45 protein-coding genes, 4 tRNA genes and 1 other annotated feature (2 of these 50 cut by a window edge) are annotated in these 57,671 nt (G+C 27.5%); of the genes, 40 read left to right on the plus strand and 9 right to left on the minus strand.

The genetic code is table 11. The features are described from left to right. Positions 1 to 1,256, plus strand: partial view of an LCP family protein gene (locus tag LPC13_RS04925; protein WP_005216127.1) — the 3' portion only. The gene continues 103 nt to the left of window position 1, outside the view; 1,256 of the gene's 1,359 nt are visible here — the last part of the coding sequence; the start codon falls outside the window, past its left edge; it ends in the stop codon at positions 1,254 to 1,256. A gap of 126 nt (positions 1,257 to 1,382) precedes the next feature. Further along, positions 1,383 to 2,282: an RluA family pseudouridine synthase gene (locus LPC13_RS04930; protein WP_005216126.1), complete on the plus strand. Its 900-nt coding sequence runs from the start codon at positions 1,383 to 1,385 to the stop codon at positions 2,280 to 2,282. A 22-nt stretch (positions 2,283 to 2,304) separates the two neighbouring features. Here the strand turns inward: LPC13_RS04930 and LPC13_RS04935 are convergent, their stop codons facing one another. After that, the gene (locus tag LPC13_RS04935) at positions 2,305 to 3,606 is read right to left on the minus strand and encodes a serine-type D-Ala-D-Ala carboxypeptidase (protein ID WP_005216124.1); all 1,302 of its coding nucleotides are present in this window, start codon (positions 3,604 to 3,606) and stop codon (positions 2,305 to 2,307) included. Positions 3,607 to 3,747: 141 nt separating this feature from the next. On the opposite strand from LPC13_RS04935, the gene LPC13_RS04940 reads away from it, so the two are divergent. From LPC13_RS04940 to speC, 7 genes are all read left to right on the plus strand, one after another. Further along, positions 3,748 to 4,425 (plus strand): ComEA family DNA-binding protein, encoded by a 678-nt coding sequence (locus tag LPC13_RS04940; protein WP_005216108.1) that lies wholly within the window; start codon positions 3,748 to 3,750, stop codon positions 4,423 to 4,425. A gap of 135 nt (positions 4,426 to 4,560) precedes the next feature. Continuing rightward, positions 4,561 to 5,229, plus strand: a complete 669-nt coding sequence (locus LPC13_RS04945; RefSeq protein ID WP_005216107.1) for a hypothetical protein — start codon at positions 4,561 to 4,563, stop codon at positions 5,227 to 5,229. A gap of 66 nt (positions 5,230 to 5,295) precedes the next feature. Continuing rightward, positions 5,296 to 5,706: a hypothetical protein gene (locus LPC13_RS04950; protein WP_005216105.1), complete on the plus strand. Its 411-nt coding sequence runs from the start codon at positions 5,296 to 5,298 to the stop codon at positions 5,704 to 5,706. A 221-nt stretch (positions 5,707 to 5,927) separates the two neighbouring features. Beyond that, positions 5,928 to 7,295: a 23S rRNA (uracil(1939)-C(5))-methyltransferase RlmD gene (gene rlmD / locus LPC13_RS04955; RefSeq protein WP_005216103.1), complete on the plus strand. Its 1,368-nt coding sequence runs from the start codon at positions 5,928 to 5,930 to the stop codon at positions 7,293 to 7,295. A 361-nt stretch (positions 7,296 to 7,656) separates the two neighbouring features. Continuing rightward, on the plus strand, positions 7,657 to 13,266 hold the full coding sequence (locus LPC13_RS04960) for a discoidin domain-containing protein (RefSeq protein ID WP_234088643.1): 5,610 nt from the start codon (positions 7,657 to 7,659) through the stop codon (positions 13,264 to 13,266). Between the two features lie 175 nt (positions 13,267 to 13,441). Beyond that, entirely contained in the window at positions 13,442 to 13,822 is a 381-nt protein-coding gene (locus LPC13_RS04965) for a thioesterase family protein (RefSeq protein WP_195244672.1), read from the plus strand. A gap of 259 nt (positions 13,823 to 14,081) precedes the next feature. After that, complete coding sequence (gene speC, locus LPC13_RS04970; protein ID WP_234088644.1) at positions 14,082 to 16,232, plus strand: ornithine decarboxylase; 2,151 nt, start codon at positions 14,082 to 14,084, stop codon at positions 16,230 to 16,232. Between the two features lie 121 nt (positions 16,233 to 16,353). Here the strand turns inward: speC and LPC13_RS17160 are convergent, their stop codons facing one another. After that, positions 16,354 to 17,037, minus strand: coding sequence for a lysoplasmalogenase (locus LPC13_RS17160; protein ID WP_005216093.1), 684 nt, complete (start codon positions 17,035 to 17,037; stop codon positions 16,354 to 16,356). Between the two features lie 153 nt (positions 17,038 to 17,190). Beyond that, positions 17,191 to 17,449: a binding site (T-box leader), on the plus strand. 119 nt (positions 17,450 to 17,568) lie between these two features. Here LPC13_RS17160 and LPC13_RS04975 point away from each other — a divergent pair. From LPC13_RS04975 to LPC13_RS05095, 25 genes are all read left to right on the plus strand, one after another. Beyond that, positions 17,569 to 18,111, plus strand: a complete 543-nt coding sequence (locus LPC13_RS04975) for a tryptophan transporter (protein ID WP_005216083.1) — start codon at positions 17,569 to 17,571, stop codon at positions 18,109 to 18,111. A gap of 125 nt (positions 18,112 to 18,236) precedes the next feature. Then, the gene (locus LPC13_RS04980; RefSeq protein ID WP_040420211.1) at positions 18,237 to 18,434 is read left to right on the plus strand and encodes a hypothetical protein; all 198 of its coding nucleotides are present in this window, start codon (positions 18,237 to 18,239) and stop codon (positions 18,432 to 18,434) included. A gap of 151 nt (positions 18,435 to 18,585) precedes the next feature. After that, a complete protein-coding gene (locus tag LPC13_RS04985) occupies positions 18,586 to 19,398 on the plus strand; it encodes an amino acid ABC transporter substrate-binding protein (RefSeq protein WP_005216079.1) in 813 nt (270 codons plus the stop codon). A 36-nt stretch (positions 19,399 to 19,434) separates the two neighbouring features. Then, on the plus strand, positions 19,435 to 20,109 hold the full coding sequence (locus LPC13_RS04990; protein WP_005216077.1) for an amino acid ABC transporter permease: 675 nt from the start codon (positions 19,435 to 19,437) through the stop codon (positions 20,107 to 20,109). Between the two features lie 10 nt (positions 20,110 to 20,119). Further along, the gene (locus LPC13_RS04995) at positions 20,120 to 20,800 is read left to right on the plus strand and encodes an amino acid ABC transporter ATP-binding protein (RefSeq protein WP_005216075.1); all 681 of its coding nucleotides are present in this window, start codon (positions 20,120 to 20,122) and stop codon (positions 20,798 to 20,800) included. A 336-nt stretch (positions 20,801 to 21,136) separates the two neighbouring features. Beyond that, positions 21,137 to 21,532, plus strand: coding sequence for a MerR family transcriptional regulator (locus LPC13_RS05000; protein ID WP_005216073.1), 396 nt, complete (start codon positions 21,137 to 21,139; stop codon positions 21,530 to 21,532). Positions 21,533 to 21,559: 27 nt separating this feature from the next. Beyond that, the gene (locus LPC13_RS05005) at positions 21,560 to 22,549 is read left to right on the plus strand and encodes an alpha/beta hydrolase (RefSeq protein WP_234088645.1); all 990 of its coding nucleotides are present in this window, start codon (positions 21,560 to 21,562) and stop codon (positions 22,547 to 22,549) included. Next, a complete protein-coding gene (locus tag LPC13_RS05010; RefSeq protein ID WP_005216070.1) occupies positions 22,527 to 23,942 on the plus strand; it encodes a condensation domain-containing protein in 1,416 nt (471 codons plus the stop codon). The genes LPC13_RS05005 and LPC13_RS05010 overlap by 23 nt, the downstream gene beginning before the upstream one ends. A 16-nt stretch (positions 23,943 to 23,958) precedes the next feature. After that, positions 23,959 to 24,186, plus strand: a complete 228-nt coding sequence (locus tag LPC13_RS05015) for an acyl carrier protein (RefSeq protein WP_005216067.1) — start codon at positions 23,959 to 23,961, stop codon at positions 24,184 to 24,186. A gap of 61 nt (positions 24,187 to 24,247) precedes the next feature. Further along, positions 24,248 to 24,733: a 4'-phosphopantetheinyl transferase family protein gene (locus LPC13_RS05020; RefSeq protein WP_005216065.1), complete on the plus strand. Its 486-nt coding sequence runs from the start codon at positions 24,248 to 24,250 to the stop codon at positions 24,731 to 24,733. A 3-nt stretch (positions 24,734 to 24,736) separates the two neighbouring features. Next, positions 24,737 to 26,074 (plus strand): AMP-binding protein, encoded by a 1,338-nt coding sequence (locus LPC13_RS05025; protein ID WP_407080852.1) that lies wholly within the window; start codon positions 24,737 to 24,739, stop codon positions 26,072 to 26,074. A gap of 236 nt (positions 26,075 to 26,310) precedes the next feature. Beyond that, entirely contained in the window at positions 26,311 to 27,282 is a 972-nt protein-coding gene (locus LPC13_RS05030) for a dipeptidase (protein WP_005216061.1), read from the plus strand. A gap of 25 nt (positions 27,283 to 27,307) precedes the next feature. Continuing rightward, positions 27,308 to 28,120: a histidinol-phosphatase HisJ family protein gene (locus tag LPC13_RS05035; protein WP_005216059.1), complete on the plus strand. Its 813-nt coding sequence runs from the start codon at positions 27,308 to 27,310 to the stop codon at positions 28,118 to 28,120. A gap of 192 nt (positions 28,121 to 28,312) precedes the next feature. After that, positions 28,313 to 28,387, plus strand: a tRNA-Glu gene (locus LPC13_RS05040). Positions 28,388 to 28,390: 3 nt separating this feature from the next. Continuing rightward, positions 28,391 to 28,464: transfer RNA gene (locus LPC13_RS05045), tRNA-Gly, on the plus strand. Between the two features lie 3 nt (positions 28,465 to 28,467). Further along, positions 28,468 to 28,544, plus strand: a tRNA-Arg gene (locus LPC13_RS05050). Positions 28,545 to 28,549: 5 nt separating this feature from the next. Further along, positions 28,550 to 28,625 (plus strand) — tRNA-Lys (locus tag LPC13_RS05055). 291 nt (positions 28,626 to 28,916) lie between these two features. Beyond that, on the plus strand, positions 28,917 to 31,436 hold the full coding sequence (locus LPC13_RS05060; protein ID WP_040419142.1) for a glycyl radical protein: 2,520 nt from the start codon (positions 28,917 to 28,919) through the stop codon (positions 31,434 to 31,436). A gap of 18 nt (positions 31,437 to 31,454) precedes the next feature. Next, positions 31,455 to 32,240 carry a glycyl-radical enzyme activating protein gene (locus tag LPC13_RS05065; RefSeq protein WP_005212585.1) on the plus strand — a complete coding sequence of 262 codons (786 nt, stop codon included), beginning with the start codon at positions 31,455 to 31,457 and terminating at the stop codon, positions 32,238 to 32,240. 210 nt (positions 32,241 to 32,450) lie between these two features. Then, positions 32,451 to 34,826, plus strand: a complete 2,376-nt coding sequence (locus tag LPC13_RS05070; protein WP_005212586.1) for a VWA domain-containing protein — start codon at positions 32,451 to 32,453, stop codon at positions 34,824 to 34,826. 148 nt (positions 34,827 to 34,974) lie between these two features. Then, positions 34,975 to 37,749 (plus strand): tubulin-like doman-containing protein, encoded by a 2,775-nt coding sequence (locus LPC13_RS05075; RefSeq protein WP_005212588.1) that lies wholly within the window; start codon positions 34,975 to 34,977, stop codon positions 37,747 to 37,749. Positions 37,750 to 37,870: 121 nt separating this feature from the next. Beyond that, the gene (locus LPC13_RS05080; RefSeq protein WP_040419144.1) at positions 37,871 to 40,033 is read left to right on the plus strand and encodes a hypothetical protein; all 2,163 of its coding nucleotides are present in this window, start codon (positions 37,871 to 37,873) and stop codon (positions 40,031 to 40,033) included. Next, positions 40,030 to 41,154, plus strand: coding sequence for a hypothetical protein (locus LPC13_RS05085; protein ID WP_195245487.1), 1,125 nt, complete (start codon positions 40,030 to 40,032; stop codon positions 41,152 to 41,154). The genes LPC13_RS05080 and LPC13_RS05085 overlap by 4 nt, the downstream gene beginning before the upstream one ends. Before the next feature lie 59 nt (positions 41,155 to 41,213). After that, positions 41,214 to 41,669, plus strand: a complete 456-nt coding sequence (locus LPC13_RS05090; protein ID WP_234088646.1) for a hypothetical protein — start codon at positions 41,214 to 41,216, stop codon at positions 41,667 to 41,669. 246 nt (positions 41,670 to 41,915) lie between these two features. Then, entirely contained in the window at positions 41,916 to 44,306 is a 2,391-nt protein-coding gene (locus LPC13_RS05095; RefSeq protein ID WP_234088647.1) for a PAS domain S-box protein, read from the plus strand. A gap of 127 nt (positions 44,307 to 44,433) precedes the next feature. On the opposite strand, the gene LPC13_RS05100 is transcribed toward LPC13_RS05095, so the two are convergent. After that, positions 44,434 to 46,104, minus strand: coding sequence for an ammonium transporter (locus LPC13_RS05100; RefSeq protein WP_234088648.1), 1,671 nt, complete (start codon positions 46,102 to 46,104; stop codon positions 44,434 to 44,436). Positions 46,105 to 46,415: 311 nt separating this feature from the next. Next, the gene (locus tag LPC13_RS05105; protein WP_234088649.1) at positions 46,416 to 48,509 is read right to left on the minus strand and encodes a glutamine synthetase III family protein; all 2,094 of its coding nucleotides are present in this window, start codon (positions 48,507 to 48,509) and stop codon (positions 46,416 to 46,418) included. Positions 48,510 to 48,995: 486 nt separating this feature from the next. On the opposite strand from LPC13_RS05105, the gene LPC13_RS05110 reads away from it, so the two are divergent. From LPC13_RS05110 to LPC13_RS05125, 4 genes are all read left to right on the plus strand, one after another. Continuing rightward, a complete protein-coding gene (locus tag LPC13_RS05110; protein WP_234088650.1) occupies positions 48,996 to 50,312 on the plus strand; it encodes a glutamine synthetase family protein in 1,317 nt (438 codons plus the stop codon). Further along, on the plus strand, positions 50,303 to 50,905 hold the full coding sequence (locus tag LPC13_RS05115; protein WP_234088651.1) for an ANTAR domain-containing response regulator: 603 nt from the start codon (positions 50,303 to 50,305) through the stop codon (positions 50,903 to 50,905). Before LPC13_RS05110 ends, LPC13_RS05115 begins: the two co-directional genes overlap by 10 nt. Before the next feature lie 120 nt (positions 50,906 to 51,025). Next, the gene (locus LPC13_RS05120; protein WP_005212607.1) at positions 51,026 to 51,538 is read left to right on the plus strand and encodes a hypothetical protein; all 513 of its coding nucleotides are present in this window, start codon (positions 51,026 to 51,028) and stop codon (positions 51,536 to 51,538) included. A 171-nt stretch (positions 51,539 to 51,709) separates the two neighbouring features. Then, positions 51,710 to 52,915 carry a PAS domain-containing sensor histidine kinase gene (locus tag LPC13_RS05125; protein WP_234088652.1) on the plus strand — a complete coding sequence of 402 codons (1,206 nt, stop codon included), beginning with the start codon at positions 51,710 to 51,712 and terminating at the stop codon, positions 52,913 to 52,915. Positions 52,916 to 53,016: 101 nt separating this feature from the next. Here LPC13_RS05125 and LPC13_RS05130 read toward each other — a convergent pair whose 3' ends face one another. Next, positions 53,017 to 53,547: a permease gene (locus LPC13_RS05130; protein WP_195244767.1), complete on the minus strand. Its 531-nt coding sequence runs from the start codon at positions 53,545 to 53,547 to the stop codon at positions 53,017 to 53,019. Continuing rightward, entirely contained in the window at positions 53,544 to 54,029 is a 486-nt protein-coding gene (locus LPC13_RS05135; protein ID WP_005212614.1) for a hypothetical protein, read from the minus strand. The genes LPC13_RS05130 and LPC13_RS05135 overlap by 4 nt, the downstream gene beginning before the upstream one ends. Positions 54,030 to 54,143: 114 nt before the next feature. Here LPC13_RS05135 and LPC13_RS05140 point away from each other — a divergent pair, with 114 nt between their 5' ends. Then, positions 54,144 to 54,761, plus strand: coding sequence for a DUF488 domain-containing protein (locus tag LPC13_RS05140; protein WP_005212616.1), 618 nt, complete (start codon positions 54,144 to 54,146; stop codon positions 54,759 to 54,761). A gap of 80 nt (positions 54,762 to 54,841) precedes the next feature. On the opposite strand, the gene LPC13_RS05145 is transcribed toward LPC13_RS05140, so the two are convergent. The 3 genes from LPC13_RS05145 to LPC13_RS05155 form a co-directional block, all read right to left on the minus strand. Continuing rightward, a complete protein-coding gene (locus tag LPC13_RS05145) occupies positions 54,842 to 55,765 on the minus strand; it encodes a patatin-like phospholipase family protein (protein WP_005212623.1) in 924 nt (307 codons plus the stop codon). 108 nt (positions 55,766 to 55,873) lie between these two features. Further along, positions 55,874 to 56,437, minus strand: a complete 564-nt coding sequence (locus LPC13_RS05150; protein ID WP_195244770.1) for a chromate transporter — start codon at positions 56,435 to 56,437, stop codon at positions 55,874 to 55,876. After that, complete coding sequence (locus tag LPC13_RS05155) at positions 56,434 to 56,976, minus strand: chromate transporter (RefSeq protein ID WP_005212627.1); 543 nt, start codon at positions 56,974 to 56,976, stop codon at positions 56,434 to 56,436. The genes LPC13_RS05150 and LPC13_RS05155 overlap by 4 nt, the downstream gene beginning before the upstream one ends. 514 nt (positions 56,977 to 57,490) lie before the next feature. Here LPC13_RS05155 and LPC13_RS05160 point away from each other — a divergent pair. Then, positions 57,491 to 57,671 carry the 5' end (the start) of a cation diffusion facilitator family transporter gene (locus tag LPC13_RS05160; RefSeq protein WP_040419148.1) on the plus strand. It continues 626 nt past the right edge of the window, so the window shows 181 of its 807 coding nt (coding positions 1-181); its start codon is at positions 57,491 to 57,493; its stop codon lies beyond the right edge, outside the window.

The raw sequence follows: 57,671 nt of genomic DNA on the forward strand, positions 1-57,671 counted from the left end.
TATTAAGAAAAAAGGCAAAAAGAAAAGCTACTATAAAGAGAGCAATAGCTGCAGCTATTATAACTGCAATATTATTAATAGCGTTTGTTGCTATTTATTTATTTTCATTTGTATTTTCATTAAATAATAATGATATGGTTAAAGGTGTATCACCATCTGGAAATGAACCTGTTAATATATTATTATTAGGAATGGATATTGGAGATACAGAAAATATAGAGAATTCTGCAGCAAAAAGAACTGATACAATGATGCTTTTAAATTATAATCCTAAAACAGATAGCATAAATATTGTATCTATTCCAAGAGATACTTTAATTGAAGTAGAAGATGCATATGATGCATATGGTGATTATGTTCCTTATTGGAAGATGAATGCTGCTTATGCTTTAGGTGGGGAGAAAGAAGTTATATATCAAGTTCAAAAGCTTTTAGATATTACAGTTAATTATATAGTAGAGATAGACTACAATGCATTTAGAAGTTTAATTGATGCTATAGGTGGAGTTCCTATGTATATTGATCAAGACATGTATTATGATGATGATGCTCAAGATCTACATATAAACTTTACTGCTGGAGAAACTGTAATGTTAGATGGGCAAAAAGCTGAAGAGTTCTTTAGATGGAGACAAAATAATGATGGTACAGGGCTTGCTGATGGAGACTTAGGAAGAATAAAAAACCAACAAAAGTTTATAGCAGCAGTAATAAAAAAATGTACCAACCCATTAATAGTAACAGATGTACCTAATATATTAAAAGCTATTAAAGAAAATGTAAGAACTAATATGCCAGGAGATAAAATTATTTCATATGGATTAAAAGTTTTATCTAATACAGGAATGACTATGAACACTTTATATGGATATGATGAAAGAATTTATGGTCAGGATTTCTTAGTTGTAGAACAAGAGTATAATCAAGATATAATAGATATACTTAAGAATGGTAATGGGGCTAATAGTAGTACCGTTAATAAGGCTGTTTATTCAATAAAGATATTGAATGGTACAAGAGTTAATGGATTAGCTGGCAATTTACAAGTAGAACTCGAAGAGTTAGGTTATTCTAACATGAGCATAGGTAATGGAGAGGAAGCCGAGAAATCAGTTATACTATGTAATAATGATGAATTAAAGCAGCTATTACAAGATGATATAGGAATTAATAATATAAAGAAAAATAAGGATAGTGAATATTCAGATTTTGATGCAGTTATAATAATTGGAGAAGACTATTTAGTATTTGAATAACGTTATTAATTATAAGTTTTAATAATAAAAAGTAAATGGCAAATGGCAAATGGCAAATTGGTGTAGTTTAAACCTTCATTGTCAATTAGCCATTTGCCATTTTAAATTTTATTTAGGGAGGGTCGTATGAGTACTTTAGAAAAATGTGTTGAGAAAAGTTTTGAAGGTAGAAAGATAAGAGAATACTTAAAAGAGGAAATGGGGTTATCATCAAGACTTATAAGAGGTGCAGCAATTGATAAAAGAATATTAGTTAATAATAATCCAGTTAAAATGAATTATGTTTTAAAGGAAAATGATAATATTTTAATTAATTTAATTAAGAAGGAAAGTCAAAATATTGAACCAGAAAAAATGGAATTAGATATAGTTTATGAAGATAAGGATATTATTGTAGTAAATAAGAGACCTAACATGGTTGTTCATCCAACTAAGAGATATCAAAGTGGGACTTTAGCTAATGGGTTATTATATTATTTTAGAGAAACTAATCAAAATTGCATTGTAAGACTTGTAAGCAGATTAGATATGGATACCTCAGGACTTATTATAATAGCTAAGAATCAATATGCCCATATGGAATTATCAAAAGAAATGCAACAGAATAATATTGAAAAAAGATATTTAACAATAGTACATGGACATATGGAAGAAATGCAAGGAACTATAGATAAACCAATTTATAGACCAGAAGAAGAAGGAAATATGAAAAGAGTTGTTGATGACAGAGGGCAAAGAAGTATAACCCATTATAAAGTAGTTGAAAGATTAAAGGATGCAGATTTAGTTGAATGTCTACTTGAAACAGGTAGAACACATCAAATTAGAGTTCATTTAAGCTCTCTTGGACACCCTATATTTGGTGATACTTTATATGGATATGAAGAAGATTCTGAGATAATGAAGAGGCAGGCACTGCATGCATATGGATTAAACTTCAAGTCGCCAAGAACTAAGGAAGAATTAGAGTTAAGAGCTAAATTACCGGATGATATTCAACAACTTTTAGAAATGCTAAGGGTTTAAAAAAGAGGCTTAAAGCCTCTTTTTAAAAATTATGTTTTTTTCTAATTTTATGTCTTCTTTTTAGGAAAGAACGTCTTCTTTTTACATATCTAATTCTAAGTATTAATAATACCAGTAATAAGATTATAATAATAAAAACAGTTAGTATTCTAGGAATAAAAGATTTCTTTTTAGTAACTTTTTCTATAGCTTGTTGTAACTGAACTTCTGTAGTATATTCTCTTGTGATACCACTAGATAAATCAATATTTTTATAGCTTTCACCATTTACTAAAAGTGAAGCGTTAAAAAGAATATCTCCTTTTCTGATAGAAGTAGTACTAAAATCTTTATTTGTATATTCTACTGACGTATTAATAGTAGTTATATTACTTGAAGAAGTATAATAGATATCTTCTGTAGCTAATAAGGGAATAGTAGTATTATCATCTAATATATATTCGTCTAAAGTATCACCTTTAGAAATTATCTTCTTAGTTTGAAAGTTTTCAAATCCCCAATTAAATAATTCTCCTACACTAGTATAAAAACCAGCTTTATCTACTCCATTTAAAAAAGCACCAACTAATAATTGATCATCTTTTTTTGCAGCAGCTGTATACGTATGATTTGCCTCAGGAGTATATCCTGTTTTACCGGAATAAAGATACTCGTAATAATAAGTAGAGTCTTCACCTAAACAATTATTCCTATTAGTGGCCCATTTTTCAGTACCATCTTCAAAAGGATGATCCTCAAAAAAGTAATAAGGCGTTCTAGATATTTCTATAAAAGCAGGTAGTGATAGGGCATATTGCATTATTAAAGCTAAGTCATGTGCTGTAGTAACATGTCCTTCTTCACTTAAACCACTAGGGTTTTTAAAAGTTGTAGAAGTAGCTCCTATTTCATGAGCCTTTTCTGTCATAAGCTTACCAAAAGCTGAATTTGAACCAGAAATATGTTCTGCGATAGCTTCAGCACAGTCATTTCCAGATTCTAATAAAAGTCCAAGTAGCAATTCCTTCATTGTATAAACTTCACCTTCAGCAATACCAATGCGAGATCCATCAACTAATGGTGGATTTTTACCAATAGTAATAGGTTCATCAAGGTTACAATTTTCAATTGCAAGTATAGCAGTCATTACCTTAGTTGTTGATGCTGGTTCATAAAGTATATCGGCATTTTGCTCATATAAAACATCTCCTGTAATCCCATCCATTAAAAATATAGCTTCAGAATAGAGTTGTGGGAAAGCAGAGTACTCTACAATTGACAATGTAGTAAATATGTTAGCAAAGATAAAAACCAAGACTAACATTTTTATTAAGAACTTTCTCATAATAGTCTCCCTATAAAATATGTATTCATTTACCTATTTTATCAAAAAAGTAGCAGTATTTCTATATTTAAAGTGTGAATAAAAGTTTAGATAATAAAAATATGTTAATAATTATAGGTATAAAGTAATGGAGGAAAAAATATGAATAATAAGAAGAATAAAAAAGCTATTGCCATCATAGTTATATTAATTATTATATTTTCAGTTTCTTTATTAACATATGGAAGAAATAAGAAGAATGTTTTTAAAGATGAATATATGAATAATATTTTTATTGAAGAAGATGAAAATATCATAGAGGGGACTAGTTATTATGATGATAGTGATATAGAGGTAGTTAAAATAAATAATAATGAAAATAAAGAAAATGAAACTCCGGGAGTTAAAAATAAGATAGTTGTAGAGATAAAAGGAGAAGTAGTTAAGCCAGATGTTTATTTATTAGATGAAGGAAGTATAATAAAAGATTTAATAGACATAGCAGATGGATTAACTGATGAAGCTGATATAAGTAATATAAATAGGGCAAAGGAGCTAAGCAATCATGAATTAATTATTATTTATAATATAAATGATGAAGATAGAGACAATACTAATTATGCTTTAGAAAATGATACTGAAAGCAACAATATAATTAATATTAATACAGCAACTGAAAGTGAACTACAAAGTATACCTGGAGTTGGTGAAGTAAAAGCAAAGTCAATAATTATTTATAGAGAAAAAAATGGTGGATTTAAAAAAATAGAAGAAATAAAAAGTGTTGATGGTATAGGAGAAAAAACATTTGAAAAAATTAAGGAGTTTATTAAATTATAAATAAACACTATAAGTAGTGTGAATTTTGACTAAATATTTCGACAAAAGCTTTTAAAATACTGCATTATAATGTTATAATTAATAGGATTTAGGAAAAAATATTACTACAGATTTAATAATGTAGGGGGAAAAAATATGAAGAAAAAAATACTAGCTTTAATGTTAAGCTCTATGATTACTATTACTATTGTAGGTTGTTCAAATGATAATAATCAAACAAATGTAGTTAGTGAAGATTCAGCTGTACAACTAAGACAGGTGGAAACTTTACCTGGAGAATGGTCAAATGACTATACTAGAGATGAGGTAAAAGCTTTATATGAAGAAGGTTTAGCAAGAGTTATATCTACAACAGAAGGATATTCACTTGATTATAGTGTTGTAGAAAATGAAATAAAAGAAGAAAATGGTATATCAGTTAACGATAATTATATATATTTTGATAATGAAAATCCAGAAAAAAACAGATTAGAAAGTATGTATTATGGATTTAAGCAATTTGGATCTGATTTAGCAAGTGGTCAAATTTGTATGAAACTTGGATTTAATTTAGATAAAGAAAGTATAATTGAGATTGGAGAGTTTAATATAGAAGAATTATCTCTATCAGCATATTCAGCAGCATTTACTGGTGATTATGATAGGGATTATACTGAATTAAACAAAGAAATATATGATATCATTGAAGGAAAAGATGGTATAAGTAGTGTTGAAAATAATCTAGATGGTATAAAGGAAACAGTTACTATTACAGATAATTTCTTATTATATAAGCTAGAAACTAAAGAATATAAGTTTAAATAATATGCTTTAATTATATATACAGCAATTTATATATTATAAGTTGTAATAATAGTAAATGGAGGTTAGATGGTGGAAAAAAATAATGAAAACCTAGAAAAAGAAGAAATAACATTAGATGAGCTAGATAATGAAGTAACATTAGACGAGTTAGAAGAAGAAGTAGAAATAATTCGTGCAGAAGAAAAGATAGCAGAAGAAAAGGAATTTCTAGTTAGTGAAGATATAAAAAACGAAGGGAAATTTACTTATTATGCAAAGGTATTTTTAACTGGAGTGTTTGATCAAATATTAGCTATAGGTTTAGCATTGGTTTTATTTGGTATACTGACTTTAATATTAAATGTAGCAGGATATCAAATTGTAATGAAAGAAGCTATGTTTACTATACTATATATAATAAGTAATGTTTTATATTATCCAATAATACAAGAAATGTTACATGGAAAAACTTTAGCAAGAAAATTACTTTTTAGATAATTATCAAAAACTAATAAGTGAACTTACACCTCTATATAATTTATAGAGGTGTTTTTATAATTGATTTAAGGTATAATACTATTAGTAGTTAAGGATTAGCAATTGACAATTGTTAATATAGAATTTACTATTGATAAAGGTAAATTGAGTAACATAGTATAATTAAGAGTAATATATAATAAAAATTATAAATAAAAATTATTAGAGATTAGGAGCGTAAGATGAAAAGAGGAAGTCAGTTAGAACTAAAGATAAATAGTATAGAGTTTCCATCAACAGGAATAAGTGAAGCTGAGGGTAAAAAAATAATGATCAAAGGGGCTTTTCCAGGGCAAACTGTAAAGGCTACAGTAAAGAAAAATAGAGAAAATTATGCAGAGGCTAAACTTGTTGAAGTAGTGGAAAAAGCAGAATATGAAATACCAGCACCATGTCCACATTTTGGAGTATGTGGTGGATGTAGTTCTCAAAATTTAACTTATGAAAAACAACTAGAATTCTTAAGTGATGAAATTTGTGAACTTTTTGAAGCACGAGATTTACCTATGGGTATGTATCTTGGAGTTAAAGGAAGCGAAAACTGTTGGGAATATAGAAATAAGATGGAGTTTACTTTTGGAGATTTAGAAAAAGGTGGAGAGCTTACTTTAGGTATGCACATGAAAGGAAAATCTTTTGGCGTATTAACAGTTGATAACTGTATGATAGTTGATGAAGATTTTAGAACAGTGCTTAAAACAACAGTAGAATATTTCAGAAAAACTGGATTACCATATTACAGAGTAATGAGAAGAGAAGGATATCTAAGACATTTAGTTATTAGAAAAGCAACTAATACTGGTGAACTTATGGTTAATCTTGTTACTACAACTCAAATTGATTTTGATTTAACTGAATATACTGAATTACTTAAGGCTCAAAACTATAAAGGTGAATTAGTATCTATATTACATACAGAAAATAATTCATTATCTGATGCCGTTGTACCAGAAAAGGTTAATGTATTATTTGGCAGAGATTACATAGTTGAAACATTACTTGGACTTAAATTTAAAATATCTCCATTTTCATTCTTCCAAACTAATTCTAAGGGAGCAGAATCTCTTTATAGCTTAGTTAGAGATTTTATGGGAGATGGAGAAAATAAAGTTGTATTTGATCTTTATTGTGGAACTGGAACTATAGGTCAAATAGCAGCTCCAAATGCTAAGAAGGTTGTTGGACTTGAACTTATAGAAGAAGCAGTTGAAGCAGCAAAGGAAAATGCTAAGCTTAATGGATTAAATAACTGTGAGTTTATAGCTGGAGATGTTGCAGAAACTATTAAAAGAGTTAAAGATAAACCAGATATAATAATATTAGACCCACCAAGAAGTGGAGTTTCACCAAAAGCTTTAGATTATGTAATTAAATTTAACGCACCTGAGATAATTTATGTTTCTTGTAATCCAAAGACAATGGTAGAAAATTTAGATGTATTATTAGCGCATGGATATACTGTAGATAAAAGCACAGTTAAGGATATGTTCCCAAATACACCGCACGCTGAGACGGTTGTTAGACTTACAAAGAGTGGAGCGATGAAGTAAGGTTTTTACTGTCGTCCATACAAAGAATGTCCAGGAGAGTATAGTCCATTGGAAACACCCAACTGCTTGACATAGTAGTTAGGTTAATAAAGAAATAGAAATATTATATAAAAGGAAAGAGCACTATTATATAAAAGAATAGGGCTCTTTTCTTTTTTAAATATAATTACCAACATTAACAATATAAGACATTATAATAGTTTTATTATAATATTAGTGAATATATAATGAAGTTATATGTAAAAATAATAATGTTTTTATAAAAAGTACAATTATTTAATTAATAAATGCAAAGAAAAAAAGGGGAAATATGATATGATATTTTTGTAATATTTTTCATATAAAGGGAGGAGAGGTATAAATGAAAAGGAAAACATTACAGAGAGCATTAGCGGCTTTTATTTCAGTGTCTTTATTTGGACAGTCAATTACGCCAGTTTATGCTGTAGAAGTTGATTCAATTAGAGTCGAAAAAACAAACAATAATTTAGTTCTAGGAAATCAATACTTAGAGCGTGAATTTACTTATGCAGATGGTAAATTGATAACAAGTGAGATTAACAACTTAAGAGCAGATGAAACTTTCATACCAGGAGATGGTAGTGAAGAATTCATTATTAAATTGTTTGAAGAAAAAGCAGAAAAGCCAGCAATTGAAGGAATTGATCGTTCAAAATGGACTGCTACAGCAAGTAGCCAACAAAATAATAATTTAGGGGATTCAGATGGGCCTGCTGCTAACTTAATTGATGGTGATGTAAATACTATCTGGCATTCAAACTATTCTGGAACACCACAACAATATCCACATTGGGTAGAATTTGATTTACAAGAAGAAACAAGCTTTAAGGCATTCTCGTATACACCACGTCAACAAGGTGAAGATACAAATGGGAATATTTTGGGATATGAATTATATGTTTCAAATGATTTAGAGACAATAACAGATTCTGAAAACTTAGTTGCACAAGGTAATTTTAAGTATGATGGAGTTAATCAAATTGTTGTAAACCTTAACAAGGAAGCGCAGGGTCGTTATGTAAGACTTGTTGCTACATCATCAAAAAACGGACAAGCATTTGCAGGTGGAGCAGAATTCAATCTACATAAGGATATTATTGAAGATGATGAAGCTTCAACTGGATATGAAATAAAAACGAGTGATTTAACTTTAGATGTAGATAACATTAAAGTGGAATCAACAAATGTAGTATTGAACAATGAAGAAAAAGAAGGGAAAATAATAGAATTTCCATTTGAAACATATGAAACTTTAGGAGTTGAATTCGATATTACTCAAAAAATAGTCATGTATGAAGGCGATCATTACATGCGTAAATTTATAGAAATTGAAAGTTCAGATACAGATATTCGTATTGATTATATTGATTGTGAATCTTTAAATGTTAATGAAGAAGACGCTACTTGGACAATTCCAACAGATGCAGGTGGAATTGTAGAAATGGAAACATTTAAAGCAAATTTAGGACAACCAGTTTATATTCAAGGTATGTTCTTTGGATCAGAATTCCCATTAAGCGATACACAAATTGTAGATGATAACGCTAGAATGAGATATTATAGTGGTAAAAACTTTGGAGATTTTGAGCGTGATAACCAATTAACAACAGAAGGTGAATATGTAACTTGGCAAACAGTAGTAGGAGCTGCTCGTTCTACTGAACAGCAAGTAATTCAATCAGACTTCTATGATTATATTGATGATATTGCTACACCAACAGATTTTCGTATTCAATATAATTCATGGTTTGATAACATGATGCTTATTGATGATCAAAATATTTTAGAATCATTTATTGAGATTGATAAGCAATTCTCATCAACAGGAATACGACCATTAGATTCATATGTAGTTGATGATGGATGGATTAACTATAATGATACAAATATAGTAGATGCTAATAGAGCAGGAACAACTTTAAATGAATCGGGATTTTGGGAGTTTAACTCAAAGTTCCCGAATAAACTATATCCTTCAAGTGAGTTAGTTCAAAACTTTGGTTCAAACTTTGGTGTATGGGTTGGACCACGTGGTGGATATAACTTCTATGGACATTTAGCTAATATTTTAACAAAATCAGGTAAGGGTAGTAAGGCAGGCGGATCAATTGACGTTGCTGATAGAACTTACATTGAAAACTTAATTGATATGTTTATAGAATTCCAAACAGAATATCAAGTAAACTACTGGAAATGGGATGGATTCTCAGATAATGCACAATATAATTCTTTCCCTAAGGGTGAAGGTGTAGTTGGAAGAGAAAATAATCATATGTATGGTGGATACAAGGGAATGTATCATGTAACTGATTTATGGGAAGCATGGATTGATTTATTTGAAATAGTAAGAGATCATGCAACAGATGAACAAATTAATAAATTATGGTTATCATTAACTTGTTATGTTAACCCAAGTCCTTGGTTCTTACAATGGGCAAATTCAGTTTGGTTACAATGTATTCATGACCGTGGAGATGCAGGTCCAATTTCTGGATATATGGATAGAATGTTAACATACCGTGATGCGGCATACTATGACTTTATTCATAACCATGAATTCCAATTCCCACTAGCTAATATTTATAACCATGACCCTGTATATGGTAAAGAAGGAACAGGAATGAATGCAAATTCAATGACTGATGAACAATTCCAAAATTACTTATATATGATGGCTACTCGTGGTACAGCATTCTGGGAATTATATTACTCAGCAGACCTTTTAAGTGAAGGTAAATATTTAGTAAATGCAGAATTCTTAGAGTGGGCAGAAGAAAACTTCCACATATTAAGAAATGCTAAGATGTTTGGTGGAAATCCAGATGATGCAATACGTTTAGGATCAATTGGAACAACTACAAAAAATGAAACTTATGGATTCTCTGCATGGGATGGAACAGAAGGAATTATCTCAATGCGTAATCCTAATAATGTAGCTCAAGAATTAACATTTGTATTAGATCGTAACTTAGGGGTAGGAGAAACAAATGAAACATTCTATCGTACAGTTGTAAATAACTACAATGTTCCAGAAGGTGCAGATGATGCATATCAAACATTACAATATGGAGATACAGTAACTGTTACATTACAACCAGGTGAAACAAGAATATGGAAGTTATCTACAGTAGAAGATACAGTAGCTCCAACAGTAGAAAAAGCACAAGCTACTAGTGAAAATGAAATTATTGTTAAGTTCACTGAAAGAGTTGTTGAACCTACAGTTACAGTTGCTGGTCATAATGTTGCAAGTGTAGAAAGATTAGCAGATAAGGTTACTTACAAGGTAACATTAGCAGATTCAATGACATCTTCAGAAAAAGTAACTATTAGTGTTGCTGGTGCTAAAGATGCAAGCAATAATGTAATTGGAGATAATTCAACTGAATTAACATATTATGCAGATTATAAAGTATATGAAGCAGAAGATGTTGTAAATGGAACAATAGAAGAAAATGTATATGGTAAATATGGATACTCAGTAGCAGCTACAGTAGATACAGCTAACTTAGAAGGTAATACTGCATTAGCTAAACAAGAGGGTGCTTATGAAATTGGTATTGATGCTGAAGGAAAACCTTATTTCCAAGTTGATGAAGCAAGAGCAACTGCATCTGTATCAATATTAGATGGAGAAGAACACCAAATTGTTGGAGTTAAAGAAAATAATGGATTAATTAAAGTATATGTTGATGGAACATTAAATAAATCAGATTATGAATTAAGTAATGTTGATAAATATGTAGAAGAAAATAATACTGAAATTTTAAATTCAATGAATTACTTTGCAGTATTCAATAAATCTTTAGGTTATGATGAAGTAGCAGATTTATTAGAAGGTGAAGTAGAAGATAGTAAAACAGCTTTAGATCCAAGTGAATTTACAGTAGAAGTACCATCTAGTGGAGATTCAACTACTCCTGAAAATATATTTGTTGAAGATCCATCAGTATATTGGATTACTGAAGAATATAGTGATGGAATTGAAAATAATGCATACGTAACAATTGATTTAAATGGATTATATAATATCAATGGTTTCGATTATACAAAGCGTTATCACTCATCAGTAAATTATGATTGTACAGGAAGCTTACTAGACTATATCTTAGAAGTAAGTAATGATGGTGGCGAAACTTGGAAACAAGTTGCGGCTGGAGAAACTACAGGAGCAACAACAGAAATCAGATTTGATGAAGTTGCTGCAACTCACATTAGATTAAAAGCAACACAATCTTATCATTGGCAATCTCAAAATGCTAATAAGTTTATGGCTGTTGGATATGTACAAGTTTATGGTGAAAAATTAGAAGTTACAAATGTAGCATTAGATGCAACAGTTACAGGTAAATGGACAAATGGAGATGACTTAACTCTTAACAATGATCGTCCTTTATCAATGATTACTGATGGAATTAAGGATAATGTAAATGGTAACTATGGTGAATTTGGACAAGATGGAAAGAAAGAATCATCATATGTTGAAATTGACTTAGGAAAGTTATACACATTAGAAAATATGAATTTATATCGTTACTGGGCAGATGGAAGAATTTATGATGCTACAGTAATTGAAGTATCAAGCAATCCAAACTTTACAAATTCTGTGATTGTATATAATTCAGATGCTGATAATGTACATGGTAAGGGTGCTGGAACTGATGAACTTTATGCAGAAACAGCGACAGGAAAAGCTATTGAATTTGATAAAGTAAATGCTCAATATGTAAGAATTTATATGTATGGTTCAAACAAAGGAACAACAAATCATGTTAATGAATTAGAGATATTCGGAATGCCAGCTGTAGATAACTCTATTGTTTCAATAGAATTTGATGCAGAATCAAAGACTGGATATATTGGTGATGAAATTACATTAGCACCAGTAGTAACACCAGTAGATTATGTAGATACACTAACATGGACTTCTTCAAATGAAGCAGTAGCAACAGTAGATCAAGATGGTAAAGTAACAATTAAAGGTGAAGGTGAAGCTATAATTACAGTTACAGCAAGAAATGTATCTGCTTCAATTAAAATACAAGGTTATGCAAAAGAAGAAGGTAGTGAAAATACAAATAAGCTTGCCTTAGAAATAGCTGTTGAATTAGCTTTAGAAGTAACTGAAGCTGAATTAGAAAATGTAGTACCAGCTGTTGTTAATGAGTTTAAAGCAGCACTTGCAGAAGCTCAAAGCGTTTTAGAAAATGATAAGGCTACTCAAGATGAAATTGATCAAGCTTTTGAAAGATTAAGAAGCGTAATGGAAATGTTAAGCTTTGAAAAGGGTGATAAAACTCAATTAGAAGCTTTAATAGAAAAAATAGATGCTTTAGATTCAAGTAAGTATATTACTAATACTTGGGATAAGTTGGCTGCTAAATTAGAAGCTTCAAAAGCTGTAATAGCTGATGAAAATGCTATGGCTGAAGAAGTAGCTAATTCATATGAAGAATTACTAAGAGCATTCTTAGAATTAAGATTAAAACCAAATAAGGATCTGTTAGAAGAATTAATAAATAAAGTAGAAAATATGGATTTAGCTAAATATACTGAAGAAAGCGTGGTAGCCCTTCAAAATGAATTAAGAACTGCTAAAGAAATATTTGCAGATGAAAATTCAACTAAAGAAGATATAGAATTAGCAAGTGCTAATTTAACTAAAGCAGTAAATAATTTAGTTGAAATAGCTTCAGGTGAAAATGAAGGTGGAAATGGAACTAGTGATAACGAAATTACTGATAACGAAACTACTGGTTCAACTGTAAATAATAATAGTGGAAGCAATAACAGTGGAAATAGTTCTACCAATGGAAACGCTGGAAAGGGTGAAGGTAAACTTCCTCAAACAGGTGGTGTAGATACTAGAAATGTTCTATTTGTTGGAATTATATTACTAGGTTTAGGCGCTGCATTTATGTTCGCTAAAAAGTCAGCAGTTAAAAAATAATTTTAATTTATATAGGCAAGGGAAGTATTCCCTTGCCTTTTAACTATAAATATAAGCTTTTTAAGAATACTACTTAAATATAATGTTAAGTTATTATTTTTAAGTTTATAAAAATAGTATTTATGTTAAAATTATTATTATATAATTAATAAAAACTTTAACAGGAGATAATAGGATGATTAAAGTAGGAATAACTGGTGAAACTAAAGATGTTGTAAATGAAAGTAATATTGCAAAAACTTTAAGAAGTGGAGAATTAAAGGTATACGCAACACCTGCTATGGTTGCACTTATGGAGGAAGCAGCATATAAAAGTATTCAAGATGAATTAGAAGAGGGAAAAGGTAGTGTAGGGATACTTATGAATATAAAGCATCTTACTAGCACACCTATTGGCATGGAAGTAATTGCAAAAAGTGAGTTAATTGAAATTGATAGAAAAAGAATGGTATTTAAAGTTGAAGCTTTTGACGAACGTGGAAAAATTGGTGAAGGCATCCATGAGCGTTTTATAATTGATAATGAAGAATTCCAAAATAAAACTGATAATAAATAAATTTTATTAGAAGTTAAAAAGACAAAATTAATGTTTTGTTAAAGAGGATATATCAAAATAAGTTTTGATATATCCTCTTATTAATAGCTTTTGTATGAAATAAAGATTAAATATTTTTTATTTTATTATTTTCATATCATTTACATTAAAAAGGACTAACTATATAATTATCATATTAATTAATAAGATATATTTATAATATAATTTTAAAATTAAGCAAAACATAAATATAGAACTAAAAAGATAAGGGGGAAAAGACATGAAATCTTTAAAGATTGCTTGTACCGAAAGAACTAGAAATTACTTTTTTACTGATAGAGAAACTATACAAGTAGGCACCACTGATTATACAGATGTAGCTGCTGCAGTAGTTAATGAAAATGATATTGAAGTTATAAATGATATATATGATACAAGATTTGGAATAGCAATATTTGTTATAGCTGAGACTAATGATATTAGCTGCGAAATTAATGATAAAGTATATAAAATAATAACTATTAGTGACTTAAATGAAGAAATATTTAGTAAGGAATTAAATAAAGTTGCTGATAAATATGAAGAGGAAATGTTACCACCATTTTTTAATGTTTTAAGTGAGTATTCAAGAAGAGGAAATTTACAATTTGCTTGTCCTGGACATCAAGGTGGACAATATTTTATAAAGCATCCAGCAGGAAGAGCAATGTATGAGTTTTTTGGAGAAAATATATTTAAATCAGATATATGTAATGCAGATGTTGACTTAGGAGACTTATTAATACATGAAGGGCCAGCAATGTCAGCTCAAGCATATGCAGCAAAGGTATATAATGCAGATAAGACTTACTTTGTAATGAATGGAACAAGCACATCAAACTCTGTAGTTATAAATGCAATAGTATCGCCTGGAGATTTAGTTTTATTTGATAGAAATAATCATAAATCTATATATAATTCAGCGTTGGTTTCATCAGCAGGAAAGCCTGTATATTTAGAAACTGCACGTAATCCCTTTGGATTTATTGGTGGAATAGATGCGCATTGTTTTAATGAAGAGTATCTAAGAAATGAAGCAGCAAAGGTTGATAGTGAAAAAGCAAAAGAAAAGAGACCTTTTAGATTAGCAGTAATTCAATTAGGAACTTATGATGGAACTATATATAATGCCAGACAAGTGGTAGATAAAATAGGTCATCTTTGTGATTATATATTATTTGATTCTGCTTGGGTTGGATATGAGCAATTTATACCTATGATGAGAGATTGCTCTCCATTATTATTGGATTTAAAACCAGAAGACCCTGGAATATTAGTTACTCAATCTATACATAAGCAACAAGCAGGATTTTCTCAGACTTCACAAATTCATAAGAAGGATAGCCATCTTAAGGGACAAAAGCGTTATGTTGACCATAAGCGTTTTAATAATGCTTATATGTTATATGCATCAACGAGCCCATTTTATCCATTGTTTGCAGCATTAGATGTTAATGCAAGAATGCAAGATGGAGAAGCAGGAAAAAAACTTTGGGCTGATTGTATAAAGGTTGGGATAGAAGCGAGAAAAGATGTTTTAGATAGATGTACAATGTTAAAACCATTTATTCCACCAACAGTTAGAGGAAAACTATGGCAGGATTATAATGCTGAAGAAATAGCCAATGATATTGAGTTCTTTAAATTTTATCCAGGAGAAAAATGGCATTCGTTTGAAGGATATGGAGAAAATCAATATTTTGTAGATCCTAATAAATTTATGTTAACAACTCCAGGAATAAATGTAGAAACAGGTGAATATGAAGAGTTTGGTATACCGGCAACAATATTAGCAAACTATTTAAGAGATCATAGAGTTGTACCAGAAAAGAATGATTTAAATTCAATATTATTTTTATTAACACCAGCAGAAACTACAGAGAAGATGCAAGGCCTTGTAGACCATCTTGTAAGATTTGAGAGTCTTATAAAGGAAGATGCACCATTAAGTAAAGTATTACCAAAACTTTATGCTAAGTATGAAGAACGTTACAAAGGATATACAATAAAAAGGTTATGTCAAGAAATGCATGATTTTTATAAAGAAAATGATGCTAAGACATATCAAAAATTATTGTTTAGGAGAAATTCTCTTCCGGAATATGTTATGAATCCTAATGAAGCTAATGTTGAATTAAAGAGAAATAATGCTAAGCTAGTTCCTTTAAGCGATATCGTTGGAGAAATTGCTTTAGAGGGAGCACTTCCATATCCACCAGGAGTATTTTGTGTAGTGCCAGGTGAAAGATGGAATACAGTAGCACAAAAGTATTTTTCAATTTTAGAAGAGGGAATTAATAGATTCCCAGGCTTTGCTCCAGAAATTCAAGGTGTTTATCTTGAAAAAGAAAATGGAAAAATAAGAGCTTATGGATATGTTCTAGATAAATAAGATATAGATTAATAAAAATTAAACAATAATAATGGCAAATATAGAGATAAAAAATATATCTCTATATTTGTCATTTTTTATTTATGATTTATTAAAAAGTATATATGCTGTATAAACTTTATTAAATATAAAGAATACTTAAGGAAATAAGTATTTGTCCTACATAGTAAGTAATCAAGTTTAATCTACTAACAACTTTAGAACAATCCTTATAAAATAAAACAAAAGCTAAAATAAAATCAGAAATTAAAAAAATAACAGTACCAGATATAATTAAAGATAGATATATATTGTTTAAATAAGTTATATTAACAAGAGAAAGTGAAGTACACACCATAAATGAGATAATTAGAGCATAAAAGCATACAGGAATGAACATATTTTTAAAATTAATTTTTTTAATACATTTTAATATAGAAATTAATATAAAAGCTAGCATGATTGCAAATAAGAAGTTTCTAAAAAATAGCTTAGATAAATTAATGAATGATAAAGAGTAAAAGATATGTGTAATAGAAAAACTAATTAAAGCACATAGAAATAATGTGTTATTAGAAATTGAATTAGAATTATTGATTCCAAGAAATAGATCACCTAAAAAAGAAAAAATTAAACCAATAAAAATGAGCAAAAAGTAGTTGAAATTATTGGCGTTATTGAAATAGGCAGATAATGAAATAAGTAAAAAGCATAAGCTAGTTAAAGTTTTAGAGATAAGCCTAAAATTCTTAATTGATGTATGAGTTGAATATATTAATATGCTTAGGCTTAAAAGACAGAGAAATACAAATATATAACAATTCATTTAAAATTAAAACCTCCATATAAAAATTATTTATATAATATTCTAGCTTTTGTATATATATGATAATAGTAAGTATATAAATAAAATTTAAATATTATATAAAAAATGTTGACAAAAACATCCAAAAAGAATATTATACAAATAAAGGAAGAATTAAATCCAATGAGCAGGGAGAGTAACTAAATTAAGGTTCGCTTCAGAGAACTAGGGGTGGTGTGATCCTAGTAAGAAAAGATTTGGTGAATGGGCCTGTTAGGAGTAAAGGGAAATTTTATTAGAGTACCGGTTACCGTAAGCTCCACGTTATAGGAGATAGAGCATGTTAGTGCTTGAAAATGAGAGGTATATATAATTAAGATATCTATTATATATACAAATTAGGTGGTATCGCGGATTATACTCCGTCCTATGTATTTAGGACGGAGTTTTTTTATTTAGGAGGTGATTTTGATGGTATGAACTGTTTCTAGTGAAGATGATATTGAAGAATGGAAAAATAATATATTAATTAAATTTTGGAGGGAAAATTTTATGAATACAAGAAAATTAACTATTAATGCAATACTTTTAGCTGTTGGAGCATTACTACATCAAATAACACCTGCTATAGGGTTACCTATGCAACCTGATTTTTCACTAGTTATGCTATTTATAATAATGCTAATTAATAAAGATGATTATAAGACATCTATAATATCTGCAATAATAACAGGAGTATTTACTGCACTTACAACTAAATTTCCAGGTGGTCAAATTCCAAATGTGATAGATAAGATTGTTACTGCAAATGTTGTATATTTAATTATATTTGGTATTAATAAGATTAAATTAATAAATAATTTAAGTGAGAAAAAGAGAAAAAGTATTGTACTAGCTTTAGTTTTTCCTATTGGAACTTTAATTAGTGGAACTATATTTTTATTAGCAGCACAGTTTATAGTTGGATTGCCAGCACCGTTTATAGCATTATTTTTAACAGTAGTATTACCTGCGACAGCAATTAATTTAATTGCCGGACTATTCTTATATAAAGTAGTAGAGATATCAATGAAAAGAATAGCTTATGCTAGATAATTTATAAGAAATATTTTGTTGATATGATTTAATATTAAAGAAAAATATGTTTTTTTGACATCATTTTGACATATTGTTGGGATATAATGAAAATAAATTAGAAGACTGAAATGGAGGTTTTCATTATGATTATATTTGCTTTATTAATATCTATAGGTATAATTTATCTTATAACTAAAGAAGAAGAGTATAAAGAAGGAGTATTAGTTCCAGTTAGAATAAATCCCAAAGAAGTAATAAAAGAGAAGTTTTTAAGTGGCCAAATTGATGAAATAACATATTATGAAATGATTTTAAAATTAGAGAATAACAAAGAGAGATAAGTAATAATATAATAGTGGATAGTATAGATACTTGTATGTATTTATATTATCCATTTTTTTAATTTGGATAAAAATAGAAAAAGTGATATTGACTTTAATAATTTAGTGTGATAAAGTGTTAATATAATAAAAGGATAAGGGGGAGCTATAAATGAAAAAGGGAATTAGAAAATTAATTGCAATAGTAGGTATAGGGGGAATAATTTTGGGCATGATAGGGTGTGGGAATGCTAATAAATCATTAGAGGATAATTCTACTATTGATAAAGAGACATTAATTGTTGGAATAGATGATGCATTTGCACCAATGGGATTTAGAGATGATAGTGGAAAAATAGTTGGGTTTGATGTTGATTTAGCAAAGGAAGTTATAGAAAGGCTAGGAAAGGAAGTAGAATTTCAACCTATAGATTGGTCAATGAAAGAAACTGAATTAAATAGCAATAATATAGATTTTATATGGAATGGATATACAATTACAGAGGATAGAAAAGAAAAAGTAGATTTTTCAGATCCTTATTTAAACAATAGACAAGTTATTGTTATTTTAGCAGATAGTAATATTAAAAGTAAATCAGATTTGAAAGGGAAAAAAGTAGGAGCACAAAATGAGTCTTCAGCAGTAGTTGCCATGGAAAAGGAGGCAGAGTTATATGCTAGCTTTGATGGTGGAAAGGCTGTTACCTATGAAGATAACAATCAAGCATTAATGGATTTAGAAGCAGGAAGAATTGATGCTGTAGTTGCCGATGAAATATTAGTTAGATATTATATCAAATTAAAAGGTGAAGATAAATTTAATGTTTTAGATGATGATTATGGAAATGAAGAATATGGAATTGGAATAAGAAAAGGGGATTCTAAAACAGTACAAGCTATAAATAATGCATTAAATGAAATGAAAGAAGATGGAACTATGAAAGAGATTTCTGAAAAGTGGTTTGGTGAAGATATTACTGATTAGTGATAAATTAAGTGTTAAATTATAGGAGGAGAAAATATGGACAATATAGCTAACTTTATCACAGAATTATCTAAATATTTTATAACACTAATGCCACAGGTGTTGGATGGATTAATTGAAACATTAAAACTATTTATAGTTACATTGGTTCTTTCTCTTCCTTTAGGAATTATAGTAGCAATTGGAAGATTATCTAAGAATAAAATTATAAATAAAATAACTAATTTATATATAACAATAATGAGGGGAACTCCATTGTTGCTTCAAATAGTTTTTGTGTTTTTTGGTTTGCCACTTTTAGGAATAGTATTTGATAGATTTACCGCAGCAATAATAGCATTTACTTTAAATTATGCAGCATATTTTGGGGAGATATTTAGAGCTGGAATAGCATCTATAGATGAAGGGCAATACGAGGGGGCAGAAGTATTAGGATTATCAAAAAAAGATATTTTTTTCAGAATAATATTACCGCAAGCATTAAAGAGAGTTATACCACCAGTAGGCAATGAGGTAATTACTTTAGTAAAGGATACGGCACTTGTTTATATTATAGGTATAGATGAACTACTTAAGGTTGGTAAAAATGCAGTTAATAGGGATGCAAATTTAATGCCACTTATAGTGATTGGAATAGTGTATATTATTTTAACATGGACCTTGTCTAAAATAATGAACAACATTGAAAATAAATATAGCTATTACAGGTAGGTGATATATTATGTTAAGAATAGAAGGATTAAGAAAGTCATTTGGAAAAGAAGAAGTTTTAAAAGAAATAGATTTGCAAGTTAAAAAGGGTGAAATAGTAGTTATAGTAGGACCATCTGGTGGAGGAAAAACCACACTATTAAGAATAGTAAATGCATTAGAGGATGCAGATAGTGGAAGTATAAAAATTAATGGTAGATATCTTTATAGGGATGGAAATAAAGCTAAGAAAAAAGAAATAAAAGAAATTAGAAAAGATATAGGAATGGTTTTTCAAGGGTTTAATTTATTTCCACATATGACTGTATTAGAAAATATAATTGAAGCTCCAATAAGAGTTAATGGTGAAGGAAAAAGTAATGCAATAAAAAAGGCAACTGAAATATTAGAGTTTTTAGGATTAAAAGGTAAGGAAAATAATTATCCTTTTGAACTTTCAGGAGGGCAAAAGCAAAGGGTTGCAATAGGTAGAGCATTAGCATTAGAACCTAAGATTATGTGTTTTGATGAACCAACGTCAGCTTTAGACCCTAATTTGACAGAAGAAGTTTCTAAACTTATAAAAAGTGTAAGTGAAAAGGGAATGACAACTTTAATAATTACTCATGATATGAGTTTTGCTAGAAGTGTAGCAGATAGAATTATATCTATGGATAAGGGGAAAATTGTTCACAAGGATATATTCAGTTAAAAGATTAGTTTAGTTACGATTATGATTAATAGAAAAAATAAATAATAAATCAAAACTAGTTTAACTTTATTATTTCAGAAATGTTTAAATAAAGTATAGTACAAGGGTATTTGAGAAAGGTGATGATATTTTTTTGTAATACATCATCTTTTTTTTATTTATTAAAAAATATTTACATATTTAAGTAAAGGTTTAAATGACAAATAATATTAAATTTATTAAAAATATCCTAAAGAATATTGTAATAATAAAGAGGAAAATGTAATTATATGGATTAATATAAGATTTGACATAGAGTGCACTCTAGTATTTATAATTACCATTAGGAGGGATAAAATGAAATATTTGATAAAAGAAGCAGCAGAAAAGCTTAATGTTTCTATACATACTCTTAGATATTATGACAAAGAAGGACTAACTCCCTTTATAAAAAAAGATGAAAATGGAGTGCGAAAATATACTGAAGAGGACTTAGAGTGGATTAGACTGCTAATAAGTCTTAGAGATATTGATATGCCAATTTCTAATATAAGAGAATATATAAATCTTTTTTTACAAGGTGATAAGACTATAGAACAAAGAAGGGAACTTATGATTAGATATAGAGATTATGTTAGAAAAAAAGTTCAAGGTATAATGTCAAATTTAGAATTAGCATCTAAAAAATTATGTCAATATGATGAAGCAATAGCAGACTTAATAGATGATGAAGATTTATTGAATTTGAAATAGCAATTTATTTAAGAATAAGGGGGAAATATGAGCAAAAGGTTATTTATTGGTGCTGGAATAATTGGGTTAGCAGCTTTAACAGAAGTAGTTATGGCAAGATATCTATTAGAAAGAGTCTTAATAAGAAAGAATGTAAAAACTGAAAGAACACAAAAGATGTCTGGAACTAATTGGGATAACTATATTCCTTTTATTAAAGAAAGAAAAGCGTGGCTAATGCTTCAAGAAAGAGAAGATGTATATATAACTTCAGATGATGGCTTAAGACTTCATGGTGTTTTAGTTCCAAATGAGAATTCAAAAAAAGTAGTAATTTGTTTTCATGGATATTCAAGTAAAGGAGCAACAAGTGATTTTGCTGCAATATCAAAATTTTATAAGGAAAATGATTTTAATATATTAATGGTGGATGCAAGAGCACATGGAGAAAGTGATGGTAAGTATATAGGCTTTGGATGCTTAGATAGAATGGATGTATTAAAATGGATTAATTATGTGGTTGAAAAGTTTGGAGAAGAGTGTCAGATCTTACTTCACGGAATATCCATGGGAGGAGCCACTGTAGTTATGGCAAGTGGATTGCATTTACCTAATAATGTTAAATTTATTATTTCTGATTGTGCATTTACATCGCCATGGGAAGTTTTTAGTGACGTTTTAAAAAATATGTATCATATTCCTCCGTTTCCAGTTATAAATATTGTAAGTAATATGTGTAAAAAAATGGCTGGATATAATTTTAAAGAGTGTAATGCAGATATAGAAGTAAGACGAGCTACTGTACCAATATTATTTATTCATGGAGCTAATGATACTTTTGTTCCATGTAGAATGTGTCATGATATATATGATAATTGTCATTCAGACAAGGAAATATTAATAGTTAAAGAAGCTGGACATGCTGAATCGTATTATAAAGAAACTGAAATTTATGAAGAAAATATAAAAAAATTTATTAGTAAATATATATTAGATGAAATAGGAGCGGGTAATAATGATAAAAGAAAAAGATATTAAGTTGTATCCATTAACAGCTGCACAAAAATTACATTTTTATACTTTAACTTATTGTCCTAAAAAACAAGTATTAAATATAGGAACTAGTTTAACTATAAAGGAAGATATTGATTTTGAAGTTTTAAGAGAAGCAGTATATAGGGCATATGAAAGATGTGAAGCAATGAGAATTAGATTTGTTCATGATGAATCTGGAAATGTAATGCAATATGTTGCAGAAAAAGAAACTAGATATATAGAATTTTTTGAATTTTCACATTGGAAAGTAGAAGATGCTGAAAAGAAAATGAGAGAATGGACAGAAACACCTTTTGAGAGAGAAAATAAACCATTAAATAAAGTTGTTATGATATCAATGCCAGAAGGATATAAAGGAATTTATTTATTGGTAGATCATATGACTATGGATGCACAATCTTTAATAGTATTTATGAAAGATATTATTGAAATATATTGTCATTTAAAATATGAAGGCATTCCATATCCAAGAGAAATGGCTTCATATATTGAACAAATAGAGAAAGATTTGACATATGAATTAGGAAACAAAGCTAAAGAAAGAGATGAAAAATTTTTTAAAGAATTAATAGAGTGTAAAGAACCAATATTTAATGATATAGAAGGAAAAGAAAGACTACGATTAGAAAGATTACAAAGAGATAGTGAGAATTTAAGATCAGTAATTAATACTAGCAACAACGTAGATGCTAATATAACAATTTTTAACTTAGAAGCACACCCTTCTCATTTATTAGAAAGATTCTGTGAAGAAAATAAAATTCCAATGGTTTGTTTACTTATTATGGGGCTTAGAACATACCTTCAAAAGTTTAATGATGAAGATGATGTTTCTATAATGTCAACAATAGCAAGAAGAGCAACTTTAAGTGAAAAGCTATCAGGGGGAACTAGAGTGCATTGTTTTCCATGTAGAACAATAGTTAAAAGAGATATGACTTTTATGGAAGGATTAGAGGAAATAAGAAAAGAACAAAATAAACTATTTAGGCATTCAAATTATGATCCAGTAAAATGTTTAGAATATAGAAGAATGTTTTACAATAATTTGCCTGGGGAGACGTATGAACCACTTAGCTTGACTTATCAACCTTTAACTAAAAATGATTTAAAACAAAGACCAGGACAAACAGTTAGCTTTGAAAGTATTGATTATAAAACTAATTGGTATTCTAATGGTGCTTGTGCACATGCTTTATATCTTACAGTTATGCATCGTGCTAGTGATAATGGATTAGATTTTAATTTTGAATATCAAACAGGCAGAGTAACAACAGAAAAGTTAGAGTATATGTATTATTATTTATGTAAAATTTTATTTACAGGAATAGAGAATAAAGATAAAACAGTAGGCGAAATTATAGAAATGGTTTAAAGGAGTTTAGTATAGTATGTTAGAAAAATTAAGAGAGTTATTGAGTGAATATGTAGAAGTAGCAAGAGAAGATATTACAGTTGAATCAAAATTAGTTGAAGATTTAGGATTGAATTCGTATGAATTTATGACTTTGGTAGGTGATTTAGAAGAAGAGTTTGATGTAGAAGTAAATGAGAGAGAAGTAGCTAAAGTAAATACTATAGGGGACATAATTGAGTATATTACAGCCCTACAAGTATAAAATTTTCTATAAACAGATTCCTTTAAAGAAGGGAATATCCAAATTAGAACAAAATAAAATAATGCATGATGCAGGAATAAATTTATTAGATGAAAAGTTAGAAGAAATATTTAATGTAAAAAATGCAAGAGAAAATTATTGTAGTAGCTTAAATGGTAAACCATATTTAAAAAATAGTAGTATTAATTTTAATATAAGTCATTGCAATAATATTGTAGTTGTAATAATAAGCAATAAAAATGTAGGAATAGATATAGAGGATATAAAGGAATTTAAAAAAAGCATTATAAGAAAAGTATTAACAAACAATGAATTAATAGATTTATTATCTGCTAATAATAAAAAAGAATATTTTTTTAAATTATGGACATTAAAAGAGAGTTTTTTAAAAGCTATTGGAACTGGACTATCTTATGGTATGCAAAATATTGAATTTAGTATTAAGGATAAAAATATTATTTGTAATAAAATAGGCTTTTTATTCAAACAAGAAAGTTTAATTTTTAACAATAATAAATATATAGTGTCAATAACTTGGGAGGTTTAGGTTATGAATAACATTAAAAATATGAGGGATATAATAGATTTTGCAGCAAAGAATTATGGCGATAATATTGCTTTTAAATATAAAATTAACAAAAATGAAGTTGATGAGAAGTCATATAATGATTTAAAAAATGATAGTGAAGCTGTAAGTAATGCTTTAAAAAGCCTAAATATGATAGGGAAACATGTAGCTATAGTAGGACAAACATCATATCCGTGGATTGTTAGTTATTTTGGAGTAGTTAATTCAGGAGGGGTTATAGTTCCAATAGATGTTCAGCTGCCAGCTGATGATATATGTGAATTAATAGAGAGATCGGATGCAGAAATTTTAATATATGATGAAATAAGACATGATGTAGCTGAGAGGATAAAGGAAAAATCACATAATGTAAAGTATATAATTTCAATGAATGAAAAGCTTAATACCGAATTTGCATTATCACTAAATGAGTTAATGGCTGAGAATAGATCAAGCTTTCATATAGAGATTGATGAAGAAAAACTTTGTACAATATTATTTACTTCAGGAACTACAGGGAAAAGTAAAGGAGTAATGCTAAATCATAGAAATCTAACAGATAATGCAATTGCTTTTGATGTGCAACTAAAAGCGGGAACGGTATCAATGACTGTATTACCTATAAATCATGTATTTTGTTTCACTATGGATATTCTTAAAGGAATACATTTAGGATTATGTATTTGTATAAATGATTCTGTGATGAGAGTTTTAAAAAATTTAAAATTGTTTAAACCACAAGTTATGTGCCTTGTTCCAATGATTATTGAATCTTTATATAACAAACTTATTGATGAAAGCAAAGATATATGTAAAGAAGTTGTGGCAAAGGTAGCCTTAGGCGGAAACTTAAAAACAATATATAGTGGAGGAGCATATTTAAATCCAGAGATTATAGATGGCATGAATGATTTTGGAATTGAGGTAATACAAGGATATGGTATGACAGAGTGTTCTCCAGTAATTAGTACAAATAATAATTGTGAATTTAAACGAGAATCTGTAGGTAAACTTATATCAAATTGTGAAGCTAAAATTATTGATGAAGAAATTTGGGTAAGAGGCTCTAGTGTAATGATGGGGTATTATAAAATGCCTAAAGAAACAGAAGAAGCATTAGTTGATGGATGGCTTAAAACTGGAGATTTAGGATATATTGATGAAGATAACTTTGTTTTTATAACAGGAAGAAAGAAAAACCTTATCATATTATCTAATGGAGAAAATGTTTCACCAGAAGAGTTAGAAAATGAACTTAGTAAAAGTAGATTAATTAAAGAAATCTTAGTAAGTGAATATAAAAATATAATAAAAGCATAAATACTTCCAGACTATGAATATGCAAATAATAATGGAATAAATGATATAGAAAATGAAATTAGAAATTTAGTGGATAAATATAATTGTGAATTACCAACGTATAAGAGAATAGGGATGGTTATAATAAGAGATACAGAATTTGAAAAAACTACGTCTAAAAAGATAAAAAGAGAATATACAAAGGTATAAATGAATAAATTTATTAAGTAAGCATTATTAGTAAATAGGGGAGTTTTATGAAATATATAGATATGCACTGTGATACTTTAAGTAGAGCTTACTTTGATGGAAATAATGATATATATAAACTAGATAAAACATCATTAGATATCAATAGATTAAAAAAAGTTAATTCAATGGCACAGTTTTTTGCTATATATTTAGTTCCAGATGATGAGAAAGAAGGAATTTCAGATGAAGAGTATATACTAAGCCTACTTAATATTTTTAATAATACAGTTAAGAATCATAGTGATATACTATCAGTAGCTTATTCATTTAATGATATAATAAAAAATGAAAAACAAAATAAAATAAGTGCTATTTTAACTATAGAAGATGGTAGATGTATTGATGGAAAATTAGAAAATATTAAGAGATATTATGATTTAGGAATAAGATTAATTTCTTTAACATGGAATAATAAAAATTGCTTTGGTAGTCCAAATTCCGATGATATAAATATAATGAAATGTGGATTAACTTACTTTGGAAAAGAAGCGGTTCAATATATGAATGATTTAGGAATGATTATAGATGTTTCCCATTTATCAGATGGGGGATTTTATGATGTAGCTAATTTATCAAAAAAACCATTTGTTGCATCACATTCTAATTCTAGAAGTATTACAAATCATAGTAGAAATCTTACAGATGATATGATTACCATTATAGCAAATAAGGGTGGCGTTATAGGGATTAATTTTTGTCCTAAGTTCTTAGATAATAGAGAATTAAATGATGAGAATAAAGAAAGTAAGATTCAATATATGATAGAGCACATAGAGCATATAATTAATGTAGGTGGAGAAGATTGTGTATGCATAGGAACAGATTTCGATGGTATACATGGAAATCTTGAAATTGATTCTGTTAGTAAAATGCCATTATTATTTGAAAAGATGAATGCCTATGGATTTAAGTATGATTTTATAGAGAAGTTTGCATATAAAAATGCATATAGAACTATAAAAGACATAATAGGGTAAATAGATTAAGCAAGAAGGTAATAAAATGGACAACTATATATTTGATAGTCATGTACATTCTAATAATTCTTTTGATGCAACTGATAGTATAGAGGATATATGTAAATATGCTATAAAAAAAGAAATTAATGGCTTCTGTATCACAGATCACTTAGATGTAAATGAATATAATGATCATATGGAAAAGTGCATAAAGAAATCATATGAAGAGGCTATATGTGCAAAAGAAAAATATAAACATAAGGTAAGTGTTAGAGCTGGTGTTGAACTTGGGCAACCCCTACAAAACTTAAAGATAGCAGAAGAGGTAATAAATAAGTATAATTATGACTTTATCATAGGTTCAATGCATAACGTTAAAGATGAAAAAGATTTTTATTTTATGAAAGAATGGGATTTTACCCATAGGATAGATGAATTACTTATTAAGTATTATGAAGAATATTATGATATGGTAAGATGGGGAAATTTTGATGTAATTGGACATATAACATATCCACTTAGATATATAGAAGGAATATTTAAAATTAAGATAGATATGTCAAAATATAATGATATAATATATGAAATGCTGAGATTAGCTTCTACTAGTAATATTGGGATTGAAGTAAATGTATCAGGGTTTAGGCAGTCTTATGGAAAGCAGTTTCCCAATCTTGACCATATAAAGATGTATAAAAAATTTGGTGGAGAAATAATTACATTAGGTAGTGATTCACACAATAAGCATGATATAGGAGAAAATTTTAAAGAAGGAAAAGAAATATTGTTAGAAGCAGGTTTCAAGCATTATTGTGAATTTGAAAATAGAAATCCTAAAATTATTAATATTAAATGATAAGTTTATAATGTATATTTAAAATCATTTTTATAGTCAGCTTAATATTTTATAGGTTAGTTATATTTTAATTCTTAGGGATGCACTTTTACTTACACGTAAAAAAATTATAAAAAAATTTTAAAAAATATGTTGACTTTTGTCTAATGATAGTGTAACATATGAAAAGTAGTCAGCAGACGGTGACAGCAAGGCCCCTTGGTCAAGCGGTCAAGACACCACCCTTTCACGGTGGTAACAGGGGTTCGATTCCCCTAGGGGTCACCATTTGCGGGTATCGTATATCGGTAATACTCCAGCCTTCCAAGCTGGAAAGGTGGGTTCGATTCCCACTACCCGCTCCATAAGCGTGTTTAGCTCAGCTGGATAGAGCAACGCCCTTCTAAGGCGTGGGCCAGGAGTTCGAATCTCTTAACACGCACCACATATGGTTTACTAGCTCAGTCGGTAGAGCACTTGACTTTTAATCAAGGTGTCCGGGGTTCGATTCCCCGGTAAGCCACCAAAAAAGGATTCTTTATTTAAAGAATCCTTTTTTTGTTTTATAAATAATTAATTTTTACTAAATTAACAGCATGAATAGGCATATCATTTAGCATCAAAGTTAATATAGCATAAGTTTTTCTATCTTTATTACATATCATAATTATTTTCATTAAATCTATAATATAAAACAACAAAAAACAAATAAAACAAAAACAAATAAAGAAATATAAGTTGAATAATACCATTATGTATAGTAAAATTAATACAATAAATACATAAAATAACAAATATATTGTGGTGGGGTGGGGTAATGAAAGAATATAGTATAGCAAAATCATCAAGAATTGAACGACTTATAAATAATTTATTTGAAAAAATTCCAGAGATAGAATCTGATAGAGCTAGACTTATAACTGAGAGTTATAAGAAAACAGAAGGAGAACCTATAATTAAGAGAAGATCAAAAGACTTTTCACATATATTAAGAAATATTCCTATAACAATTCGTAAAGATGAATTAATAGTAGGAAGTGCAACGAAAGAACCAAGAAGCTGTCAAGTGTTTCCAGAGTTTTCTTATGAATGGTTAGAGGGTGAATTTGATACTATAGAAAAAAGAAATGCAGACCCATTTTATATAAGCAAGGAAAATAAAAATATATTAAATGAAGTATATAAATATTGGAGGGGAAAGACAACTAGTGAATTAGCAACTTCATATATGGCCCCAGAAGCTATTACAGCAATAGAGCATAATATATTCACTCCAGGAAATTATTATTACAATGGAATTGGACATGTTACAGTTCAATATGAAAAGGTTTTAGAAATTGGATATGAAGGAATTATAGAACAAGTTAAGAAGGAGCTTTCTAGATGTAATATAGGAGATATGGATTATATAAAAAAGAGTAATTTTTTACATGCTGTAATTCAAAGCTGTGAAGCTGTTATATATTATGCAAATCGTTACTCAAAGTTAGCATTAAAGATGGCTAATGAAACCTCTGACAAGTTTAGAAAAGGAGAGTTATTAAAAATTGCTTCAAATTGTGCTAGAGTTCCAGCTAAAGGTGCAACTAATTTTTATGAAGCTTGCCAATCTTTCTGGTTTATTCAAATGTTACTTCAAATTGAATCTAGTGGACATTCTATTTCGCCAGGTAGATTTGATCAATATATGTATCCTTACTATAAAAAGGATATTAAATCAGGTAAGCTGACCAAGGAATTCGCTCAAGAATTAATGGATTGTATTTGGGTAAAATTAAATGATTTAAATAAGGTAAGGGATTCTATATCTGCTGAAGGATTTGCGGGATATGGATTATTCCAAAATTTAATTGCTGGAGGGCAAAATGCTGATGGATTAGATGTAACCAATGATATTTCGTATATGTCAATTGAAGCATCTATGCATGTTATGTTACCTCAACCATCATTATCAGTTAGAGTATGGAATGGAACACCACATGATCTTTTAATTAAGGCTGCCAAATTAACTCGTACAGGAAGTGGGTTGCCTGCTTATTATAATGATGAAGTTATTATTCCTTCATTGCTTAATAGAGGACTTACTTTAGCTGATGCTAGAGAATATAACATAATAGGTTGTGTTGAACCACAAAAGTCAGGAAAAACAGATGGATGGCATGATGCTGCATTCTTTAATATGTGTAGGCCATTAGAATTAGTTTTTAGTAATGGTTATGATAATGGAATTAAAGTTGGAGTTGAAACTGGTGATGTAACAATAATGAATAGTTTTGAAGAATTTTATGATGCGTATAAAAAACAAATGGAATATTGTATAGGATTATTAGTTAATGCTGATAATGCTATTGATATAGCGCATAGAGAGCGATGTCCATTACCATATTTATCTTGTATGATTGATGATTGTATAAGAAAAGGTAAGAGTGTTCAGGAAGGCGGAGCTATATATAATTTTACAGGGCCTCAGGGTTTTGGAATTGCTAATATGGCAGATTCTTTATATGCAATTAAAAAAATAGTCTTTGATGAAAAAAAGGTTACATTAAAAGAGTATAAAGAAGCATTAGAAAATAATTATGGAGAAGAATTATCAGTAAATAAGATTGAAGAATTAATTAAAGAAGTAATTAGAGAGTTAATTTCTAAAGGTGAAGCTATTGATAAAGAAATTGTTATTAATATAGCTAAATCAATAAGTGAACAGGGAATAGGATTAAATCAAAAGGAAAGATATAAGAATTTGCTTGAACTTATAGATAGTGTACCTAAGTTTGGTAATGACATTAAAGAGGTAGATGAATTTGCAAGAGATGTAGCTTATATATATACTAAGCCATTACAAAATTTTAAAAATCCACGTGGGGGACAATATCAAGCAGGACTTTATCCAGTATCAGCAAATGTACCACTAGGAGCACAAACTGGAGCAACACCTGATGGAAGATTAGCATATAGGCCTATAGCAGATGGTGTATCACCGGCAGCAGGAAGAGATATAAATGGACCAACAGCAGCTGCTAACTCTGTTGCAAAGATAGACCATGGAATCGCATCTAACGGAACTTTATTTAATCAAAAATTCCATCCATCAGTTTTAAATGGAGTAACAGGTTTGGAGGCATTTGTTAGCTTTATTAGGGGATATTTCGATCAGAAAGGAAGCCATATACAGTTTAACGTAGTAAGTAAAGAAATGTTATTAGATGCACAAAAGTACCCAGAAAAATATAAGACATTAGTTGTTAGAGTTGCTGGTTATAGTGCTTTATTTACATCATTATCTCGCTCACTTCAAGATGATATTATAAATCGAACAGAACAAAAATCATTTTAAGGATTAGGTGAAGTGATTATGAATATTTTAGATGTAAAAGGAAGAATATTTGATATACAAAAGTTTTCTATTCATGATGGTCCAGGAATTAGAACTATAGTATTTTTAAAAGGATGTATTTTTAAATGTAAATGGTGTTGTAACCCTGAATCACAAAATTATGATATTCAAGAAATGATTATTAATGGAAAGAGTAAAATAATAGGAAGAGATGTAACTGTTAGAGAAATACTAGAGAAGATAGAGCAAGATAGACCATATTATAAACGTTCTGGTGGGGGAATAACTTTGTCAGGTGGCGAATGTATGTGTCAACCAGAGTTTGTAAAAGCGTTATTACAAGTATGTAAAGAAAATGGTATAAATACAGCTATAGAAACCGCAGCTGGAGTTAAAAGCAGTGTAATAAAGAGTATTATACCATATGTTGATACTGTTTTAATGGATATAAAGCATATGAATGTTGATAAACATAAAAAATTTATTGGAAAAGATAATAAAGTTGTCCTAGAGAATGCAAAAATAATTGCAGAATCAACTGCAAATTTAATTATAAGGGTTCCAGTTATACCAACATTTAATGATACAAAAGAAGAAATCAAAGAGATTGCAAGATTTGCAAAAAGTTTGCCTGGAGTTAAAAAACTACACCTTCTTCCATATCATCGTATGGGGGAAGATAAATATGTTGGCCTTAGTAGGAAATACTATTTAGGTGAAATAAAACCTCCAACTGCAGAACAAATGGAAGTGTTATTAGAGGTAGTTTTAAAAGAAGGATTACAAGGACAAATTGGTGGATAAATAAAAGAGGTTATGCAATTAATTTTGCATAACCTCTTTTGTTAAGGTATGTGAGTAATGGCATTGGACTTATTACTCCAAGCAAGATTACTTTCGTTAATATTATTACCAATAAAAAGAAAGTTTAAACAAATAAAATAAAATTGTAATTAATTTTAATAACTCAACATAAGATTAAATAGCAAAGCCTTTTTGATAGGAGGGATAATTATGCTTAAAAATAAAACTCAATGGTATAAAAGAAGTTTACTTATAATAATTATTGTAATTTTAATTATAAGTAATCTTGAAGGTTTTAAAGTATTAGCAGAGGATAATAGAAAAAATATAGTTATACTTTTAGATAATTCAGGAAGTATGAATAATCCAGAAACTAAGATTGGGGATTTAGCAAAGGTTGCAGGAAGTATGGTTTTGGATACCATAAGAGAAAGTGAAGTTAATATTAGCATAATAACCTTTGGAACAAAGGTAACTGTGTTGAAAGGTTTGCAAGAAAATAAAGATTTAGATGAAGTAAAAAAAGAGTTAAATGAAGTTACAATGGATGAACAAGGAACAAATGTAAAGGATGGTTTAAAAAAGGCAATAGATGAATTAAATGAAACTGCAGAAAGTAAAAGTATAATAATATTGTCTGATGGAAAGGAAGAGCCAATAGAAGGTATTACAGATGAACATATTCAAGAACTTAATAATTTGATAGATGATGCATCTAAAGCAAATATAAAAGTTAATACCATTGCACTATCTAATGATGTAGATGAGGAGTTTTTAAGTAAAATTGCTACTAATACAGGTGGTTTATTTAGAGATGGAAAAAGTGCTAATAAGCTTTTTGAATCATTAACAGCAATAATTGGTGGAGAAAGTGATTTTTCAGTGATAGAAAATTACACAACAGATAGTGAGAAAATGAAGGAAATTACATTAAGCTCTTTTGCAGAAGAAATTATAATAAATGTTGCAGCTTGTGATAATAAAAAGCCACAAATAAATGTTAAATTAAATAATACTTTGATAAACCCAACAAAGACAGGCAATATGTATGAAGTATATAGATTTACGTTAGATAATAACACATCAAGTGTTTTGAAAATAGAAAGCATTGGAGAAGAAATAAGTTCTGTAATTGTTCAATTTAAAAGTAAGGCTAAGCTTAATGTAGTAAATCAATTTAATAAATATATAAGTGTACCTAAAAATATACCAATAGATATGAAATTAAGTATAGATGCTGGCAATAATGAAATTGATGATGGTACATTTATAGTTTGTAATAATGGTGATATCATAAATCCTACTGAAGAAGAGGGAATATTTAATTATTCTTTTTTAGGTAAAGAAGAGGGTGAAAATGTAATTAGATATATAGCAAAGGATAAAAGTAATGGAATAATTGCTGTATTAGAAATGATTATTAATATAAATGATTATCCTGCATTTTATTATAAGAATATTAAAGAAGAAATAACAGAAGATGAGAGTTTAAGAATTGAAATTGAATTAAAAGATAATACAAAAGTAAGTAATATAAGTGGGGAAGTCATAGTAAATCAAGGTGGGAAAACTGAAAAAATACCTTTAGAAGCTAATGGAAATATATTATTTGCAGAATTTAAAATAAATGGAACAGATGATATAAAGTATTATGCAAATATAAGAGGTAAGAATGAAGAAAACACAGAGCTTTTTGCATATCCTTTACCTATGATTAATTTAAAGGTCAATAATAAGGAGAGAATAATTTTAAGTATTTTAGATAATGATGAAATTGTAAAGGCTGAAGAAGAAAAAAAATTAAATAAAAACGTTATAAGTGATAGTGGAATTATAGTGGGGAAAGAAGCTAATATAGCTTTAAATATATTGGATAAATCAATAATTAATAAAAACACAAATGTATTAATTTTTGATAAAGATAATGAACAAATAGGTAGTTTTAATATAAGTAAAGAAGAAAAAGGAATTATAACTACTACTATAATACCAAATAAAAAGGAAAAAAACTTAGAGTTATTTTTTAAAACTGATAATGGAATAGAGGTTACGGAAAGTTTAAAAACAAATTTAAATGTAAATACGTCATTAGGATTTATACTTGAAAAGTTGTTAAAGGTATTTTTATATTTGGTAATTCCAATAGTAACTTTAATTTTATTAGGATTTTTAGTATATAAAGCTTTAATGAAAAGATATAAATTAGAAGTAGAAGAAACGTGTATTTCTGTAAGTTTTGAATATAAGATAAATCCAAATGGGATATATAGGAATATAGGTGAGGGGTACTTATCAAGTAAAAATAGAAGGCTTTATTTAAATATTAATAACAAAAAAGAATTATTGTATTTAGATGAAGAAGAGGAGAATGCACTTGGATATTTTGAGTTTGTGAATAAATACCAAAATAGACCTAAGTTAATTCAAGGACTTTATAGTTATAAAAATAAAGATAATATGTTTTATGTTGAGTACAACACTATTGAAGAAATAAATGATGATACAAATAATCAAAAAATAAAATATGAGCCAGGAATAACTATTCCATATAAAGTAGGGAAAAAAGTAATTAATATAGATTTTTAATATTGGACTGTTTATAAGTTAATTAGTTATAGAATTAAAATATGAAGTGCTTTAGATAAATAAGTAAAAATACTAGTTAATTAAATACTTTATAAAACTAAAGAAGTAAAATAATAAATTTAAGTTTAATATTAGGGAGGAAAATATTATGAAAAATGACATTCCAAAGGATATATTACCTACTTTAGTTATAGGTTTAGGAGGGACAGGCTTCCAAATTGTTAAAAGGTTAAAAAATTTATTTGCTAAAAAATATAATGGAGAAAGTTTACCTATAAGATATTTAGTTATTGATACTGATTTAAAATCTTTTTTAGATGATGATATAGAGAACAACGAAAAGTGTCAATTAAGATTTAATGAGGGCATAAAATCAACATTAGATTGGGCATATAATAATCCTAATTTTCAGTGGTTACCTAAAAATCCACCTATAATTCCAGATTTTTTTACTTCTACAGACCAAGGGGCAGGACTTATGAGGCCTATAGGAAGGTTATATTTATGTAAAAATTCAAAGCTTGTATATGATACCTTAAATTCAGCTAAAAATAGTCTAGTAGATTTATATAAGGTTCTTACAGAAGTAGGAGCTGCTTATTTAGAAAATATGGGTAGGCATAAGGTGTATATAGTAGGTTCATTAGCAGGAGGAACAGGATGTGGAACTTTTTTAGATGTATCAGTAATGTTATCTAAAATATTTAATAGAGATAATACTAATTTAATTGGAATGTTCACATTAGAAAGTTGTTATGATGATAAATTATCATCAGATTTAGATGCTCAAAATAGAAGTAAGGCAAATTGTTATGCAGCCTTAAAAGAACTAGAATTTTATATGGCTTCAATAAAAAATCCAAATGATGAAAGATATAGATTTAAATATAACAATATAGGAGAAATAGTTCTTGAAAAGAGATTATTAGATATTTGTTATCTTGTTGAAAATAAAAATGAAAATGGTGGAGTGTTAACTAGTATAGAAAATATATATGATCTTTGTTCATTACAGTTATTCCATGAAATTGGAACAAAATTAGGTTCTCAGTTAAGAGCAGACTATGCAAATTTTATTTGTAAAGATAAAGATCCAATTTTGAAGAGAGATAGACATTTTAGTACATTTTCATCATCATCAATGGAAATACCTGTTGATAATATAAAGAAGTACTGTTCTTATAGATTAGCTTTAGATATATTACAAGGTCTTTATAATAAAAGCAATAGTAATATAGATGAAGAAGTAGAAGAAGTAATAAAAAATATTAATGATAAAATAGATAGAAATAATTATTTCGTAAATGAAAATTCATTTAAAATAAAGGATGCTAGTTGTGGAGAGTTATCTGAAGCTTTAAGTAAAATGAATAACTTAGAAAAAAAGGTAGAAGAAAAACGTATACTATGGGAAAGTAATTTTGAAAAAAATAAAGAAGATATAACTAAAGTGTTAAGTGAATATGTAAATGAAAAAGCAACAACTTATGGATTATTAGGATTAGCTAATATTTTAAAGCGTGTAAGTAATAATTTAAAGGTAGAGGTTGATAGCATAGAAAATGGTAATACCTCTATAAGTGTTAACACAATTGATAAAAATATAAAATCAGCTATAGCAGATTATAATAAGGCAAGAAAGTCGAAAAAAGAATCAGCAGAAAAAAGGTTAAATTCATGTAAAAGTGAAGTAAATACTTTTGTAAAGGAAAATGGTAATAAAAATAACTATTATATCACTAATAGTATATCTAATTTAGTTACTGATGTCATTAAAAGACAATTAGATGATATAGATTTTATAAGAACTAATATTCATAAATATAAACCTCAAATAGAAAGAGAATTACAAAGAATAATGAATCAAGCTAATAAAAAATATGGTGGAAATATAATTTCAAGAGAAATGGTATCAGAGGAATTTTATAAAGAGCATTATGAAAGTACTTATGGTAAACATTTAGTTGGAATTATAAATCAAATGATGACAAGCAGTAATATAAATGAGGTATTTAATAATGAATTAAAGATTGAGGAGAATCTAAATATATTATCATTGATTAGGGATAATACTGAAGGGCTGTTAAGATTATGTAAATATAAGGTTGATACTGAAGATAAAATTAAAAATGATACAATAATTGAAATATTAAGAAAGAATGCAGAGGCTAATAATAAAGATTCTACAAGCTATATAAAAGAAGAGCTTGATATAACAGCAAAACTTTCAAAGCCATTTTGGTCTGCAATTAAAAATCCAGAAGTTTCGTGGACAGAATGTTATTATATAGGATCTGTTAGAGATGAAAATATAACTAATGGATTTACTATAAAGCCAAATGAGGAAATAGATAAATGGATAAGAAGTCAAATGGGGGAAAAATCGAGACAAGCAAGATATGTTGAAACTTCTAATCCATATTCAATTGATGTAATTCATATTACTATGGGCGCTTGTGCAGCATATTTGCCAGAGGTTCATCATTATAAACAATTTTATTTAAAACTTTTAGCAGATCAAACATATCCACTTCATTTAGATGAAAAATATATAGGACTTGATGATTTAGTTAAGGATGTAGATGAATTATTTAGAGAATATACATTATCTCAAGCATATGGAAGTGTAATAAAAGTTGGTGGTAAATATATAAATAATTTAATAAGAGAAGATAATAAATTTGTATTTAGATATAAATCACCATATTGTTTACCAATAGAAAATGTTGAAATTGAATCTTTAGAAGAAGTTAATAATATATCAAACATAGATGAAGATTTAATTATAGGAGAGGATGAAAAACAATTTATAGATAACTTAAGTAAAAATATAAATTTATCTAAGGATGTATGCGATTATATAAATAATGTTGAAAAGATATATACAAAGGAAGAATTATTTAATCACAAAAAAAGTATATAGGTAGCTATAAGAAAGAAGAAGTTAAAGTAAGTGATAATAGTTTAATAGAAAATAAAAATGGTGATTTTATAGCATATGAAAAATTGAGATTTCAAAATTCATTTAAAAAGTGGTAATTGAAATGAATGAAATTTTTAAACCAAGTATTGTAATTTCTGTAGGGCCTTCTGCAAAAAAGGCCCTAAATTTTTTAGATGATATGCTATTAGATACACCTAAATATTTAAGAGATGTAATAGAACTCTATAACATAGATAAATTAGAAAATTGTAAATTAGATATTCAACGTATAATAGATGAAAAGTTATTATGTGCAAGAAGTATTAATAAGTTAGTAGATTTAGGATATAAAATAAGAACTGAAAATACTTCAAATATAAATATTAATATATTTTTATATTGGGATGTTTATGACTCGAAATTCCCAGTAAATGAGTTAATAGAAATACTGTTTAATTTAAATTATTGTGTTGTAGATAGAGAAAAGAACTATGGAGTAACATTATTTGTATTGCCAATGTTAGACAAAGAATGGTTGTATTCAGAAGATGCAGTTATAGGTGGAATCAATAAATTAAAATCATCAATAGAACTAATAAGTGATAAGAACAATATGATAAATATTAATTCTAAGATGTATATAACTCATACTGTAGCTAATGATGGATTAAGAGTAAAAAAAGAAGAGCTTGAATATATAATATCAATAGTAACTTACTTAACTATATTACCATCAGAAGAACCACTACTTTCTGTATATAACAAGAGATTGTTAAAAAATGAAGGTGAGTTTAAAGTAGGAACTATAGGAATTTCTTCTTTAACTATATTCAAGGATAAGATTAAAGAGGAATTTTCAAGCTATTTAATAAATGATTTAGTAGATCATGCTATAAAATTCGAAGATAATTTAGATTTCACATTGTATTCGAGCTATGATATATTAAACGGAAAAAAGGTTTTTAAACATTTTGGGGAAAATATGCCCATAAAAACTTGGGACAAGCCAAGTCTTATAGTTCCGGAAAAATATGATATAAAATTGCAGAAAAATAAGATTTGGAATAGAAATGCTGAAATGTTTGAAGGAGCACTAGAGAGTTTAGAATCTAATATAAAAAATGATTATCTTAAGCAAGTGAAAAAGATTGTAACTAATAGGAAAAAGATATTATATGATAATAGTTTGAAGTATATTGATAAAGATTTAAAGTCTATAGTAAGTAATTATAGTTTGTTAGAAGGTAAAAATTTTCTTAAGTCATTGAAGGAAAAGATAAATAATGAAACCTTAGAGTATTTGTATGAAAATAAAATAGATACTATAAACTATAAAGATGAATTAAAAGAAAGAATAAATAATTATCCAAATTTTTATGGAAGCATATTTAAGATTTTATTAATTATTTGTTTTAACATATACTTTTTACTATTGGTTATGAATCATATAACATTTTTACAAGCTTCAAGTAAAATTATTATATCTGTAATATTGTTATTTTTAATATTGTTTTTTATCTCAATTGAATATATAAGTATAGATAAAAATTTTATTAGATTTATAGATAGATGTATTGAAAACATTTATTTAAATGAAGGCAAATTATTAAAAAAATATATTGGTAAACAAATTTCAGATTATTATGACTTTATTAAAGAACATATAGAGATGAAAATTAAGGGAATAGATGAAGCAATTGAAAATTTAAAGAAAATGAGAGTAAATACAGAGGATTTTAAAAATAGAAGTGAAGATAAAATCGAAGTATTAGTTACAGATTTGTTTAATTATAATGATAGAAGAAAATTTTATGAATCTAAAAAATGTGATATTTGGGCAATATATTCAAGATTTATAGGCCAATTAAATAATTATGATGAACTTAAAGAAATAAAAGTGAGAGATTATTTAAAAGAGTTTTCAAATAATATTACAGCAGAATATACTAATATAGATTTTTATGAATATATAAGAATAAAATGGGAAGATAATTTGGAAAACGAGGTATCAGATTGGATAGATAAGGCATTGATAAAGTCTAAGGAATTACTTCAATATAATAATGATTACCAATTAGAAAGTCATAAATTATTTATAGGCTCAGGAGAGTTTATAAAAGATAATAGAGAAATTATAATGAATAAGTTAAATAGATATAAATTAATAAATGTAGAAGATAAGGATATATATACAAACTGTATATCATTAGTGAATTTAACTTTAGGAATTAATTTATCCAAGATAACTCCTTTTTTAAATGTAGAAGGGGGGAAGATAAAATGATGACTTTTACAGCTTTAATTTTAATAATATTATTATATATAATTCCATTAAATAATATTGTTTATATATGGAGTGAAAGTATTGCAAATTATATAATATCAATGCCTCAAATAAAGATACCTGATATAAAAATAATTCAAATAATAGCATTTTTAATAAGTAAAAATATAAATGTAATATTAACATCAATTATATATGTTTTAATTGTAATTTATATTTTCGCTATTTTAAGGTTTTTTATCTATATTTTACAAAGAGTGTTATATATAAAAAAAGATAAAGATATATATGAGAAAATAGATTTTTATATGGAGAAATATAACAAAGGATTAAATTCGTTAAATTTAGGTGCAAAATTAATAATTACAATAATGATAATAGTTTTAAGCATATTTAAAATATATGATATAAGAATTTACGTATTAGCTATTTTTTTGGTTTTATTTGGGTTTAAAAACTTCAAGAAAAAAGAAGTAAAACATATAAAGACTAAAGCAATAGATAAGAGATATAAAAAAGTTAAAAATCATATAAAAGAAGAAAATATATACAAGTATAGGAACATTAAATGGAAATATAATATTGACCCATTAGGAGTGGAAGAACCTATTAGCTTTGAAGCAAAGATTATTATAGGATATAAAAAGAGAGAAGAAGTCAAGTTAAATAATTATGACTATAATAGGTGTATTTATGAGTTAGCTAATCAGATAGATAATGCTTGTAAAGTTAAAGAGTTAACTAATAAGCAAAGAATTGCAGTAGTATTTTCATTATTCAATAGTATTAAAATTTTAGAAGATGACAAGAGCTTCGAGGGAATTATAGAAATATTAACTTTAAAGCGAAGCAATGAAGAAGAAATTATAAAATGTATTTACAGTATATTAACTTACATGAAGTTTGAAGTAGAAGAGTTAAAAGAACCTCTTAATAATGGGAAAAATAAGAGTGTATTAGCAGTTAGTGGAGCAGATAGTGAAGAGGGAGATCACTATTATACTAAAAATAATAAAAAATATTATTATTGTGAAATTTTAAATAGTGGGGATTTTTATATTGGAGAAAATAAGAAAGAAAATAATACAAAGGATATGTCTGTAGAAGTACCTTCTTTATAGGTTTAATGTTTATGATTTTAGCAAATACTAATTATAAATATTATAGGATGGTAATTAGTATGGAGAGTAATAGTAATATATTTAAAACATACACACTAGATTATTTAGGAAAGTATTATTTTTATGAAGAAGATGAATTTTTAAAAGCTAAAGAAAATGGACAATATATATTAGAAAAGTTAAAAGAGAGTAATAGATTCGACTATGATGGTGCGTCTTATACTTTCACTAAATTTGGAAATATATCAGAAGGAAGAACAAGAAGAAATGTTAATATTTTAATAGAAAAAGATAATATAAATGTAAAAATTGATGGTGAAGTAGTACATTTAGATTTAATATATAAAATGGATATTAAAGAGTTAGAGGATCATTTTAGAATTACAACTAGAATTAGTGAGAAAGGCAATACAGTTTCATGTCTGTTATATATAAATCTTAATGAAGGAGAAAGTTTTATTAGGGCAATAGAGAGTGTTAGAGATTATCAAATTGAGCTTAGTAAAGAAAAATAGCTGTTAAAATATAAAAATTAAATTATAGTTTTTAAAGTAGCAAATTAAGATTTAAAGTTAATATTGTTGTTTTTAATATATATTGATTTAAGAATAGCAATACAGTAAAAAAATTTAAATTTTGAGTTGCTATTTTTTTATTTAAATATAAAATTATGTTTATATTAATAAATTATAGTAAAATAGTATATAATTAAATATTGATATTAATATAAGTAGCTTATTTGAAATTTTATGGGGGATGAAATGAAGGAATTTTTAGATAAATTAGATGACTATATTTTAGTTGTTAACAATAAAGGGTTAATAAAATATTGCAATGAAGCTTTACTTAATAAATTAAATTATACCATAGAGGAAATAGAAGAAATAAATATTTATAATCTTTTTGCTAATGATGTATCAATTAAAGGTTTTATTGAGGAAGAAACATTATATGAAGTAATTTCAAAACAAAAACAAAAAATAAAAGTATTAGTGCGGGGATATTGGCAAAATATAAATTCTGAAAATCTAGTCTTTTTAGTATTTAAGGAGAGATTTGATAGTGAAGACATATTAAAGAAAGCTTTAGATAGAATTAGTTTTAAGATTTGGATAAAAGATTTAAATGGAAGATATAGATATGTAAATAAAATATTTGCCCAAAGCTTAGGTGTTAAAAAGGAAGATATGATTGGTAAATTAACATCAGATTTCTTCAAAGGTGATAACTTAAAAAATATAATGGATAATGATAAGTTAGTTATAACAACTAAGAAACAAAATTTAAAAGAGGAATGTATAGTTGATAATGGAGTAAAAAGGTGGAATAGAACTCATTTTATTCCTATTTTAAACAAAGTAGGGGAGGTAGAATATATTAGTGGTTTTTCTAAGGATATTACTCTAACTAAAAATTTGGAATCACAAATCGTATATAGGCATAATAAATTATCTACTGTTAAAAATGATATATATAATAATGATATTTTAGAATCTAAAAGATTGTTAAATATAGATAGTGAACTTATATCATTTTTGAATGCAGATAGTATAAGTATTTGGTTATATGATGATGATAATGAAAAATTAATTCCATTTTTAAAGGTAGGGCTATCTGATGAGACTTTAGCCAATATAGATGAAGTACATGTAAATAGGGAAAAATTTTATAGTGATATGCATACTGGTGAGTTTGGTAAAATACAAGAAATAAATAATATACAAAGTTTTATTGATAAAAGAGTTAGAACAGAGAAATATTTAAAATATTATGGAGTATATAAGGTAGAGTTTGATAATGAGATATTAGGATTGCTTTGTCTTGGATATAGAGAGTTAAATTTAAATAAACAAATTAATAATGATTATATAAATTTTTTATGTAATCAAATTGCAACATTAATTAAGAAGGAAAAGCTATCGTTGCAGTTAAAGCATGAATTTGAAAATAGAAAAAAATTAGAAAGAGAACTGCAAAATTTTCTAGAAATAGCAGCGGATTTAATGGCTATTATAGATAAAGATTCTAGATTCATTAAAGTTAATGGAAGATGGAATAAAATATTAGGCTGGGAAGAAGAAGAATTGTTGAAAATGAATTATGCTAGCGTTATTCATGAGGATGATTTAGAAGATGTAATTATTAAGGCTAATTCCTTAAAATATAAGGTTGGATATAAAGATAAAAATTTTGAACATAGATTTAAATGTAAAGATGGTAAAATAAAATGGATTAGTTGGAATGGAAAATATAATCCTGATAAGAATCAATATATGGTTACAGGAAAAGATATAACACAACAAAAAATAGCGGAAAATAGAAATGAATTTTTTGAAAAGGCCTTACAATTGGAAAGTATAAAAAATGAATTTTTTGCAAATATATCCCATGAATTTAAAACACCATTAAACATAATCTTAGCTACTATACAATTAATTAATACATATATAAGTAACGAAAAAATTACCGTAGCAGATGATGTAGATTTAGATAAATACATTAAGTCTATAAAGCAAAATTCGTATAGACTATTAAGACTTGCTAATAATCTTATTGATATGACTAAGATAGATTCAGGGTATTATAAAATAAACTTAGAAAATCACAATATAGTAAACATAATTGAAGATATTACTTTATCTGTGGCTTCATATATTGAAAATAAGGGAATTAAATTAACATTTGATACAGATATAGAAGAGAAAATAATTGCGTGTGATCCAGATAAAATAGAAAGAATAATGTTAAATCTTTTATCAAATGCAACAAAATATACTAATAAAAATGGAAAAATTGATGTGGATTTGACTAGTGATGAAGAATTTATCGTGGTGTCAATTAAGGATAGTGGAATAGGAATACCAAAAGAAAAAGTAGGTGCTATATTTAATAGATTTGTACAAGTAGATAGTAGTTTAACTAGAAAGTGTGAAGGTAGTGGAATTGGTTTATCATTAGTTAAGTCATTGATAGAAATGCATGGGGGAGAAATAAATGTCTATAGTGAGCAAGGAATAGGAACGGAATTTATACTTAAGTTACCAGTGAAAACTATAGATAATAGCGCTGAAGAAAAAATAATTACAACTAATGCTATAAATAAAGTAGAAAAATGTAATATAGAGTTTTCCGACATTTACGATATTTACTAAAAGTATAAAAAAGTTAATGCTTTTGCTATAAGTATAGTTATTAAATGTAGCAAAAGCATTAACTATAATAATATATTTCAGGATGATATTATCAAATTTCGAATATCACCATTGTTTGTAAATAACTTTAGTTGTCGTCTTGAAGCGCATCGTAGCCTTCTTCGTTAGTCCTTATTTTTATTACATTTTCAACATCATAAACAAATATTTTACCATCACCAATTTTACCAGTATAAAGAACATTTTTTATAACCTTAACAACTACATCAACAGGAATTTTACATACCACCATTTCTACTTTTAATTGAGGTAATAATGTAACTTCAAGAGGTGTACCTCTATAGTAATCAGTAGATCCCTTTTGCATACCATATCCTAAAACATTCGTTACAGTCATACCTGTAATACCAAGATTATCCAAAGCTATTTTTAGACTCTCAAATCTATCTTGTTTAGTTATAACCACAACTTTAGTAAATTTGGCATCAGTTTTAGAAGTATTATAAACTACAGGAACTGTATCTTCTTGAGTATCAATTACTTTAGTAGGTGAAATTGCAGCTAAAGAGCCAAGAGAAACAGGCATAAAGTCTGCATAACAACTTTCAAGACCATGTTCTTTTTTATCAAGACCTTCAAGCTCTTCTTCAGCAGATACACGAAGACCGATAGTTTTCTTTATTATTAAGAAGATAATAGTCATAGTAACTACAACCCAAGCTATAACACATAAAACACCTAAGATTTGAGTGCCTAAGAATTTAAATCCACCACCATAAAATAATCCATCATCAAGTGCAAATAAACCTGTTAATATTGTACCAAGGGCCCCGCATACACCATGTACAGCGATCGCTCCAACTGGATCATCTATTTTAAGCTTTTTCTCTATGAATTCAACAGCGAATACTACAGCAAATCCGGCAAAAAGTCCTATAAAGAAAGCACCTACAGGTGATACTACATCACATCCGGCTGTTATTGCAACAAGACCAGCTAAAGAGCCATTCAAAGTCATTGAAACATCAGGCTTTTTATATCTGACCCAAGTTATTAGCATAACTGCTACAGTTGCAGTTGCGGCAGCAATATTTGTAGTTACAAAGACACTACTTGCAGTTAATATAGAAGAATCACCTGTCATAGAAACTGTAGAACAACCATTAAATCCAAACCATGCAAACCAAAGTATAAATACGCCTAAAGCACCTAATGTTAGGCTATGACCAGGGATTGCGCGAGCTTTTCCATCCTTAGAATATTTTCCAATACGAGGGCCTAGTATTTTGGCACCAACTAATGCTGCGACCCCACCAACCATATGGACAGCTGTAGAACCAGCAAAATCATGGAATCCCATTTGAGATAGGAATCCACCGCCCCAAATCCAATGACCTGATATAGGATAAATAAGTGCACTTATAATTAAACTATAAACACAATAAGCAGAGAATTTAGTTCTTTCTGCCATTGCTCCTGAAACTATAGTAGCAGAAGTAGCGCAAAAAACAGTTTGGAATATTACAAAAGCGCTAGTTGGAATAGAACTGCTATAGTCACCTCTTATGAAGAAATCTAATCCGCCTATAAAAGAACCATCACCTGCAAACATTATTCCAAAGCCAATGAACCAAAATACAACTGTACCAATGGCAAAATCCATTAAATTTTTCATTATAATATTTCCGGCATTTTTTGCTCTAGTAAATCCTGTTTCTACCATAGCGAAGCCTGCTTGCATAAAAAATACTAATGCAGCTCCTAGTAAAGTCCAAATTGTATCTAATGATGAATACATAAATATTCCCCCTTTTTATAAGTAACAAGTTACAAGTAAATATAAAATATAAATCATTGATAATTAGCAGTAAGGTTTTAAAAATTAATTGGTAATTTTAAATTAATAAAGAAATAAGGAGTAGAGTTAAAAATAAGTATTTTAGTATAAAGTTTATTAAATTTTAAATATCAAAATTTATTTTTAATATTGCTTATAACTTGTGTTTAGAATTTTAATTTACATATTAAATGTTATTAAAAAATGACGTGTATTTTACTATGGATAATTGACCAAATGTAAAATTACACGCCATTGTGTATTAATAATATTTAATTAACACCAAATAATAGGTCACCATAAGTAGGAAGTCCCCAATAATCTTTTCCTACTAATGTTTCAAGTTCGTCTACTACACCACGTAAGTGTTGCATATTAATAAATATTGATTCTCTATAGTACTTTGCCATTTCAAGTAAATCAGTATGATTTTTAGCGTTCAAAACTGAACTTTCTAAAGTATCTAGTTTAGCGTAAAGATAATTACCTAATCTTGAAATATTAGAAAGTAATTTTTCTTCGAGCTCACATTGAATAGCTGGGTTTAATTGCTTTTTGCTATTTGCTATTTGTGCAATGTCACCTTGATATTTTAATATTGAAGGAATTATATTCTTTTTAACCATATCAATCATTGTAAGAGCTTCAATGTGGATAGTTTTACAATAATTTTCCATCAATATTTCATATCTTGAATACAATTCAGTTTCAGAAAATACATGATGTTTAGTAAATAATTCAACATTTTTACTATGAATGAAGTATGGAAGAGCATCAGGAGTAGTTTTTAAGTTTAAAAGTCCTCTCTTTTCTGCTTCTTCAATCCAATCATCACTATAGTTATTTCCATTAAATATAATTCTTTTATGATCTCTAATTGTATTCTTTATAAGTGTATTTAAATCTTCATCAAAATTATTACTCTTTTCAAGAACATCTGCAAATTGGCTAAGTTCTTCAGCAACAATAGTATTTAAGATTATATTTGGACCTGCTATTGAGAAAGCAGAACCTAACATTCTAAATTCAAATTTATTACCTGTAAATGCAAATGGAGAAGTTCTATTCCTATCAGTAGTATCTTTAAAGAATTTTGGTAATACACGAACACCAATTTCCATTTGGCTCTTACATTTATCTGTATAAGCTGTTCCGTTTTCAATTGAAGTAATAATATTAGTTAACTCATCTCCAAGGAACATTGATACTATAGCAGGTGGAGCTTCATCTGCACCAAGTCTATGGTCATTTCCTGCACTTGCAACTGATACTCTTAATAAATCTTGATAATCATCAACAGCTTTTATAACTGCTGTTAAGAATAATAAAAATTGTGCATTTTCAGATGGAGTATCACCAGGCTCTAAAAGATTAACTCCAGTATCTGTAGAAATTGACCAGTTATTATGCTTACCACTACCATTTACACCGGCAAAAGGTTTTTCATGAAGTAAACAAGCAAGTCCATGTTTGTTTGCTATAGATTTCATAAGTTCCATTGTAAGTTGATTATGATCTGTTGCTATATTAGTAGTAGTAAATATAGGAGCAAGCTCATGTTGTGCAGGAGCAACCTCATTGTGTTTTGTTTTAGCTAGTACACCAAGCTTCCAAAGTTCTTCTTCAAGGTCTTTCATATATGCAGAAACTCTAGGCTTTATAGTGCCGAAATAATGATCTTCCATTTCTTGTCCTTTAGGAGGTCTTGCACCAAATAAAGTTCTACCACAATAAACTAAATCAGGTCTTTTTTCATACATTTCTTTATCGACAAGGAAATACTCTTGTTCAGGTCCAACAGTAGTAATGACTTTTTTTACGTTAGTCTTACCAAATAATTTTAATATACGTAAAGCTTGTTTATTTAAAGCTTGCATTGAACGTAAAACAGGAGTTTTTTTATCTAATGCTTCACCACTATATGAACAAAAGGCAGTAGGAATACATAAAGTACCATCTTTTATAAATGCATATGAAGTCGGATCCCAAGCGGTATAACCTCTAGCTTCAAAAGTTGCTCTAAGTCCACCGGATGGAAAGCTTGAAGCATCAGGTTCACCTTGAACAAGTTCTTTTCCGGAAAATTCCATTATGATATTTCCATCTTTATCAGGTGATATAAAGCTATCATGCTTTTCAGCAGTAACACCAGTCATAGGTTGGAACCAATGAGTATAATGTGTTGCTCCTTTTTCTATTGCCCAATCTTTCATAGCATTGGCAACAACATTAGCAACTTCTAAATCAAGGTGTTTTCCTGCTGCTATAGTGTTTTTTAAAGCTTTATAAGTCTCTTTAGGTAATCTTGCTTTCATTACGCTATCATTAAAAACTAAACTTCCAAATAAATTTGGTATATCTTTCATAATAATTGCCCCCTTTTAATAAAAAAAGGCACTGTGGACATTTAATAGTCCACAGCGCCTTTGCTGTTTATGTAAGTATTATATGCCTGAAAAATAAAAATGTAAATACTTTTTTGTAAAAAAACTAAAATTATTTTAAAAATTAACTTATTGATTAAAAAAAAGTTATAATGTATAATATTAGAAATGAACAAAGGCGTTCATCAAATAAATTTTAATACTATTAATCACAAGTGAGATTAAAATAATATTAATTTAGTCAAACTTGCAACTTTTACTTTAGAAAAGGATGTTACATAAGAAATTTTCTTATGTGTGATTGTAGACTTTGAAAATTATTTGATGAGCGTCTTTTATATTGGGAATAGTTATTTTTATAAATAAAATAGAATATCTATTAATAGTGAATTATAAGTAGACTATATGGATAGATACTCAAGTGAAAAGATATTGTATATTCTTAGTTACAATTAGGGGGTATAAGGTATGGCGTATTCAATTAAGGAAGTTTTAGAGTTTGTCGAAGAAAATGATGTAAAATTTATTAGACTTGCTTTCTGTGATCTTTTTGGGACTCAAAAAAATATTTCTATAATGCCAGATGAATTAGAAAGGGCATTTAATGAAGGTATTTCTTTTGATGCATCTGCAATAAAAGGATTTGCTGATGTGTCAAAATCAGATTTGTTATTATTTCCAGATCCAAGTACATTAAATGTGCTTCCATGGAGGCCTCAACAAGGAAGGGTTGTTAGGTTCTTTTGTGATATAAAGACACCAGAAAAGAAAAATGTTGAATATGATAGTAGAAACATATTAAAAAATACTATTAAGAAGTGCATTTCAAAAGGATATACGCCTTATATTGGAACAGAATGTGAATTTTATTTGTTTAAAACAGATGAAAATGGTGATCCAACAACAGTACCACATGATAATGGGGGATATTTAGATATTGCACCAATTGATAAGGGAGAAAATATAAGACGTGAAATATGCCTTTGTTTAGAAGAAATGGGAATAAAACCAGAAAGTTCACATCATGAACAAGGACCAGGACAAAATGAGATTGATTTTAAATACAGTGATTCATTAACTGCTGCAGATAATTTTTTAACATTTAAATCTGTTGTAAAGGCGATTTCAGCGAGAAATGGGCTTTTTGCATCATTTATTCCTAAGCCATTAGAAAATAAGAGTGGAAATGGACTTCATATAAATATTTCTATTTCAAAGAATGGTTTAAATATATTTAGAAATAATAATAATGAATACTCAAAGGAAGTAGAAAGTTTTATTGCTGGAATTTTAGATAAAATAAAAGAAATTACATTATTTTTAAATCCTATAATAAACTCTTATGAGCGTTTTGGAAAATTTGAAGCACCTAAATATATTTCATGGTCACATCAAAATCGCTCACAACTTATTAGAATACCAGCAGCAACAGGTGAAAAGATGAGGATGGAGTTAAGATCACCTGATTCAGCAATTAATCCATATTTAGCATTTTCGTTAATTATTAGTGCGGGGCTTTATGGAATTGAAAATAATTTAATATTATCAGATGAAGTAAATGAGAATTTGTATACAGCTAATGAAAAAATAACAAATAATATAGAAAAATTACCAGAGAATATTAAGGAAGCCATTGATATTGCAAAAAATAGTGAATTCATAAAAAATACAATAGGTGAAGAGGTTTTAAGTAAATATATTTGTTTAAAGGAAGAAGAATACAACCAATATATTAGTTCGGAAAATAAAGAAGAAATAAAAAAAATGTATTTTGAGTGTATTTAAGCTGGTATAAGGGGGCGATTTTTATAGATAGTGTATTAATTGTATCAAGTAGTAAAAAAGGTATAACCTTTTTTACTGAAATGCTCTCTCAAAATTCTTATGAGGAAATCGTCACTGTAACAAATGGTGGAGAAGCAAGAAGACTTTTAGTAGAAAGAGATTTTGATTTGTGCATTATTAATGCGCCGTTAGTAGATGAATTTGGGGATGAATTTGCCAGCAATATAGTATCAAATGGAATAGGACAAGCAATTTTAGTTGTTAAAACAGATATTTATAATGAAGTTTCTGAAAAGGTTGAAAAATTAGGTGTAATTACTATAGCTAAACCAATGAATAGAGCAATATTTTGGAGTGCGTTAAAAATAGCAACATCTACCTTTAATAAAATTTCAATATTAAAGAATGAAAATAATAAACTATTACAAAAGATAGAAGATATTAGAATGATAGATAGAGCTAAATGCATATTAATTCAATATTTAAATATGACGGAGGCAGAAGCGCATAGATATATAGAAAAACAAGCTATGGATATGAGAACTACAAAAAGGTCTATAGCTGATGGAATATTAAAAACATACGAAAACTGAAAATAAAAAGAAGTTGTATCTATAACACAATTGAATGTTGATACAACTTCTTTTATATATAATCTTATAAATTATAATATATAATAAATAATAAGTTTAATTTAGTTAGGTGGTAATAAGATGCTTAAAGAAATAAGTGAAAAAGAATTTGAAGATAAGGTTAATATAAGATTTAAAAATATAAATGAAGGTTTTTTTAGATTTAATAATAAAATTTTAAAAGTTAATGAAGAGTGCGAAGAGAAAAATATGATAAGTTTTATGGAGCAGGCTTTTGATTTAAATGGTGAAGATAATGCGTATGTAGATTTTTATTATAATTATATAGATGATGAAGCTAAAGAAAAATTTGAAAAATTATTATGTCAAGAAGATAAGGAGTTTTTAGAAAATTTTAAAAATCAATGCAATGATAAAGGGGTATATTATAGGTTATCAAAAGATAGTATACCATTTATAACAAGATTAAATATAAATGAAGTTCTATTTTGTACTATTTATTTTACTAAAAAGCCTATGACTATATGGGGAAATTACAATAAAAAATTCCCTATATTTTATGATTCTGAAAAAGTATTAGAGTTATATGATATTATTGCAAAAAATAATAAATTAATAATTGAACAAAATTAAAATTAAGATAATAAATTAAAATTAAAATATACTATTGTTGGGAAAATAATAATTTTATTGAATAAATGGTAAAAAAAGGTTGAAACAATTGGTGAAAAAAAGTATAATAATGTTTGGGATAAAAAGTTAAAAGTTGTAATTTGTTAGAAGAAAATAGGGGGTGGGGAGAAAATGTTGGAAAGCACAAATACAGAAAATCAAAATTATTTACAATATTTTTTCGATATTTCTGTAGAACTTATGGCTATAATCGATATAAATAATAAGTTTAAACGTGTAAGTAAAAGCTGGACGGATATTTTGGGGTGGAATGAAGAAGAACTTTTAGATTCAAATTGGGATAAATTTATACATGTAGATGAAATAGATACGATTAAAAAGTTTATCGCTGATATATATATAAAAAAAGAAATAAGAAATACAAAAATAAAGTTTAAATGTAAAGATGAAAAATATAAATGGATAGAGTGTAATATAAAATATATAGAAAGTAATAAAATTTTTATTGTTAGTGGAAGAGATGTTACAGAGAGTTTGCTAATTAAAGAAGAAAAAGTGTCTTATGAAAAAGCAATTGAAGTAGAAACTATGAAAAATCAATTTTTCTCAAACGTTTCGCATGAATTTAAAACACCTTTAAATATTATTTTAACAACAATGCAACTTATAAATAGTAATATAGAATCTAAAAACATAATATCATCATCTGAAATCAATCTAGAGAAATATATGAATTCTATTAAACAAAATTGTTATAGATTATTAAGGCTTGTAAATAATATAATAGATATGAGTAGAATTGATTATGGATATTTTGAAACTCATCTAGGAAATTATAATATTGTTAGTGTAGTTGAAGATATAACAATGTCTATATTAGAATATGTAAAAGTAAAAGGAATTAATCTTATATTTGATACAGAAATAGAAGAAGAAATAATAGCGTGTGATCCTGATAAAATTGAAAGAATAATATTAAATTTATTATCTAATGCAATTAAATATACAGATAAAGGTGGAACAATAAAAGTAAGTGTAAAAACTAATGATAATAATGTATATATATCAGTGATGGACACTGGAATAGGTATTCCAAATGATAAGTTACCACATATATTTGATAGATATACTCAAATTGATAATGGAATAACGAGAAAGTGGAATGGAAGTGGAATAGGATTATCGCTTGTAAAATCATTAGTAGAATTACAAGGTGGAAAAATATCTGCTAAAAGTGAATTTGAAAAAGGTAGTGATTTTATAATTATGCTTCCAATAAAACAAATTGAAGTTAAAAATAATATAAGCACAATGAATAATTTAACTACTTCAAAGGTTGAGAAATGTAATATAGAATTTTCAGATATATATAATTAAAAAATAAAATAAAGTATATTAATGATAAATATAAGTCTCTAAATAATATTATTTTAAAAATATTATTTAGAGACTTATATTTTTATTTTTTTAATTATATTTTATTTAGTATAAATTTTATTTATACTTTCTTTTCCCATTAATAAAGTAATAAAATAACTCATTAAAATAACACCGGGAATATCTATAAACAACCTTACTAAAGTAAATTTATATCCTAAAGATGAAAATTCAAATAATAAAGTAGAGACTTTAGTAAGACACCAAGCGTTCATAAAAATTAAAACATTACTAAATTTAGCACCTTTTTTTATTAATATTGCAGTAAATGGAAATGATGCATACATGGGACCAGCAGCAATGGAGCCAATGAGCATAGCTAATAGGATTCCAATAAAGCCAGATTGATCGCCCATAAATTTAATTAGTGTTTCTCGTGGTACCCAAGCATCCATTAAACCAAGTAAAAGCATAATTGGTGGAAGAACACTTAGCATTTGTATAAAACTTGATTTGGCATTAGAAATAGTATTAAAAGCAAACTCACTTTTAAAGATAAACAATAGAATAAGTACAAAAACTAACAAAATAAATACTTTATATCTTTTTATAACATTAACTAAAGTTTTCATATTAGCATCATAACCTTTCCTAATATTAATCCAACTATAATAGAAAATAAAAAAGCTATAAAATTTCTAAGAAAAGCAGCTTTAGCACCAATGTATTTAGACTCAAGTGGAAAAGTAACAATACCGACCATTGCTAATGTAGAAACTAAAGCTGCAACTTGAGAGTATCCAGCTCCATTTATTAGTAATGTATTGCCTAATGAAAATGCTACAAAAGTTGGCATCATAGTAATTGAGCCTATTACTGCAGAGAATATAACTCCTAACACACCAGAACTTTCACCAATTAAATGAGAAATAGTTTCAGCATCTAAAAAAGATAGCAGCATTCCAACTATTATTATTATTGATAGAAATTGAGGCATTATATTTTCAAATGATTTTAAACCGGTAATTATAGCTGTTTTTGTTTTCTTTTTATCTTTAAAAAAAGAAATAATAAGAAAAATTATAGCAATAGAATATAAGATTTTAGATGTCATATAATACTCCTCAATATAGTAGTAAAAATATATAATTTAATTAAAATATATATATGTTATTAAATTGGTATATGTGAATATATAATTTAAACAGATATAAATGGAGGTATAGTTATGGATATATATACAATAGGACATTCTAATTATTCTATAGAAAGATTGATAGAAATGTTAAAATATTTTGGAATTGATTGCGTAGTTGATATTAGAGGTACTCCATATTCAAAATATAATGTTCAATTTGATAAGGAAACTATTAAATATACTTTAACTAAAGCAGGATTTATATATATTTATATGGCAAAGGAATTTGCAGCAAAAAGAATAAATAAACAATCATATAATGAAGAGGGATATTCTGATTTTGAAAAAGTAATATATGAAGATGATTTTATTAAAGGAATTGAAAGATTGAAGGTTGGATGTGAAAAGGGGTATAAGATAGTATTACTTGGTGCAATGCAAGATCCTTTAAGATGTCATAGGAGTATTTTGGTAGGAAGAGCATTAAGAAAAGCTGGATTTAATGTTAAGCATATATTAGATGATTACTCTATTGTTTCGCAAGAGAAAATTGAAGAGGGGCTTTTAGATAAATATTTTAGCAACAGAGGGCAATTGACTATAGATTCATTACTTGGGAATGAAATTAGTGAAGATGAAATGGTAGAAGAAGGGTATAGGCTAGCCAATAAAGAGATAGGTTATAGAATAGAAAATATTTTGAAGTAAAAGTAAAAAAATGATGATATAAAACTAATATTACATAAATTTATATCATCATTTTCATATTCAAATTTTAACTATTAATATTATTTACATCTATATCTTGATATATAAGAATCAAAATTCCACTTTGCAAGAAAGCTTTTAGCGCAGTTATAGCCAGAATTAAATAAATTTAAGTATTCGTCTTTTGATATACCAAAATCAACAGTTCCAACATCGTAAGTTTTTATTTTTATAGTACGTACAGAATCCTTATTGTTCAAAAATGCCTCATCATCTTTGGTCAGAATAGTATCCACTACATCACAAGCAAAGGTAATTAAATTACTTTTATTAGGATGAACTTTTTTTAAATCTTTATTACTAACTAATTTTAAGCCAAAAGTTGGCCACCGCGGATTATTTTCTACATCAAAAATCCATACAGGAAAATTACTTAATAAGCCACCATCAACAATAAAGCTTGAACTTTTTCCGTTATTAAGAACTACAGGATTAAAGTAAAATGGAATGCTAATACTCATTCTTACAGCCTTAGCGATTTCAAATTCTAATGGATCTATATTGTATTTTTTTAAGTCATCAGGAAGAATAAGAAGTTCTTTATTTGTAACATCGGATGCAATTACTTTAAGAGGACTTTCACCATTTATAGCAATATCTTTAAATTTACTTTTACCTTTAGCTTTATACATATCATTAAGATATTCTTCTATGTTATTGCCGGAAAATAATCCTTTATTTTTAAATAAACTTATTGCAGAACCTATTAATGGCAATAAGGTTAATTTATTTTTATCGTAGAAATATTTAAAATCTAAATTTAATAAGATATCTTTTAATTCTTTACCACTATATCCAACTGCAAGTAAAGATGTAACTATTGCACCTGCAGAAGTACCGGCATAATGCTCAAATGTATATCCTTGTTCTTGTAAATAGTAAATTGCGCCTAATAAAGCAATTCCTTTTACTCCACCACCTTCACAAACAATATCAGCCTTCATATATTCACCACCATATTAAATTGAATCAATACAGTATATGCTTAACTGGTAAGTTTTGAACAAAAGTGATAGTGAAAAGTTAATAATATAATTTGTTATTTTAGTGAGCTAGAATTTAAAAAGTATTCCTATAACTGCTGCGCTAGCTATGTAAACTATTGGATGTTTCTTTAATTTTGAAATAGCAAATATTAAAACAACTAATAAGATGGTAGATTTTATATTAATTATATCTAAGATTTTATGAGTTATATTAAATTTATCTAAAGCTAATATAGATACTTTAAATACTTGATATCCGGCAGCAGCTATTAAAGCTGCAACAGCAGGTCTTAATCCGTAGAATACTGATTCGACAGCTCTACTTTCTTTAAACTTATTTAAAAAGTGTGCAATTATAATTATTACTATTACAGAGGGAGTAACTAATCCAAGTGTTGCAATTATACCTCCAAGTATTCCAGAGGCACGGAATCCAGCAAAAGTAGCCATGTTAACTCCAATAGCACCGGGAGTTGATTGAGATACTGCAATCATATCCATTAACATTTGATTATCAAACCAGTTGTATTTAGCAGCTAGTTCATATAGAAAAGGAATTGTTGCAAGGCCCCCACCAACGGAAAATAAGCCAACTTTAAAAAATTCTAAAAATAAAGTTAAATAAATCATTGTTTTTCACCTCTCAAAGATTTAGAAATAAATCCAATTAAACCAGCAGCTATTACTATATAAACTGGTGATAATCCAAAGAATGCTGAAATAATAAATGTAGCTAATGCGATTATTACACCTAAATAATCTTTAACAGATGATTTTAACAGTTTAACTACTGTAGTTATAATCAATGCAACAACAGCAACCCTAATTCCTGCAAAAGCACTTTGAACTATAGCTAGATTTGCAAAGTTTTGAAGAAATGATGCAATTATAAGTATTATAACTATAGATGGGAAAATTACTCCAAGAGTAGCAACTATTCCACCAATAACACCTCTAAGTTTAAAACCTATAAATGTTGCTGTGTTAACAGCAATTACTCCAGGTGTACATTGACCAACAGCATAGTAATCTAGGATTTCTTTCTCTGTTGACCATTTTTTATTTTCAACAATTTCTTTTTGAATTAGAGGAAGCATAGCATATCCACCACCAAATGTAAGAGCACCAATCCTACAAAAGGTCCAAAATAAATCAAATAATTCTTTCATTGATAAATAATCTCCTTTTAAAAATATTTTATTTATATAGAACTAAAATAGATAAAATAATATAAATTAGATATAAGTTCCATTTGATATTATATACTTAATTTATGGAAGTAAACAACTTAATATAAGATAATACTTTCAAAAAATAAATTTTTATATAATAACGAAAATACCAGATTACATAATAATAAAATATTTTTAATAACTAAAAAATAAAATAAAGTGTTAAAAAACTATGTACGTAGGTACATTTTAATAAAAAATTAGTACATTTATGCTATTTGAATATAAAATCAGTACCACAATTGCATATATTAGTTGTAATTTATGAGCACTTTAGTCATTACTAATAAAAAGCAATTAGTATAAAATATAAGTATCTAGTTGAGAAATATAAAAGAGAATAGAGGTGAGAATAATGAAACTAGAGAATAAAATATTAAAACTATCAGTAATAGGTGCGTTATTCTTTGCGCTATTTGGTATTGCATGGGGATGAGCGATAAAATCTGATATGATTATATTCGATGGATTATATTCATTTATCAGTTTAATATTATCAATGTTATCCTTATATATTAATAATTACATGGCAAAAAGAGATTTTGATAAATTTCCTTTTGGTAAACATATTTTAGAACCAATAGTTATTTCAATAAAATCATTAATAATCGCTATTATGTGTTTATATTCAT

The organism is Clostridium celatum (genome assembly GCF_021412605.1).
Taxonomy (GTDB): domain Bacteria; phylum Bacillota; class Clostridia; order Clostridiales; family Clostridiaceae; genus Clostridium; species Clostridium celatum.

What these genes read in the sequence shown, in the direction of transcription:
- LPC13_RS04930 (WP_005216126.1), top strand. Translation starts at nt 1,383, where the DNA reads ATGAGTACTTTAGAAAAATGTGTTGAGAAAAGTTTTGAAGGTAGAAAG.
- LPC13_RS04935 (WP_005216124.1), bottom strand. Translation starts at nt 3,606, where the DNA reads ATGAGAAAGTTCTTAATAAAAATGTTAGTCTTGGTTTTTATCTTTGCT.
- LPC13_RS04940 (WP_005216108.1), top strand. Translation starts at nt 3,748, where the DNA reads ATGAATAATAAGAAGAATAAAAAAGCTATTGCCATCATAGTTATATTA.
- LPC13_RS04945 (WP_005216107.1), top strand. Translation starts at nt 4,561, where the DNA reads ATGAAGAAAAAAATACTAGCTTTAATGTTAAGCTCTATGATTACTATT.
- LPC13_RS04950 (WP_005216105.1), top strand. Translation starts at nt 5,296, where the DNA reads ATGGTGGAAAAAAATAATGAAAACCTAGAAAAAGAAGAAATAACATTA.
- rlmD (WP_005216103.1), top strand. Translation starts at nt 5,928, where the DNA reads ATGAAAAGAGGAAGTCAGTTAGAACTAAAGATAAATAGTATAGAGTTT.
- LPC13_RS04960 (WP_234088643.1), top strand. Translation starts at nt 7,657, where the DNA reads ATGAAAAGGAAAACATTACAGAGAGCATTAGCGGCTTTTATTTCAGTG.
- LPC13_RS04965 (WP_195244672.1), top strand. Translation starts at nt 13,442, where the DNA reads ATGATTAAAGTAGGAATAACTGGTGAAACTAAAGATGTTGTAAATGAA.
- speC (WP_234088644.1), top strand. Translation starts at nt 14,082, where the DNA reads ATGAAATCTTTAAAGATTGCTTGTACCGAAAGAACTAGAAATTACTTT.
- LPC13_RS17160 (WP_005216093.1), bottom strand. Translation starts at nt 17,037, where the DNA reads ATGAATTGTTATATATTTGTATTTCTCTGTCTTTTAAGCCTAAGCATA.
- LPC13_RS04975 (WP_005216083.1), top strand. Translation starts at nt 17,569, where the DNA reads ATGAATACAAGAAAATTAACTATTAATGCAATACTTTTAGCTGTTGGA.
- LPC13_RS04980 (WP_040420211.1), top strand. Translation starts at nt 18,237, where the DNA reads ATGATTATATTTGCTTTATTAATATCTATAGGTATAATTTATCTTATA.
- LPC13_RS04985 (WP_005216079.1), top strand. Translation starts at nt 18,586, where the DNA reads ATGAAAAAGGGAATTAGAAAATTAATTGCAATAGTAGGTATAGGGGGA.
- LPC13_RS04990 (WP_005216077.1), top strand. Translation starts at nt 19,435, where the DNA reads ATGGACAATATAGCTAACTTTATCACAGAATTATCTAAATATTTTATA.
- LPC13_RS04995 (WP_005216075.1), top strand. Translation starts at nt 20,120, where the DNA reads ATGTTAAGAATAGAAGGATTAAGAAAGTCATTTGGAAAAGAAGAAGTT.
- LPC13_RS05000 (WP_005216073.1), top strand. Translation starts at nt 21,137, where the DNA reads ATGAAATATTTGATAAAAGAAGCAGCAGAAAAGCTTAATGTTTCTATA.
- LPC13_RS05005 (WP_234088645.1), top strand. Translation starts at nt 21,560, where the DNA reads ATGAGCAAAAGGTTATTTATTGGTGCTGGAATAATTGGGTTAGCAGCT.
- LPC13_RS05010 (WP_005216070.1), top strand. Translation starts at nt 22,527, where the DNA reads ATGATAAAAGAAAAAGATATTAAGTTGTATCCATTAACAGCTGCACAA.
- LPC13_RS05015 (WP_005216067.1), top strand. Translation starts at nt 23,959, where the DNA reads ATGTTAGAAAAATTAAGAGAGTTATTGAGTGAATATGTAGAAGTAGCA.
- LPC13_RS05020 (WP_005216065.1), top strand. Translation starts at nt 24,248, where the DNA reads ATGCATGATGCAGGAATAAATTTATTAGATGAAAAGTTAGAAGAAATA.
- LPC13_RS05025 (WP_407080852.1), top strand. Translation starts at nt 24,737, where the DNA reads ATGAATAACATTAAAAATATGAGGGATATAATAGATTTTGCAGCAAAG.
- LPC13_RS05030 (WP_005216061.1), top strand. Translation starts at nt 26,311, where the DNA reads ATGAAATATATAGATATGCACTGTGATACTTTAAGTAGAGCTTACTTT.
- LPC13_RS05035 (WP_005216059.1), top strand. Translation starts at nt 27,308, where the DNA reads ATGGACAACTATATATTTGATAGTCATGTACATTCTAATAATTCTTTT.
- LPC13_RS05060 (WP_040419142.1), top strand. Translation starts at nt 28,917, where the DNA reads ATGAAAGAATATAGTATAGCAAAATCATCAAGAATTGAACGACTTATA.
- LPC13_RS05065 (WP_005212585.1), top strand. Translation starts at nt 31,455, where the DNA reads ATGAATATTTTAGATGTAAAAGGAAGAATATTTGATATACAAAAGTTT.
- LPC13_RS05070 (WP_005212586.1), top strand. Translation starts at nt 32,451, where the DNA reads ATGCTTAAAAATAAAACTCAATGGTATAAAAGAAGTTTACTTATAATA.
- LPC13_RS05075 (WP_005212588.1), top strand. Translation starts at nt 34,975, where the DNA reads ATGAAAAATGACATTCCAAAGGATATATTACCTACTTTAGTTATAGGT.
- LPC13_RS05080 (WP_040419144.1), top strand. Translation starts at nt 37,871, where the DNA reads ATGAATGAAATTTTTAAACCAAGTATTGTAATTTCTGTAGGGCCTTCT.
- LPC13_RS05085 (WP_195245487.1), top strand. Translation starts at nt 40,030, where the DNA reads ATGATGACTTTTACAGCTTTAATTTTAATAATATTATTATATATAATT.
- LPC13_RS05090 (WP_234088646.1), top strand. Translation starts at nt 41,214, where the DNA reads ATGGAGAGTAATAGTAATATATTTAAAACATACACACTAGATTATTTA.
- LPC13_RS05095 (WP_234088647.1), top strand. Translation starts at nt 41,916, where the DNA reads ATGAAGGAATTTTTAGATAAATTAGATGACTATATTTTAGTTGTTAAC.
- LPC13_RS05100 (WP_234088648.1), bottom strand. Translation starts at nt 46,104, where the DNA reads ATGTATTCATCATTAGATACAATTTGGACTTTACTAGGAGCTGCATTA.
- LPC13_RS05105 (WP_234088649.1), bottom strand. Translation starts at nt 48,509, where the DNA reads ATGAAAGATATACCAAATTTATTTGGAAGTTTAGTTTTTAATGATAGC.
- LPC13_RS05110 (WP_234088650.1), top strand. Translation starts at nt 48,996, where the DNA reads ATGGCGTATTCAATTAAGGAAGTTTTAGAGTTTGTCGAAGAAAATGAT.
- LPC13_RS05120 (WP_005212607.1), top strand. Translation starts at nt 51,026, where the DNA reads ATGCTTAAAGAAATAAGTGAAAAAGAATTTGAAGATAAGGTTAATATA.
- LPC13_RS05125 (WP_234088652.1), top strand. Translation starts at nt 51,710, where the DNA reads ATGTTGGAAAGCACAAATACAGAAAATCAAAATTATTTACAATATTTT.
- LPC13_RS05130 (WP_195244767.1), bottom strand. Translation starts at nt 53,547, where the DNA reads ATGAAAACTTTAGTTAATGTTATAAAAAGATATAAAGTATTTATTTTG.
- LPC13_RS05135 (WP_005212614.1), bottom strand. Translation starts at nt 54,029, where the DNA reads ATGACATCTAAAATCTTATATTCTATTGCTATAATTTTTCTTATTATT.
- LPC13_RS05140 (WP_005212616.1), top strand. Translation starts at nt 54,144, where the DNA reads ATGGATATATATACAATAGGACATTCTAATTATTCTATAGAAAGATTG.
- LPC13_RS05145 (WP_005212623.1), bottom strand. Translation starts at nt 55,765, where the DNA reads ATGAAGGCTGATATTGTTTGTGAAGGTGGTGGAGTAAAAGGAATTGCT.
- LPC13_RS05150 (WP_195244770.1), bottom strand. Translation starts at nt 56,437, where the DNA reads ATGATTTATTTAACTTTATTTTTAGAATTTTTTAAAGTTGGCTTATTT.
- LPC13_RS05155 (WP_005212627.1), bottom strand. Translation starts at nt 56,976, where the DNA reads ATGAAAGAATTATTTGATTTATTTTGGACCTTTTGTAGGATTGGTGCT.